Source organism: Leifsonia sp. Y862 (assembly GCF_057669585.1).
This window is the reverse complement of the sequence record NZ_JBYHFR010000001.1, coordinates 975,032-1,032,702: the sequence shown is the minus strand read 5'-3', so window position 1 is coordinate 1,032,702 and position 57,671 is coordinate 975,032. Positions and strand designations below refer to the sequence as shown.

Here is a 57,671-nt window from a genome sequence, read left to right as displayed (position 1 = left end):
ACCTGCGAGTTCACTTTCTCCGCAACAGCCACGACGGCGTCCAGGTTGTCACCGCGTTCAGCAGCAGCACCCGCGATCTTCTCGACCAGGACAGTGCCTGCGACGCCTCTGCGGCCGGCCGTGTACAGCGAATCCTTGACTGCAACGTCGTCGTCGATGATGACCGAACGCACCTCGATGCCTTCAGCGGATGCCAGATCGGCCGCCGTCTCAAAGTTCAGCACATCCCCCGTGTAGTTCTTGACGATGTGCAGGACGCCCGCGCCGCCGTCAACCGCCTGTGTGGCGGCCAGGATGGGGTCGGGAGTCGGTGACGTGAATACCGGACCTGGCACAGCAGCATCCAGCATGCCGAAACCGACGAACCCACCGTGCAGCGGCTCATGCCCGCTGCCGCCTCCGCTGACAATGCCAACCTTGCCGGCGACAGGGGCATCTTTCCTCACGATGAAGATCGGGTCATGCGAGACCCTGACTACGTCACTGTGCGCCGCCTCGATGCCGGCGACCGCTTCGGCCACAACGTTCTTGGGGTCATTGATGAGCTTTTTCACGAGCGTCCCTTCGCCAGCCACCCAGGGCACCGTCATCGTCTTTGATGTCGGCTTCAACCCCACGTGTCGTTGCCCAACTTACGCGCTCCGGCGCCACGCAGTAAGTACCTGCAATACGCGCCCCGAAATTCCTCGCCGTAATTTACATTCCCTGAATTGCCCCACAGGGCTAAGGTTGTGCCAACCGCTCGTCGCCATGGGACACCTCCGGCGTTCCCCTGGCCTCATCTGAAAGGTCAACGTGGACAATTTAGGGGTCGTATTTCTTTCTGAGATCGTGGGCACGGCAATGTTGGTCCTGCTCGGCTGTGGTGTCGTAGCCAACGTCGCGCTGGCCAAGAACAAGGGCTTCAACGGCGGATTCCTAATGGTGAACATCGGCTGGGGCCTCGCGGTCTTCTGCGGTGTCATCGTGGCGTACAACTCAGGCGCCCACCTGAACCCGGCAGTGACATTGGGTTTGGTGGCCTCAGGAGCGACGGAGTTCGGTTTAGGAGTTCCGGTCAACTTCCTTTCCGTCATTGTGTACATCGCGGGTGAGATGATCGGTGCCTTCATCGGCGCCATCGTCGTCTGGCTCGCGTACAAGCAGCACTTTGACGCTGAGCCTGAACCGGCAAACAAGTTGGGCGTGTTCTCCACTGGTCCTGCCATCCGTTCATACGGCTGGAACCTGGCCACCGAGATCATCGGCACGTTCGTCCTGGTATTCGTCGTCATCGGCTTTGGTGGCGGACGACAGGGTGACGGGGGGCTGGCCGCTCTCGGCGCACTTCCGGTTGCACTGCTCGTGATCGTGATCGGTACGTCCCTCGGTGGACCAACCGGTTACGCCATCAACCCTGCTCGCGACCTTGGACCGCGTATCGCGCACTTCGTGCTGCCGATCAAGGGCAAGGGCGGTTCAGACTGGTCATACTCCTGGGTGCCGGTCGTAGGGCCGATCATCGGCGGTGTCCTCGCCGGCTGGGCCTCGCTCGTCCTGCTGCCGATCATCACGTAATTCCTGCACACGGGCCGGTTCACATCGTGAACCGGCCCGCTCAGTATGTGCGACGACACGTTTCAGACGACATTTTCAATGGAGAAAAACAATGAGTGACTACATTCTCGCAATCGATCAGGGCACGACCAGCAGCAGGGCCATCATCTTCGACAAGGCAGGGTCGATCATCTCAACCGGCCAGCTCGAGCACGAACAGATCTTCCCCCAGGCCGGCTGGGTCGAGCACGACCCCAAGGAAATCTGGAACAACATCCGTGAGGTCATTGGCCAAGCGCTGTCCAAGCCCAACCTGACCCGTCACGACATCGCAGCGGTCGGCATCACCAACCAGCGCGAGACCGCTGTTGTCTGGGACAAGACCACGGGAGAGCCCGTGTACAACGCCATCGTCTGGCAGGACACCCGCACGCAGCCCATCGTCGATCGCCTCGCAGCCGACGGCGGCGTTGAACGCTTCAAGCAGAAGGTCGGCCTTCCGCTGGCCACCTATTTCTCCGGCACCAAGATCGTGTGGATCCTGGAAAATGTTGAAGGCGCACGGGCCAAGGCAGAAGCGGGAGACCTGCTCTTCGGCACCACCGACAGCTGGGTGCTGTGGAACCTGACCGGCGGAGTGAACGGCGGCGTGCACGCCACGGACGTCACCAATGCGTCCCGAACCCTGTTCATGGACCTCGAGACCCTGCAGTGGGACGACGACATTCTCGCAGCGTTCAATGTGCCGAAGTCGATGCTTCCAGAGATCAAGTCCTCGTCGGAGGTGTACGGCATCGTCGAGGAGCACAGCCTGCTTCGGGAGGTGCCGATTGCCGGCATCCTGGGCGACCAGCAGGCAGCAACGTTCGGCCAGGCAGCGTTCGACAAGGGCGAGGCCAAGAACACATATGGCACGGGTAACTTCCTGATCTTCAACACCGGCGAAGAGATCGTGCACTCCAAGAACGGCCTGCTCACGACGCTCGGATACAAGCTCGGCGACGCCGCTCCGCACTACGCGCTCGAGGGAGCGATCGCCGTGACGGGCGCCCTCGTGCAGTGGTTGCGCGACAACCTCGGCATCATCAACTCGGCCTCCGACATCGAAGCGCTGGCCGCTTCGGTCGACGACAACGGTGGCGCGTACTTCGTCCCTGCATTCTCTGGCCTCTTCGCCCCGTACTGGCGCTCGGATGCCCGCGGCGCACTGGTGGGCCTCACCCGCTTCGTGAACAAGGGCCACATTGCCCGTGCAGTTCTCGAAGCGACGGCGTACCAGACCAGGGAAGTCATTGACGCCGTCAATGCAGACTCTGGTGTGCCATTGACCGAGATCAAGGTTGACGGTGGCATGATCGCCAACAACCTGCTGATGCAGTTCCAGGCCGATATTCTCGGTGTGCCCGTCGTTCGCCCCGTCGTTGCCGAAACCACGGCACTCGGCGCGGCATACGCTGCCGGGCTGGCCGTGGGCTTCTGGAGCGGGCTCGACGAGCTCAGGGCCAACTGGCAAGAAGACAGCCGTTGGACCCCGTCACTCCCCCAGGCTGAGAGCGACAGGTTGCTTCGCAACTGGAAGAAGGCCGTCACGAAGACCTTCGGCTGGGTCGACGAAGACGTCGTCTAAACCCGTCACGCTACCCAGGCATCACGCCTTGGTGGCATCAACCCACTGAGCCAACTTGGCCGTGGCCGCACCGGAGTCGATCGTCTCCGCGGCCACGGCCATCTTGCGTGCAAACCTGTCGATAATGGCCACCTGCGCCTGGGCGGGGTCCTGGGCCAGGTCATATGCCACCAAACCGGCCGCAGCATTCAGCAAGACGATGTCGCGCACCGGACCCTCTTCGCCAGCGAGCATCGCTCGGACAACAGCTGCATTGTGGGTGGCATCTCCCCCGACCAGATCGCTCATCCGTGCACGCTTGATGCCCAGATCCCTCGGTTCGATATCGTGCTCTGTCACAAGCCCACGGGAGACTTCCCATACGTGGCTGTGGCCGGTGGTCGTCAGCTCGTCGAGCCCATCGTCGCCACGGAACACCAGCGCTGTCGCTCCGCGAGTCTGAAAGACCCCGACGAACAGCGGGACACGGTCGAGACTGGCCACTCCAACGGCGGATGCCTCCGGCCGTGCTGGATTGCAGAGCGGGCCGAGGTAGTTGAACACAGTCGGCACCCCGAGATCTGCGCGCACACCGGCCGCGTGACGGAATCCGGGATGGAAAGCTGCGGCGTAGGCGAACGTGATTCCAGCCTGGTCGAGGATTGCCGCTACGCGCTCCGCCGACAAGGTCAAGTCAATGCCGAGGGCAGCCAGGACGTCGGATGACCCCGACGCGGAACTCGCCGCCCGGTTGCCGTGCTTGATCACAGGGACGCCCGCTGCCGCGCACACGATCGACGACATTGTCGACACGTTCACGGTGCCGAATCGGTCACCGCCGGTGCCGACGATATCGAGCGCCATGGAATTGACCTCAAGGGGAACAGCGTGCTCAAGAATGGCATCCCGGAAACCGACGATCTCATTGACGGTCTCCCCCTTGGCCTTCAGTGCAATAAGGAATGCCGCCAGCTGTGATGGCTTGGCGGCCCCAATCATCACCTGATCCATACACCACGCAGCGTCAGCGACGCTGAGATCCTCACCATCAAGGAGGGCATTCAGGATTTTGGGCCAAGTCTGCATTTCGAACATGATTCCGATCTTAAGTCAGAATGACCCAATCCCCCGACTTTACGGGCCGATCACGGGCTTTATTAGGCTGCCCTAACCGGCACTAATCCGGTGCGAGCATGCCAGATTGAGAAAAACCTGTGCGAATATCGGCCATAATGGAGGGGTGACGAGCACTTCAATTACTCCTATGGCAACTGCGCCCGTAGTGAACAGGCCCAACAGCGTGGCGGTGGGCACCATTGTCTGGCTAGGCAGTGAGGTTATGTTCTTCGCGGGTCTTTTCGCGATCTACTTCACTCTCCGGTCAACCTCCCCCGAATTGTGGGTCTCCCAGACAGAGAAACTCACGTTCCCCTTCGCATTGGGGAATACGTTGATCCTGGTGTTCTCCTCGGTGACATGCCAGTTCGGTGTGTTTGCCGCAGAGCGGATGCAGCCGCGTGCAACCGGTTGGAAACTGAGCCAGTGGGGCATGACCGAGTGGTTCTTCCTCACCTATGCGCTGGGGGCAATCTTCGTCTCCGGTCAGATCTTTGAGTACGCGACCCTCGTGTCAGAGGGCCTGTCGCTGTCAGCGAACGCATACGGATCAGCCTTCTACCTCACCACCGGGTTCCACGGTATTCACGTGATCGGCGGCTTGATCGCTTTCCTTCTAGTCATTGGCCGCGCATTCGCCGTCAAGAACTTCGGCCACAAAGAGGCAACCAGCGCCATCGTCGTGTCGTACTACTGGCACTTCGTCGATGTCGTTTGGATCGGGCTCTTCCTGGTCATTTACGTTCTCAAATAGAAATCAGGAGCGGACACCTCAGCATGCCCGAGAACACAACACCCAAGGTCCGTAAGGGCCGCAAGGCCGGTCGACGCAGCCCGTTGGCCAGCGTCGCACTCATTGCGATCGGCCTCCTCTTCACTGGTGGCGCGTACGTCGCTTTGAGCAGCAGCACAGCCTCTGCCGAAGCCGACGCGACGTCGCAGCAGACGATCGAGGAAGGCCAGAAGCTCTTCGCAGCCAACTGTGCGACATGCCACGGTATGAGTGCAGAAGGAACCGCGGAAGGCCCGACTCTTATTGGTGTCGGCGCCGCATCGGTCGACTTCCAGGTTGGCACCGGCCGTATGCCCCTCGAAATGCAGGGGCCGCAGGCATTGCAGAAGCCGGTGCAGTTCACCGAGGACCAGATCGCTGCCTTGTCGGCATACGTTGCCTCACTGGCACCTGGCCCTGGAATTCCTAGCGCCGATCTGCTCGACGCCGAGGGTGACGCGACCAACGGTGGAGAACTCTTCCGTATCAACTGCGCAATGTGCCACAACGTGGCCGGTGCAGGTGGAGCCCTTACCCAGGGTAAGTTCGCACCGCCGCTCACGGGAGTTCCCGCCAAGTACATCTACGAAGCCATGGTCACAGGACCGCAGAACATGCCGGTCTTCAACGACATGAACATCTCGCCAGAGAGCAAGCGCGACATCATCACGTACCTCAAGTACATCGAGAACAACCCGTCACCGGGTGGATTCGCACTTGGCTCGCTCGGACCGGTATCAGAGGGCCTGTTCCTCTGGATCTTCGGACTGGGCAGCATCGTGGCGTTGACCGTGTGGATCACGGCTAAGTCGAACTGACCGGCATCCGGTCACGAACAATAATTGAATCGACATTTGGTATGAAGGAGAACAATGGCCAAGGACGATAACGGCGGGAAGGATCTGACAGCTGCCGATTCGTCAGACGTTGTACACGTGGAGGAATCTGCGGGTATAGCTGTTGTCGCGCGGGATGGCCTGACCAATCCTGGTTTGCCCCCGCACCGTCCCCGCATCACTGACCTCAGCCCTAAGGCAGAGCGTCACGCAGAGCGAACGGTGTACACGCTCTTCTACCTGTCCATCGTGGGTAGCGTTTTCGCGATCGCCGCGTACATGGTCTTCCCGATCGTTCCTGAAGATCCGAGTTCAGTTCGCCTGAACACGCTCTTCATCGGTCTCGGACTGGCCCTGGCGCTGCTGGCTATCGGTATTGGCGCTGTGCACTGGGGCAAGGCCCTGATGGCAGACCACGAAGGTGTCGACCAGCGTCACCCCGTACGCGGTTCAGATGAGACGCGTGCCCGTGCTGTCGAGATCTTCGCCGAAGCAGGCGAGGAATCGGGACTTGGTCGCCGTACCCTCATCCGCAACAGCCTCATCGGCGCGCTCATTGCATTCCCGTTGCCGGCTGTCGTGCTCTTCCGTGGCCTCGGCCCGCAGGACGAAAACCCTGTCGAGCTGCTCAGCCACACCATGTGGAAGAAGGGCACTCGCCTCGCGATTGACCCGACCGGCCTTCCGATCAAGGCATCGGATGTCACGCTCGGTTCTGCTTTCCAGGTCATTCCAGAAGGTTTGAACGATCTCGAACACGGCAGGCTCGAAGCGAAGGCAAAAGCAGCAGTGCTGCTCGTACGCCTGAAGCCGGAAGACCTGCACGAGCTCCCTGAGCGCAAGGACTGGTCGTACAACGGCATCGTTGCTTACTCCAAGATCTGCACGCACGTTGGGTGCCCTGTGGCTCTGTACGAGCAGCAGACGCACAATCTGCTCTGCCCGTGCCACCAGTCGCAGTTCGACGTCACGAACCACTGTGAGGTCATCTTCGGACCGGCCGCGCGGCCACTGCCCCAACTACCTATCGCTGTTGACGCTGAGGGCTACCTCATCGCTCAGAGCGACTTCACCGAACCCGTCGGGCCGAGCTTCTGGGAGCGCCATTGAGTACGACAACCACCGAGATTGCACCGGCAGATACTCGCAAGTCCGGCGGCTTCACGGCTACCGCAGCGAACTATATTGACGAGCGCACGAGCATCTCAACCGCGGTCAAGGAGCTAGGTCGCAAGATCTTCCCTGACCACTGGTCGTTCCTCCTGGGTGAAGTAGCGCTGTACAGCTTCGTCATCATCCTGCTGTCCGGTTCATTCCTGACCTTCTTCTTCCAGGCATCCATGGCACCGGTCATCTACGACGGCTCGTACGTTCCCCTCAAGGGCGTCGAGATGTCTGTCGCCATGTCGTCGTCGCTCGATATCTCGTTCGACCTTCGCGGCGGTCTCCTCATGCGTCAGGTGCACCACTGGGCGGCTCTGCTGTTCGTGGCGTCCATCGGACTGCACATGCTGCGCATCTTCTTCACGGGTGCATTCCGCAAGCCGCGCGAGCTCAACTGGGTGATCGGCTTCGTCCTGTTCATCCTCGCGATGGCTGAGGGCTTCACCGGATACTCGCTCCCCGATGACCTGCTGTCCGGTAACGGCCTCCGAATCATCGACGGAATGGTCAAGGGCATCCCGCTGGTCGGCACCTGGATCTCGTTCCTCCTCTTCGGTGGAGAGTTCCCCGGCGAAGACATCGTCGGCCGCCTGTATTCGCTGCACATCCTGTTGCTGCCGGCGATCATCGTTGCGTTCATCGCCCTTCACCTCCTGTTCGTGGTTGTTCACAAGCACACGCAGTTCCCCGGTGCCGGCAAGACAAACCAAAACGTCGTCGGATTCCCGGTTCTCCCGGTCTACGCCGCCAAGGCTGGTGGATTCTTCTTCGTCGTGTTCGGTGTCGTGATGCTGATCGCATCGCTGTTCACCATCAACCCGATCTGGAACTATGGCCCGTACGACCCGTCACCGGTGTCTGCAGGTACCCAGCCAGACTGGTATATCGGTTTCGCCGATGGCGCTCTCCGATTGATTCCGCCGCACCTCGAGTTCGTGTGGCTCGCCCGCACCTGGTCGTTCAACATCCTGATTCCACTGATCGTGATCGGTATCTTCATCGTTACGGTGATGATCTACCCGTTCATCGAAGCCTGGATCACCGGCGACAAGCGTGAGCACCACCTGCTCGACCGTCCGCGCAACGCCCCGACCCGCACCGCCATCGGCGCTGCAGGCGTGACGTTCTACGCAGGCCTCTGGGCAGCTGCATCGTCCGACATCATCGCGACTCACTTCCACCTCACAATGGAAGGCGTGATCCATGCGCTGCAGGCGATTACCATCCTCGGACCGTTCGTTGCATACTTCATCGCCAAGCGCATGTGCCTGGCGCTGCAGAAGAAGGATCGTGAGATCGTTCTGCACGGCTTCGAATCCGGACGCATCGTTCGCCTCCCCGGTGGCGAGTTCATCGAGGTGCACCAGCCCGTCGATGAATACGAGCGCTGGAAGCTGGTCGACTACAAGGAATACGAGCCCCTGATGATCCGCCCCAACTCCAAGGGCAAGATCACCGGCGGTCAGCGTTTGCGCGCAGCATTGTCCCGCTGGTTCTTCGAAGACCGGATCGCTCCGGTCACCTCGAAGGAAATCGAACAGTCGCACGGAGACCACCACTAAGTCCGCACCGCGGACCTGATACACACAGATCGGGCATCGATGTCCCTCCACACATTGTCGGAGTGGCTTCGGTGCCCGATTTGTTTAACCCCGCTCGCGTCGCGTGAGCCGCTGGCGCTGTCCTGCACGAATGGCCACGCGTTCGACGTGAACAAGCGTGGCTTCGTCACGCTCCTGCGCTCCCATGGGCTGATCGGCGACAGCGCAGCCATGCTCGACGCACGGGACAGCTTTCTGGGCGCCGGCTGGTACCAGCCGCTTCGCGATGCCGTCAGCGAGCTGGCCGCCGCACAGGATCCCGCCACCGTCCTCGACATTGGCTGCGGCACCGGCTACTACCTGGGTGGCGTACTCGATCGGGCGCCCGCAGCACGCGCACTCGCCCTCGACCTCTCCCCCGCCGCTGTCGCTCGCACCGTGCGTTCGCGGGAGAACATCGACGGTCTGGTAGCCGACGTGTGGTCACCGCTGCCGATCCGCGATCACGCAGCCGATGTCATCCTTAATGTCTTCGCTCCGCGGAATGCAGCCGAATTCGCTCGCATACTGCGGCAGGACGGCTTGCTCATCGTCGCAATCCCCCAGGAGACGCACCTCCAGGAACTTCGCGATGCCGGCCTCGCCCTTGGCGTGCAGGAAGACAAGGCGAACCAGCTCATCGATGGCATGGCCGGCTACTTCACTCTTGACTCCCGAGTGGCCCTGTCCCAGACCCTCAGCCTGACCGATGCGGAGATCTCGGCACTCGTCGGCATGGGCCCATCCGCTCACCACCACTCAGGTGCGGTCGACGGCAGCGACGCAGATGCCGATCGTCGACAGGACGTGACTTCGGCATTCGAAGTACTGAGCTTCAGGCGTACAGGGAACGCACTCTAGAGCGCACTGATCCGCCTTCTGGTGCGCAGCATGATCGCCAGCAGGATCGGCAGTGCGATCAGCAACCCTGCTAGCCCGAAGTCCGTGACCGCAGTCACGACGGCGACGACCGCGAGAACCGCGACGAGCACAGCGTCTGACAGCCAGGCAGTGATGACGATGCTGGAGAGATCGCCAAGAGGACTGGGCACCGGAGCCATGACCTCAAGTGGAAGCGGCCCTTTGGCCGCGTCGCACAGGCGCACCGCGACGAGCACACTCGCGCAGGCAACAGCCGCGGCAAGACCGACCGCCGGCGCGCCGACAGCCACGGCCACGAGGGCACCGAGAGCGGCGCAGAGTGCGCCGGCCAGCACCGGAAGGGTCGTGTGCAGTGCGAACAGCGCGGTCGGCGACACGCCATACAACGTCGGAGCTGTTGCTGATTCCACACTGTGCCGGAAGCCATCCGACCACACCCCCAGTGCGAGAAACCCCACGACTGCCGCTGCCGCCGCCGGAATCCAGGCCACATCTGTGGATCCGGCCAGGGAGAATGCAACGAGGAAACCGCAACTCGCAGCGCCAAGGCACGCTGTCACAAAGCGGGCAGGCGTGCGCATCGCCCCGAACAGATCGCGCCGCAGAAAGACGAGGATGAGGGGTCCTGAACCGATTGCGGGCAGCCCCCTGCCCATGCGCGGGACCGGTCTGAACTCCCCCGCGGCCAGGCTGAGTTCCCCCGTGAATGCGAAGGTACCCGCTCTGTCCCAGCGCTGGGCCTGCCTGAGCAGCTGAGGTCCGCCCAGGCCGTCGAGCAGAACCGGCGCAACACAAGCCGTCGCGACGGCGCCCGCAACCAGTGCCAGCAACGCCGGCCACACGACATCCGTCTGGGCGGGGAAGACGGCTGCGAGCCAGGTCCATGGGAACACCGCCTGAATCGCCGGCAGCTGAGACGAGAGTGCTGTGGCCCCGACTAGTGCGAGAGCAAGGACAGCGCGGGACGTGTCAGCAAGTCGCTGCCCAACGAGCCAGAATCCACCGCATATGACTCCGGCGGACACGGCGCCGAGTGCGAAGGCGCCAGCGCTGGAGGGGGTCGCGGCGCCCGACGACGCCAGCACGAGCCCCGTCAGCAGCGAACCGGCAGCAGCCCCAAGCGAGAGAAGGAAGACTGACCTCATGGCGGGGTGCTGCAAGGTACGACTACGCGGCAGGTCGTTGCCCGCGAGAGCCATGCTCAGGAACGGGGTGAGGTGGACCGGCCCGCGGATACCACCGAGCACAACGAAGGCCGCGAGGAGAACACCCATCCCACTGGCTGCTCTCGCTGCACCCGACGCGACGAGGATGGTGAGGATCTGCGGCTGGGCCAGCCAGAGCAGAAGGGTGCGCAGGAGAGGAAGGCCGAGAACCGCGCACAGCATGACGGCAGCGTATGCCGCGTATGCACGATCGGGTGTGGACGCAGCTCCCCTGCGCGAGCTCAGCACTGAACGAACGTCGCGGAGTGTTTGTCGAGAGCTCACGCCGCGGCGCCAGCCAGCGCGATGGATCTCCCTGCCACGGCGTCTGTCAGCAACGGACTGTGCGTGGCGAAGACGATGGTGCGCCCGGTTGCCTGTTCTTCGACCAGCACTGCGATAACGGCCTGCAGCCGTTCAGGGTCGAGGCGCTGTTCAGGCTCGTCAAGCAGCAGCACGTCATAGGGGCGCACGGTCGCCAGGGCGAGAGCGAACAGCTGTGATTGGCCGGATGAGAGCTCGTGCGGGAATCTCTGGCGGAGTGGTTCAAGCTGCCACCGACGGAGATGCTGCTGCCCTCGTTGACCCGCCTCGTGTCGAGGGAGGCCCCAGGACGCAGCCACGAGCGTGAGGTGCTCCTCGAGCGTGAGGTCACGCGCGACCGGCGGCCTGCCTATGGCGGCGCTCACCGCGCGCCTGAATAGTGGAGACCGCTCGTTGGTCGAATTCCCCCCAATGCGCGCTGTTCCGAATGTCGGTCGCAGCTGACCAGCCAGAACCCGCAGCAGGGTCGTCTTCCCTGTGCCGTTCGCACCCGTCACGGCGAGGGACTCCCCCGCGCTCAAAGAAAAAGACGTGTGCCCCAGGAGTTCCGTTCCATCCATGGCCACGGACAGCTGCTCGACCTCGACAAGAATCCCCACCGCTCCAGTATCTACTGTCGATGCTCATCCTGCTCAGGATCCTCAGCCCGGTCCTTCCGGGAACGCAGTGCCTCCCATTGCGCCAGGCGCTCACCGATGCGTTGTTCGTACCCGTTGCTGCTGGGTTCATAGAACCGGTGCCGCTCCATGCCGTCTGGGAAGTAGTTCGCGCCGGAGAACCCGTCGGTCGTGTCGGGATCGTATTGATAGTCCTTGCCGTAGCCGAGGTTCTTCATCAGCTTGGTGGGGGCATTCAGGATGTGTAGCGGCGGGGGAAGCGAACCGGTCTCTTTCGCCGCACGGACGGCACGGTTGAAGCCTCGATAGACAGCGATGGATTTCGGAGCGGTCGCGAGATACACCACGGCCTGCGCGATCGCCAGCTCCCCCTCTGGGGACCCGAGCCGGTCGAACACGTCCCACGCAGTCACAGCTTGGTGGGTGGCTTCAGGGTCAGCGATGCCGATATCCTCGTTCGCGAACCGGACGAGGCGCCGTGCGATGTAGAGCGGGTCCTCGCCGCCGTCCAGCATGCGGGCGAGCCAGTACAGCGCGGCGTCGGGGTCGGAGCCGCGCATGGCTTTGTGGAGGGCGGAGATCAGGTTGTAGTGCGATTCCTGCGTCTTGTCATACAGGGGCGCCCGTTTTTGGACGACCGCGGCAAGCCCGGCAGCATCGAGTTGTGTGCCGGTATCGGGGAGGGTGAGGAGTTGCTCGGTCATGTTCAGCAGGTAACGGCCGTCACCGTCGGCCATCGCGAGCAGCGCCTGCCGTGCTCCCGCGTCGACCGGCAGGCTGTGGCCGATGAGGTGTTCGGCCCGAGCGATGAGAGTATCCAAGGCGTGCTCGTCGAGGCGTTTCAGCACGAACACCTGGCAGCGCGACAGGAGCGCACCGTTGAGTTCGAAGCTGGGGTTCTCCGTGGTTGCGCCAACCAGGGTGATCGTGCCGTCTTCGACATAGGGCAGGAAGCTGTCTTGCTGGGCGCGGTTGAAGCGGTGGATCTCATCAACGAACAGCAAGGTGCCCTGCCCAATCTCGCGGCGCTTTGCCGCCACAGAGAACACGCGGCGCAGGTCCGCGACACCGGAGAAGGTGGCGGAGAGCGGTTCGAAGACGAGATTGGTGCGCTCGGCGAGCAGCCGGGCGATCGTGGTCTTCCCCGATCCGGGGGGCCCCCACAAGATGATTGACACCAGCCGATGCGCTGCGACCATGCGCCCGAGCGGGCCGTCCGAGCTAAGCAGGTGGTCCTGTCCGACCACATCCTCGAGCGTGGTCGGACGGAGTCTGTCGGCGAGGGGCCGGGAGGCATCATCGACCTCGAACAGTGACGGTGGCTCAGCTGCCATGCGACGACACCTGCTTCCTTCTCATTCGTGTCCCGGCTACGTATGGTCTTCAGTGGTGGGGCATGTGGGCTACAACGAGCTCGTAGGAGTTCGTGACCAGATCCTCCACCAGGTCATCCGTGATGCTGTCCCCTGCACCGATGGAGATCCAGTGCCGCTTGTCCAGGTACCGGCCAGGGGTGATCGTCTCGAATGACCGCACCAACGCTTTACCATGGTCCGGTTCGGCCTTAACGGTGATGATTTGCTCTGCCGGGTCCTCAGTGACAATCAGGAACACCTTCCCGCCCACCTTGTACACATCCAGCGCTGGCGTGAAAGGGTGCCCATGCGTCACGTCGGGAAGTGCGGACGCGACCTCCCGGGCAACGTTCTGCAGTTGCGTACCGGTGATCGTCATTACTCGTGCCGCCCGAAGGTGTTCGCATCCACTGGCTGCTTGGCCTTCGGGAGGTTCTCGACGACGAGGAGGTAGGACTCTGTGACCAGTTCGTCAACCAAGCCAGAGTCGATCGTGCCACCAGGAGACAGAGTGATCCAGTGCTGCTTGTTCATGTGATACCCCGGAGTGATGTCCTCGTGCGCGGTTCGCAGCGCCTGGCCATCGGAGGGGGAAGCTTTGAGGATCACGATCTTCTCCCCCGTGATCTCGGTGAGCAGCATAAACACCTTCCCGCGGACCTTGTACACCTCCCACTCCTCACCGAACGGATGCTCCAACCCTGCGCCAGGTAACTCCTCCGTACGGGCTGCAGCCCGCGCCTGCAGAGCGTCGCCATCCATGAATGGGTCTCCCTCACAATAGGCAGCCTGTGTACGGTCTCCACCCTACCTACCCTGCGAGTTCGAAGCCGACACCCTCAACGCGCTATGCCGGACGATACTGAAACCATGACCGAAACAATGCACGCGATCGTGCTGACAGCACCCGGCGGGATCGACCAGCTCGTCGTCACCGAGGTCCCCAAACCTGAGGTGAGACCAGGGTGGGTGCGCATCCGGGTGAAAGCGTTCGGGGTGAACGAGTCCGAAGTAACCAGCCGCAAGGGTGAATCCGACCCGGACTTCACCTTCCCCCGCATCCTGGGGATCGAAGGCGTCGGCATCATCGACGCCGTTCCCGAAGGCAGCGCGCTGAAGTCAGGCCAACAGGTCGCGACGATGATGGGCGGCATGGGCCGCTCCTTCGACGGTAGCTACGCCGAATACACCCTCGTACCCGAATCCCAGATCATCCCCTTCACGTCCGACCTGCCCTGGGAAACCCTCGGCGCCCTCCCGGAGATGTATCAAACCGCCTACGGATCCCTCACCACCGGCCTGAACCTCCAGCCCGGCCAGACCCTCCTCATCCGCGGTGGGACGTCAACGGTTGGACTGTCGGCGGCGACCCTCGCCCACCACCTCGGAGCGACCGTCATCTCCACGACCCGCAACCCCGACCGCATCAAACTGCTTGCCAGCAACGGCGTCACTCACGCGATCGTCGACACCGGGACCATCGTCGACACCGTCCGCGGCCTCGCGCCGGACGGTGTCGACGCCGCACTCGAACTCGTTGGCACCGTCACCCTCGGCGACACCATACGGACAGTCCGCCGAGGCGGAACCGCGTGTTTCACCGGGGCCCTCGGCGGACAATGGACCATTCAGGACTTCTCTCCGTTCGGGTTCATCCCCTCAGGGGTACGTCTGACCACCTACGGCGGAGGCGCCTCCGACCTGCCAGCCAAGGAATTCGCCAAACAACTTGCTGCGATCAAGGACGGACAACTCACTGTCCCCGTCGGGGGTGTCTACCACGGCCTCGACCAAGCCGGGAAAGCCCAGGCCGACCTCGAAGCCGGCGGCACCCCAGGAAAACACGTCGTCGTACTCGACTAACCTCACCGCTTCAGTGTGGACTTAACGCATACAGCGCCCTCCCGGAGGAGAGCGCTGTATGTGACGTGCGTGGATGAGTGCTTAGCGGGCGAAGAGACCGCGGTAGTACTCGTATACCCAGCCGACGAGGCTGATTACGCCGATGCCGACTGCGATGAAGCAGATCCAGAAGCCAACGGCGAGGCCCAGGAAGAGCAACGCAGCGCTGGCGGCGAGCATGATCGGCCACCAGCTCCACGGGCTGTAGAAGCCAAGCTCAGGGTCGCCGTCGTCGATGTTGGCATCGAGACGGTCCTCTGGAAGCTCCCCACCCTGTGCCGTGTGTACACGGCCCAGGTAGAAGGCGATGAAGCTTGCGAGGATCGTCGAGAGTCCGAGGGCGAACGTTCCGGCCCACTCAATGTGGCCGAACAGTGGGTCCAGGAGGCTCCACACGACGTAGACAACTGTCGAGAGACCGAAGAACGCGGCCAGGATCCACAGGAGGTTGACGTTTACTTTCATTTTTACTTGACCTTCTCGGAAGCCGCGTCGTACGTAGGAGCGTCGGGTGCGTCCTTCGCCGGGCCGATGCCAACGGGGATTTCGACCTCGGGGTGATTGAGGTCAAACGCGGGCCGTTCTGAACGAATGCGCGGGATGGACGTGAAGTTGTGGCGCGGCGGCGGGCAGGAGGTCGCCCACTCGAGTGATCCGCCGTAACCCCACGGGTCGTTGACGGTGACCTTCGGAGCCTTGCGAGCCGTGATGTACACGTTCAGCAGGAACGGGATCATCGAGACCGCGAGGATCATCGAGCCGACAGTCGACAGCTGGTTCATCCAGGTGAATCCGTCATCGGGCGAGTACGTGGCGTATCGACGCGGCATGCCGACGACTCCGAGCCAGTGCTGCACGAGGAACGTGGTGTGGAAGCCGATGAAGAGAAGCCAGAAGTGCCACTTGCCGAGGCGCTCGTTGAGCATCTTGCCCGTCCACTTCGGCCACCAGAAGTAGAAGCCACTGAACATGGCGAATACAACAGTTCCGAAGACGACGTAGTGGAAGTGCGCAACAACGAAGTACGTGTCAGACACGTGGAAGTCGAGCGGCGGTGAAGCCAGGATGACACCGGTCAGACCACCGAACGTGAAGGTGATGAGGAAGCCGATGGCCCAGAGCATGGGTGTTTCGAAGGTCAGCGACCCTCGCCACATCGTGCCGATCCAGTTGAAGATCTTCACACCCGTTGGCACTGCGATGAGCATTGTCATCAGGGAGAAGAACGGCAAGAGCACGGAACCCGTCACGTACATGTGGTGAGCCCACACGGTCACCGACAGTGCGGCGATGGCGATGGTTGCGTAGATGAGTGTCTTGTAACCGAAGATCGGCTTGCGACTGAATACCGGGAACACTTCAGAGACGATGCCGAAGAACGGCAGGGCGATGATGTAAACCTCTGGGTGACCGAAGAACCAGAACAAGTGCTGCCATAGGATGGCGCCACCGTTTGCCGGGTCGTAGATGTGCATGTCGAAGATGCGGTCGCCAGCGGCAGCCAGGAGGGCAGCAGCCAGAACCGGGAACGCCATCAGGATCAGCAGCGAGGTGACAAGCGCGTTCCACGTGAAGATCGGCATGCGGAACATCGTCATACCAGGGGCACGCATCGTGATGATGGTCGTGATGAAGTTCACACCACCGAGGATGGTACCGAAGCCCGACAGGCCTAGCCCCACCATCCACAAGTTCCCGCCAACGCCGGGTGAGAACGTCGTGCTGGCAAGCGGTTGATAGGCGAACCACCCGAAGGATGCTGCACCCTGCGGGGTGAGGAATCCGGCGACGGCGATCAAGCTACCGAAGAAGAACAACCAGAAGGAGAAAGCGTTCAGACGCGGGAAGGCAACGTCTGGTGCACCGATCTGGAGCGGCATCAGGGCATTCGCGAATCCGAAGAACAGCGGGGTTGCGAACATGAGCAGCATGATTGTGCCGTGCATGGTGAAGAGCTGGTTGTACTGCTCTTTCGTCGCGACGACCTGAAGGCCCGGTTCGAAGAGCTGGGCGCGGATGACCAGGGCCATCACGCCACCGATGCAGAAGTAGATGAAGGACGTGATCAGGTACATGTACCCGATGACCTTGTGGTCGGTGGATGTGATCCACCGAACCAGGATGTTGCCCTTTTTCTCAGCACCTGGGCTGATGACGGGGGGCGCGGTGCGCACCGACGCCGGCGTTGTAAGTGTCGTGCTCATGGGTTAGTTACCCTCCTCCTGCGCCACCGGAGCGCTGGTGCCCGGAAGATTTTGGTTGCGGTCGTACTCGGTACCGAGCTGACCCTCGTTGCCCGCTGCGCGGAGCCCGTCGGTGTATGCCAGATAATCAGCCTCTGACACGACCTTCACCTTGAACAGCATGAGGGAGTGGTATTCGCCACACAGCTCGGCGCACTTTCCGTCGTAGGTGCCGATTCGTTCCGGGATAACAGACATGTAGTTGACCTTGCCGGGAATCATGTCCTTCTTGTAGAGGAAGTCGATGACCCAGAAGGAGTGAATGACGTCGCGGGACTGAAGAGCGATCTCGATCTTCTTGCCGACGGGCAGAACCAGCGTGGGGAGCTCGGATTCGATGATCGAACCAGGAGCGGCGTCAGGGTCGTCCTGGGCCTGGATACCGGCCGAGTAGACATCTTCATTGACGTAGTTGAAGTCCCACGCCCACTGCTTGCCCAAAACCTGGATCTTGACTTCTGGCTGATCGAAGCGAGCCTCGATGGCCTGCTGGTCCCTGGCCGTGAAGGCGAAGAATCCGAGCACGAGGATGAGCGGCACGATCGTGTAGAAGATCTCGATCGGCATGTTGTATCGCAGCTGTACCGGCAGGCCGGTCTGGCCCTTGCGGCGTCGGTAGACGACGACGGCCCACAGTGTGAGGCCCCAGGTGATGACACCCACAATGAGGAGCACGATCCAGGAGGTGGTCCACAAGCCGGAGACGCGCTCTGTGTGGTTTGTAACCGCAGGCTGCCCCTCCTCGAATCCGGGGAGGAACCCGTTGAGCTGGGCTTGTGTACACCCCGCGAGAGCAATGGTTAACGACGCTGCGATTGGAATTGCAGCCCATCGAAGACGGCGGTAATTGCGCACCGGTGACCTTTCGGGAGACTCGTGGTCACTTCTCAGGAAGTGAATTGATCGTTTCCCAGCCTACTCCGAGAGCGGCCGTCACATGTGCACTCCCGGTGCCGCGTCACCGTAAAAATCAAGGAATTGCTGGATTTTTTTGCCGAAAATAGGGCTGGGAGACCATCGATTCGATGATCTCCCAGCCCTGAAACAGCTTTATCGACTAGTGGAAGGAATCTCCACAGGCACAGCTTCCGCCGGCATTCGGGTTGTCAATCGTGAAACCCTGCTTTTCGATGGTGTCTTCGAAGTCAATCGACGCGCCGTCAAGGTAAGGAACGCTCATCTTGTCGACGATCACCTCAACGCCATCGAAGTCGACAACAGCGTCGCCGTCGAGCGTTCGCTCGTCGAAGTACAGCTGGTAAATCAAGCCAGAGCATCCGCCGGGCTGGACGGCAACACGCAAGCGCAGGTCTTCGCGGCCTTCCTGCGCAAGCAGGCTGCGCACCTTGGCTGCGGCCGCATCGCTGATGCCGACACGGTGAGCGGCGGTCTCTGCAGGTGCAGTGCTTTCGGTGATGGTGTCAGTCATGGTGCTCCTTGAGACGTTGTACAGCGCGAAATCTATTGAGGATTCTATAGCGGCCAACCGGGAACGAGCAGTGAACATTCCCAGTTGGCCATGCCGGGTGACCTAACCGGCTGAGCGTTCATTGAGCCTGGCCAGCAACAGCGCTTCGCTCAGCACGGCGCGCTTGAACACGCCGAGGTGCAGCGATTCGTTGGGGCTGTGCGCCCGTGAATCAGGATCTTCTACGCCGGTGACCAGGATCTGGGCCTCTGGAAAGACGCGTGCAAGGTCTGCGATGAACGGAATGGATCCGCCGACGCCGATATCGACAGGTTCGACGCCCCAGGCATCCCGCATCGCCGTGCGCGTCTCTGCCACGGCCCAGCCGCTGGTGTCAACGAGGAAGGCCTCCCCTGTGTCGACGTCATCGATCTCGAGGTGGGCGCCGAAGGGGGCGTTGGCACGGAGGTGCGCCTCGAGTGCCGCGTATGCCTCAGCTGCCGGCTGCCCAGGGGCGATCCTGGCGCTGAGTCGCACGCTGATGGAGGGTGAGAGCGTATTGGAGGCGTTTGCGACGCTGGGCGCGTCGATACCGGTCACGGTGATCGCCGGCTGTGCCCAGATGCGGCTGAGAATCGATCCGTTGCCGATCGGCGACACCCCATCCAACAGGCCGGTTTCGAGTCTGAGCTGTTCGGCCGAGTACTCGGGAGTGTCCTGCGGGTGACTGGTGAGACCGGCGACGGCCACCGATCCGTCATCCGCATACAGGGTCGCGAGCAGCTTGATCGTCGCGAGCATGGCATCCGGTACCGCTCCCCCGAACATTCCGGAGTGCGATGCGTGAGACAGCGTGCGGACAGTCAGGCGGAACGTCACATTGCCGCGCAGGCCGATGGTGAGCGCGGGAGTGTCGATATCCCAGTTGTTGGAGTCAGCAACCACGATCGCGTCTGCGCGCAGGGCATCTTCGTTCTGTTCGAGGAATGTGGCGAACGAGCGGCTGCCGAACTCCTCCTCACCCTCGATGAAGAGGGCAAGGCCGAGGTCGAAGTCGGGTCCGACAGCCTCGACGAGCGCGCGGATGGAGGCGATGTGCGCCATCACGCCGGCCTTGTCGTCAGCGGCGCCACGGCCGTAGAGGCGGTCGCCGCGCACGGTGGGCTCGAACGGGTTGGATTCCCATTCCTCATCTCGCCCAGGAGGCTGCACATCGTGGTGGGCGTAGAGCAGGATCGTCGGCTTTCCGTTTCTGGCGGCCCGCGTCGCGAGCACTGCCGGCTGGCCCAGCTCATCCGTCCCAGGGATACCGGCCTGCTTGACCTCAACGCTGTCGAAAACACCGAGGTCACGCGCGAGTGCCGCGACGGCATCCGCGCTTGCGGCGACATGGCTGGGATCGAACGCGGCCCACGCCACCGACGGAATACGCACAAGTGCGCTCAAATCGGCGATGGTACTGGGCAGTCCCTGCTCGACTGCGAGGCGAACGTCGGCCTCAACTTTCGCGTTTGCTGGAGATGTGTGTTGGCTATCCGTCATGCAGGTAATCTTAAGGCAACTAAATTCAAGGACATGATGTGGCAAAGCAACCTCTGACCCCCGACGCGGAACCATCGATCGAAACCGCTGAGGAGACCGCAGCGCGGCTCGCAGCGACAACGACCGGCAAGGGCGCCCCGACCCCCACTCGCAAGCAGCAGGAGGCCGCGCGGAAGCGTCCCCTGGTGCCAGACGATCGCAAGCTGGCTGCGAAGCAGGCGCGCGTGCAGTCTGCCGACGCCCGCGAGCGTGCGCGCCTCGGCATGGCAGCCGGCGACGACAAGTACCTCCCGCAGCGTGAGCGCGGCCCGCAGAAGCGGTTCGTGCGCGACTACGTCGACGCGCGCTTCAACGTCGGCGAGTTCATGATCCCGGTGATGTTCCTCGTGATCATCCTCACCTTCTTCCCCAACCCCGCTGTGCAGACATACGGGATCCTGGCGCTCTGGGCTTTCTTCCTGATTGCCGTTGTCGACTGCGTGATCCTCGGCTTCACGTTGAAGCGCAAGGTCGCGGCCAAGTTCGGCGCCGACAAGGCTGAGCGTGTGCGCTGGTATGCGGCGATGCGCGCCCTGCAGCTGCGCGTCATGCGGCTTCCGAAGCCCCAGGTCAAGCGCGGGCAGTACCCCAGCTAGACCTGAACAGACGACGAAAGGCCCCGGCATTGCCGGGGCCTTTCGCGTTTCAGCGGATGGCGCTCAGATCAGGCCAGGTGGAATGCGCCCGCCCTGACCAGGGGAATTCTGGTTTCGTCTTCGGTCAGTGAACCGTGCTGGCCGACCATCTTCCTGGCTGACTGGTTCGGCTCGCGGGAGTCGTAGTACGCGACCAGCTTTCGCGCCGCGACGATGACATCTCCGATTCGGGGCGCGACCTCTGCATCGACCTCGCCGAAGTAGCCGGCTGCGATCGCCTCGTCGCGCGTCATGACCCAGGCACGTTCACCTTCGAGAGCGCGCCAGGCCTCAGCCAGCGAGTCCGCGGTGACGTCTGTGTTCGCGTCGAGGTACAGGTGGAGGCACCGTGGGTCTCCCCCGATGTGCCTGACGCCCTCCACGAGCTCTGGCACGGTGTCGAACAGGATGTGGCGCTCTGCCGGCACGTCAATGATTCCGTGGTCAGCCGTGACGATCAGTCCTTCGTCGGCGCGGAGCGTCGCCGCGAACCGTGCAAGCTCTGAATCCAGCACTTCAAGCTCTGTCAACCACTTGGCCGATTCCCAGCCATTCGCGTGGGCGGCGATGTCGAGTTCAGCCACATACAGGTAGACCAGCGCACGCGGTTCCTCATCAAGGATGCGCTTCGCGGCCGCGAAGCGATCCGCTATCCGCTCAGCTGACACGTACGTCGCGCCACGCAATACCGCCTGGGTGAAGCCCGACGCGTCGTAGCGTGCTGGGCCGACGGTGAAACTGGGGATACCAACATCCGCTGCCTGCTCGAATACGGTGCGCACGCGCTGCCAGGTCGCCGGATCCATGTCGGCGTCCCAGCCGGTCAGCTGGTTCACGACTCGGTCATGGGCCTCGTCGCGCACGCGGTAGCCGACCAGGCCGTGCTGGCCTGGCGCAACACCTGTTGTCAACGTGGCGATGCCGGCCGCCGTTGTCGCGGGGAACACCCCATCGATCACGCTGCGCTTGCCCAGCCTGCTGGCCAGGAACCTGGCATGGCCCGCACGGCTCTTGATGGCGCTGGCGCCGAGACCGTCGACCAAGACGACCACGGCTTTGGCCGCTGGCGGGAGGCCAAGCACGTTCGGTGTGCCCTGGAGGGCGTGCAGGCAACTTGGGAGAACATCGGCAAGGCGAATCGTGCTGAATTGGCGGGCCGGTAGCATAAGGGACATCGGGGTAAGTCTTTCACAGTCCCTCACACCCGCCATGAACCACTCGTGCCCAGACGCACGTCCTAAGCAGAATTCACGAATGAGCCGCTCAGACAGCACAGCAGACGCATCCTTTACCGAGCGCATCGAAGATGTCGACGTATCGACAGAGATGCAGGGGTCGTTCCTGGAGTACGCGTACTCCGTGATCTACTCGCGCGCGCTTCCCGACGCCAGGGATGGGCTCAAGCCGGTACAGCGACGCATTCTCTACCAGATGAGCGAGATGGGCCTCCGCCCCGATCGCGGGCACGTCAAGTCAGCTCGCGTTGTCGGCGAGGTGATGGGAAAGCTGCACCCGCACGGCGATACAGCCATCTACGACGCCATGGTGCGCATGGCCCAGGCGTTCACGCTGCGCGTGCCCCTCATCGACGGACACGGCAACTTCGGCTCACTCGACGATGGCCCCGCTGCCCCTCGCTACACAGAGGCGCGCCTGGCGGCATCCGCGCTGTCGATGACGGAAAACCTCGACGAGGACGTCGTCGACTTCGTACCCAACTACGACAACCAGCTGACCCAGCCCGACGTGCTGCCCGCCGCGTATCCGAACCTGCTCGTCAACGGGGCGAGCGGTATCGCCGTTGGCATGGCCACCAACATGGCACCCCACAACCTCATCGAGGTCGTCGGCGCTGCCAGGCACCTGCTCGCCCACCCGGACGCCACCCTCGATGAGCTGATGGAGTACGTGCCTGGCCCCGACCTGCCCACGGGCGGCACCATCGTTGGCCTCGCCGGCATCAAGGACGCATACGCGACAGGGCGCGGCAGCTTCAAGACCAGGGCCCGCGTGTCCGTCGAGGCGATCACGGCCAGGAAGACCGGCCTCGTCGTCACGGAGCTGCCATACCTTGTCGGGCCTGAGAAGGTCATCGAGAAGATCAAGGACGGCGTCAACTCCAAGAAGCTCTCCGGCATCTCGGACGTGACAGATCTCACGGACCGCACCAAGGGCCTGCGCCTGGTCATCGGCATCAAGACCGGCTTCAGCCCTGAAGCTGTGCTCGAGCAGCTGTACCGGGTGACCCCACTCGAGGACTCGTTCAACATCAACGCCGTGGCGCTCGTCAACGGCGGCCCCCAGACGCTCGGCCTCCGCGAGCTGCTGCTCGTTTACGTGAACCACCGCATCGAGGTTGTCACGAGACGAAGCGCGTATCGTCTTGCCCGCCGCAAGGAACGACTCCACCTCGTCGAGGGGCTCCTCGTTGCCATCCTTGACATCGATGAGGTCATCCAGGTGATCAGGGCCAGCGATGACAGCGAGCAGGCACGCACGCGACTGATCGACGTCTTCGAGCTGAGCCAGATCCAGGCCGAATACATTCTCGAACTCAGGTTGCGACGACTCACGAAGTTCTCGCGCATCGAGCTGGAAGCCGAGCGTGACAAATTGCTCGCGGAAATTGCAGCGCTTGAACTGCTGCTCGCGAGCAAGCAGGCCATTCGCACCCTCGTCTCCGACGAACTCGCCGAGGTCGCTGAGCGCTTCGGCACTCCGCGCCGCACGGTTCTCACCGAGGCCAGGCCCAGCATCGCCGGCGCGGCTGCGAAGCGCCAGGCGGCGATCCTCGAGGTGCAGGACAACGCCACACGCGTCTACCTCAGCGCCACAGGACGCATTGCCAGGGTCGATGTGCAGGACGCGGACACAGATGCCGCTGAGTCGCGTGCTGTGCCCGTACAGCGCCGCAGCAAGCACGACGCCATCCGCTCTGTGCTCGACACCACCAGCCGGACCGAAATCGGCGCAGTGACCAACCTCGGTCGCCTCATCCGCTTCTCGCCCGTCGACCTGCCTGTCATGCCGACATCGTCGATCCAGCTGGCGGCGGGCGTGCGCGTCAACGACTACCTGGCACTGGCCAACCGCAGCGAGAAGGTGCTCGCCCTGGTATCCCTCGACGCCGACACGTCGATTGCACTCGGCACGAAGCAGGGAGTCGTGAAGCGGGTCACGGCGAAGGACTGGGCCAACAAGCCTGACTTTGAGATCATCGCGCTGAAGCCCAAGGACGAAGTCATCGGCGCCGTGCAGGGCGATGACGACGACGAGCTGGTCTTCGTGGCCTCCGATTCACAGCTGCTGCGGTTCCCCGCGAACTCGGTGCGTCCACAGGGCCGAACTGCGGGAGGCATGGCCGGCATCAAACTGGCCACCGACTCCACCGTGATCTTCTTCGGGGCGGTCTCCCCGGAGGCAGCAGAGACGGCAGTGGTCGCCACGATCGCCGTCGGCAGCCAAACGTTAACGGGCACAGATCCCGGCAGCGCCAAGGTGTCTGACTTCTCCGAGTACCCGGTCAAGGGACGCGCAACCGGTGGCGTGCGCTCACAGCGCTTCCTGAAGGGCGAGGACGCACTTGCCATTGCCTGGGTCGGCCCAGCGCCCGCACGTGCTGTCGGTCCTGATGGCACGCCACGTGCTCTGCCGGAATCCGGTTCACGGCGGGATGCGTCTGGCACACTTCTCGACACTGTCGTCGGAGCCATCGGCGCCAGCATCAGCTGACCTGCACGATGAATCGCACGAAGGGGCGGTGCCTGCGCACCGCCCCCTTCTGCGTACCAACACCGCTGCTGCTACACGCTGCTGCTACACGCTGCAGCTACACATCGATGCGATCACGGCTGAGCTTGTCAGAGCTGTCGATGATGAACTCCTTGCGCGGGGCGACATCGTTGCCCATGAGCAGTTCGAAGATCTTCCCCGCCTGCTCTGCGTCGGCCACCTGCACGCGGCGCAGCGTGCGGTGGGCACGGTCCATCGTGGTCGTTGCGAGCTGGTCGGCATCCATCTCGCCGAGTCCCTTGTACCGCTGGATGGGGTCCTGGTACTTCTTCCCGGTGCGCTTAAGACCGGCCAGAACGCCCTGCAGCTCGGCCTCTGAGTACGTGTAGATGGTCTCGTTCGGCTTGGTGCCCGGGTTCATGACGACCACCCGGTGCAGCGGCGGCACGGCGGCGAACACGCGGCCGCCCTCGATCATCGGACGCATGTAGCGGAAGAACAGGGTGAGGAGCAGCGTGCGGATGTGGGCGCCGTCGACGTCGGCGTCACTCATGATGATCACCTTGCCGTATCGGGCGGCGGACAGGTCGAAGCTGCGGCCTGACCCAGCTCCGATCACCTGGATGATCGACGCGCACTCCGCGTTGGAGAGCATGTCGGACACTGAGGCCTTCTGCACGTTCAGGATCTTGCCGCGAATCGGCAACAGTGCCTGGTGCTCGCTGTCCCTGGCGAGTTTCGCGGTGCCGAGCGCCGAGTCACCCTCGACGATGAACAGTTCACTCGTGAGAACATCGTTGCTGCGGCAGTCGACGAGCTTGGCCGGGAGCGACGAGCTCTCCAGCGCATTCTTCCGACGCTGGGTCTCCTTGTGAGCCCTGGCCGAGATGCGCGACTTCATCTCAGCGACGACCTTGTCGAGAACAAGAGCGGTCTGGGCCTTGTCGTCACGCTTCGAGGATGCGAATCGCTCTGCGAGGCTCTTGGCCACAACGGATGCCACAATCGCGCGCACCGCAGGCGTGCCGAGGATCTCCTTGGTCTGGCCCTCGAACTGCGGCTCGGGCAGGCGCACCGTGAGCACAACCGTGAGCCCGGCGAGGATGTCATCCTTCTCGAGCTTGTCGTTGCCGACCTTGAGTCGCCGCGCGTTCTGCTCAACCTGCGACCGCATGAACTTCAGCAGGCCGGCTTCGAATCCGGCCTGGTGTGTGCCGCCCTTTGGAGTGGCAATGATGTTGACGAAGCTGCGGATCACGGTGTCGTAGCCGGTCCCCCAGCGGAGCGCGATGTCGACCGCACAGTCACGCTGCAGTTCGGTGGGAACCATGGCGCCCTTGTCGGTCAGTACCGGCACTGTCTCGGTGAATGTGCCGTTGCCGGTGAGCCGCCAGGTGTCGGTGATGGGGGCATCCGTCGCCAGGTGCTCCACGAACTCTGAGATACCACCCTCGAACGAGAATGACTCTTCGATGTGCTCAGCAGAACGCTGGTCGCTGACTTCGAGGGTCAGGCCTGGCACGAGGAACGCAGTCTGCCGTGCCCTGCCCAGCAATTCGTCAGTCTGGAACGTCGCACCCTTGGTGAAGATCTGGCGGTCTGCCCAGTAGCGGATGCGGGTTCCGGTGACACCCTTTTTGACCTTGCCGATCACGCGCAGTTCGCTCTTCTTCTCGAAGGGCGTGAACGGTGCGTCAGGGCTCTTCTCGTCACCCTCGTCAGCGAAGATTCCGGGCTCGCCGCGGTGGAACGACATCGCCCAGGTCTTGCCGTCGCGGTCGACCTCGACGTCGAGCCGTTCGGAGAGTGCATTGACGACGGATGCGCCAACACCGTGGAGCCCGCCGGATGCGGCGTATGACCCACCGCCGAACTTGCCGCCGGCGTGCAGCTTGGTAAAGACGACTTCGACGCCTGACAGGCCGGTCTTCGGCTCAATGTCGACGGGGATGCCGCGCGCTGCGTCCCTGACCTCAACGCTCTGGTCGGGGTGCAGGATCACGCCAATGAAGTTGCCATGCCCGCCGAGCGCCTCGTCGACTGAGTTGTCGATGATCTCCCACAGGCAGTGCATGAGTCCCCGAGAGTCGGTCGAACCGATATACATGCCGGGGCGTTTCCGCACAGCCTCCAATCCTTCAAGGACGGAAAGGTGGCGGGCGGAATAGTCAGAACTCACAACTGTTAAGACTAGTGACCGAAGGCGACAGTCGCCTGACCGACACCCGACGCCCACCGCTACGCGGTGAGCGAAATACTTCGCAAGTGGCCTTCAAAGTCGCCTCAGGCGTGTTTACATTGAGTATCAGGTTTTATTGGTCCCAGTCTGGAGGAGGAGCACATGTCCCAGATCGCCACCGAAAACGGTGCCGTCGAGGAACTCGACGCCCCCCACCAGCTCACCGCAGCCGACCGCTGCGACGCGTGTGGAGCTCAGGCGTACATCCGTGTTGTCGTGAACAACAGTGAACTGCTGTTCTGCGCCCACCACGGTCGCAAGCACCAGGAGAAGCTGGCCGCCGTTGCGCAGAGCTGGCATGACGAGTCGAGTCGGTTGTTCGAAGACCAGCGTTCGTAACAGAACGTACGACGCATCAAGGTGCGAAGAGCCCCCAGACCACAGTCTGGGGGCTCTTCTCGTTTGTGCTGCCGGTGTTACTCGGCGTCGAGACCGAGTCTGGACGCAATCTGATTGCGGGCAGCCAGCGCGATCTCGTCTGCGTGGTCACTCTGTGCAGACGGGGCGTAGTCCGCGCCGTGCCTGGCCAGCGCGATCCGGAGCAAGTGGTCGGCCAACCCGGGGTTGCGAGCGAGCACAGGGCCGTGCAGGTGGGTACAGAACAGGTCACCCATCACGAGGCCCTCTTGCCCAGCTCCGTTGCCGTTTCCGGTACCGCTGATCACTCGGCCGAGCGGTGATGCTTCGGCGCCGACATAAGCGCGTGCGTGATTCTCAAAGCCGCTCAGGCGGCCGTACTTGGTCTTGACCACGATGTCGTCGGTGATCCTCGCCGGCGCGGGGACCGCTCGTCCGGCAACCAGGCCGAGGCCATCGATGACCGTGCCATCCAGCTGGATGCCACCGCTGAGGAGTTCCCACCCCGTGCCGATGGCAAGGATCGGAACGTGGGCGGCGCACCACTCACGCATATGGCCGACAAACGGCCTGAGGAGATCGCGAACGCGTTCCAGGTCAGAGTCAGTGCCAGAACCGATAACGACGAGGTCAACCGATGCCGGCAGATCGGCCAGAGAGGCGACCGGCACGATCGTGACAGTGTGGCCTGCCCATTCTGCGCGCCTGGCCAGGACTCTGGCGTTCTCTGCGTCTCCGTTGGTGTTGAGCAGCTCTGGAAGGATCGAGACGATGGTGAGTTCGGTCATAGTACTTCTACCTCAACGGCCGGGTCGGGATCATTGCTGGCGAGGCCGAGGTGCGCCCGCGTGCGGCGCATGGAATCAGCAGAGAAGACGATTGTCTTCAGCCCATGACCGGGGTCCGGAAGAGCGATGAAGTCATCGAGTGCGCGTCCGAGATCGGTTTCAATCCGATCGATTTCGACATTGTCGTATGCGAGCTGCAGCGCAATGTCATGGGCCTTCGACCCTGATACGAGCAGCACACGGCCGAGGTTGGAGGTGTCCACCGGCCAGAAATAGGACGGGTCGCGCACATCGGAGCCGACAGCGACCAGGATCTGCTCAGTCCCGGGTTCGAGGCTGTCGACGTTCAGTTGGAAGCTTGCCGGGTTCTGCACGAGAACGAACTCGACCTGCTTGCCGCGCACCGTGACGATCTCGCCACGGCCGAACACAGGGGGAATCGTTGAAACGGCAGCGACGGCGCGCTCAGGAATGAACCGCTCCCCGAGAATTGCGCGGGCAGTGGCCAGCGCAGTCGCGGCATCCACGGCATAGTGCGTTCCGCGGGCTGGCAAGCCGACGGTGTAGCCCTGTCCGGATGACATGGCAATCTGGGCCTCACGGCCAGACACCTGCGTGACGATTGTTCCCTCGCCTGCAGCCAACCGTTCGTCTGCGGTCTGCGTGTAGCCGAGCCCGCGGGGATTCTGCGCCAGAACAGTGGCGCTGACGCCATACCGCTCAACGTGAACGCCATCGCCGAGGGATTCAGCCAACGAGACGAGGTACTGGTCGTCGGCGTTGATCACGACTGATTCGGTCGCACGCGCCGCGATGGTGCGCAGCATGGCTGAGACCATCTCTGAGTCGTGGAACCTGTCGATCTGGTCGACCATCACATTCGTGAGGGCCACGACGCGCGGGGTGAGGCCACCGGCGATGAGAGCGCCGTGCCCCTCATCCATTTCAAGCACAGCGATTTCGCCGTCGATACGACCGGACAGGCTGACCTGCTCGAGCAGCGCAGACGTGAGGCCCTGGCTAATGTTCGCCGTCGACGGATTGGTGAAAACGGACAGCTGGTGAGCGCGCAGGATCGCGACCAGCATTTTGGTGGTGGTCGACTTTCCGCTCGATCCCGTTACGATGACCAGGCCAAGCGGAAAGCTGTTGAGCGTGGTCGTCAGGAAGCCAGGGGCAATCTTATTGACGACAAGGCCGGGGACGGCAGAGCCGCCCCCTGGCTTGCGCCATCTCGCGAGAATCCGAACGACCCTGCCAATGAGGATCGCCGGCGCATACCGCACTCAGTGACCTTTACTCGAGGTAGTCGCGCAGCGACTGTGAGCGCGACGGGTGACGCAGCTTGGCCATCGTCTTGGACTCGATCTGGCGGATCCGCTCACGCGTGACGCCAAAGGTATCGCCGATCTGGTCCAGTGTCTTCGGCATACCGTCTCCGAGGCCGAAGCGCATCCGGATGACGCCGGCTTCGCGCTCAGACAAAGAATCGAGCAGGCTTTCCAGCTGCTTCTGCAGCATGGTGAAGCCCACTGCATCTGCAGGAACGACTGCCTCGGTGTCTTCGATCAGGTCGCCGAACTCGCTGTCGCCGTCTTCACCAAGCGGGGTGTGCAGCGAAATGGGCTCGCGACCATACTTCTGGACCTCGACGACCTTCTCAGGCGTCATGTCGAGCTCGCGGCTCAGCTCTTCTGGCGTCGGTTCGCGACCGAGGTCCTGCAACATCTGGCGCTGCACACGGGCGAGCTTGTTGATGACCTCAACCATGTGAACAGGGATACGGATGGTGCGGGCCTGGTCGGCCATGGCGCGGGTGATGGCCTGGCGGATCCACCAGGTGGCGTAGGTGGAGAACTTGAAGCCCTTGGTGTAGTCGAACTTCTCAACTGCACGAATGAGGCCCAGGTTTCCCTCCTGGATCAGGTCGAGGAACTGCATGCCGCGGCCGGTGTATCGCTTGGCCAGTGAAACAACAAGGCGGAGGTTCGCTCCGAGCAGGTGGCTCTTGGCGCGAGCGCCATCCTTGGCCACCCACTGCAGTTCACGACCGTTGGCCGTACGCTTCTCTGCGTCCGTCATGTGGGCGAGCTTGTCCTCAGCGAACAGGCCAGCCTCGATGCGCATGGCAAGCTCGACCTCTTCGGCCGCGTTCAGAAGCGCGACCTTTCCGATCTGCTTCAGGTAGTCCTTGACCGGGTCAGCGGTCGCGCCGGTGATTGCGCTGGAGTAAACGGGCACTTCGTCGTCGTCGTCAACAAGTGACAGCACGAGAGCGCCGGCGGGAAGCGGCTCAGCAGGAGCGGTGCGCTTGACGCCCTCTTCGTCTGACTCGTCGTCGTCAGCCTTGTCGACATCGATGACAACGGCACCTTCATCGCCGTGGTCAACCTCATCGTCAGGTCCGTTTCCGGACTTCGCAGCCTTCGTGGCAGCGCGCTTGCGCGGCGCGGCCTTCTCAGCTGCTGGGTCAGCTGCAGCTGCAGCAGCCTTCTTCGCGGCATTTGCGGCCCGCGTGGCAGCAGCCTTAGCGGCCTTTGCCGCCTTGGCCTCGCTCGCGGTGGTCTCTTCGGTCACCTCGGTCTTTACTGGGGTTGCCATTCGAACACCTCTCATGCGTCAAGTTTTGCGCGTACAGCGCCCCGCTTTTTTCGCAGTGTGAAACCGTTGCTACGAGAAATTGGGCAGTACTAAGACCCATGTCAAGTCCTGGGGCATCGCGCGGATGACATCTGCACCAACATTTCGATTGGTACTCCCAGAACCCGAACGGGTCCTATTGACAATTATTGCATGGTTTGGATATACGTCGAGCCATAGGCCAAAAGAGTCTGCCTGCGTTCTACGGGTGCGTCCCGTCGCCCTTCCGCGTGCGTCGCTTCCATGCTTGAGATAGTGCAACCCACAGCGGGGCTACTTCTATTCCCTCATCCGCTGACATCTGTGCCCTCGTGCGCCGCCTCGCGCGCAGCAGGAAGACAACCCCGGTTCCAATGACGAGGTACTGCACCGCAAAAGCGACCCGGAACGAGTCCGCCGAATACAGGTCGCTCGCCTCTCCCCCGCTCACCCGCCAGCCGTCCTGTACGTCAAGCAGCAGACCGATGAGGAACATCATCACGAAGCTGGCGGAGAACCCACCGACATTCACGACTCCGTTCGCAGACCCGAGGCTCCGCTGCGGGTTGAATGAGCGGGCGAAATCGAAGCCGATCAACGAGCCTGGGCCGCCGGTGCCAATGACAATCAGGAGCAGCACGATGAGCCACACGGGCTGCGGTCCTGGCCACAACAGCACGATTGTCCACATGATGCCTATCGCCGTGACTATTCCGAGCACGATGGAGCTGCGCCGAAGCGGGAAACGGCCAGTCAGGATGCCGAGAATGGGACCTATGACGAGTCCAGCGCCCACGAGGATGGTGAGCAGGCTGGCCGCCAGGCTGGGCGAATAGCCGAGGCCGTAGACCATGAACGGGAACCCCCACAGCAGGCTGAAGACCGTGCTCGACGATTGCGTCACGAAGTGCGACCAGAACCCAAGTTGCGTGCCGGGTCGCGCGAGACTGTGACGCAACTGCACCAGCGCCGCCCGCCAGGTGGCCGGCGCGCCCATCTCGACGGCGTCAGCCGGCCGGTCTCTGATGAAGATCACGATCACGATCAGTGCGATGACTGCGACAGATCCGGCCGAGATGAACGCAGACGTCCATCCCCACATGTGCAGGACCCAGGCGAGGGGCACAGCCGAGAGCACCTGCCCAAGCTGGCCGAAATTGCCCATCCACTGCGACACCTGCGGGACAACGCGCGGCGTGAACCACGAGGAGACGAGACGGATCACCGAAATGAAGATCGTTGCGTCTCCGGCGCCGACCAGGATACGGCCGACGACGGCAACCGTGATGGTTGGGGAGAATGCCAGCGTGAACTGGCCGACGATCATCAGCGCGGTGCCCGCGAGCATCAGCACCCGAGGACCGTAGCGATCGATCAGGATGCCGACAGGAATCTGAGTCGACGCATACACGATCAGCTGCACGACGGCGAGGCTGGACAGCACGGCCGCTGAACCGCCAAAACGTTCAGCCGCGTCAACGCCGGCAACACCGAGCGACGTCCGCTGCAGGATCGCGCTGACATAGGCGAACGATCCAACGACGAAAATCAACCAGGACCGACGAGAATTCACTCCCCTACGTTACCCCTGGGTCAGCGCTGCCCGGGGACCTAGCCGCCTAAGCCGTCATCCCTGGTGCGGCGGATGCTGAGGAACTTCTCCAACTCCGCGGCGATTTCGTCAGCACTTGGCAGCTCACCGTCTTCGTCCGTGAGCGGCGAACGAAGCGTGCTGCCTTCCATATAGGAGTCGTAACGCTGTTCCAGCGTTCCGACGAGCTTGGAGAGCTCCCCGTTCTCGTTCACCTGGTCGTCAATGCGGGCGACGAACTCACGATTCTGCTCCCGCAGCCGGTCGGTCGGGAAGATGAGACCGGTGGCCGCGCTCGTACTCTCCAGCGCAGAGAGCGCAGCAGACGGGTATTCAGTGTCAGCCAGGTAGTGCGGAATCAGCAGCACAAACCCGACAGCGGATGCCCCTGACTGCTGCAGTCGGTATTCGACGAGATGCAGGGCATTGGCCGGTACCTGGGTGTGCGGACGCCACACCGACATGGTCTCGATGAGATCTGACCGGCTGCCACTCACCGTCACACCGATCGGTCGCGTGTGCGGCACGGGCATCGGGATGGCATGAACCCAGGTAGTGGACGCGACCTTGAAGTACTCAATGAGCTCCAGAACGGCTGCGGTGAACTGTTCCCAGCGGAAGTCCGGCTCGAAGCCGGCGAGCAACAGGAATTGCTGACCGATCTCATCCGTCGTCAGGTACAGCTGGAGTGTGGCCGGCTGGTAATCGGTCAGGTGGTCCTGGTTGAAGTAAATGATGGGACGACGGGCGCGGTAGTCCAACAACGCATCCGCGTCGAACGTGGCGACCACAGTGTGTTCCAGCGTTCCGACGATGTACTCCGTGAATTGCGAAACGGCACCGCCGGCATCCGCAAATCCAGTGAGGCCTGCGACCAGATTCAGGCCCTCAGGGACCACGGCCGCATCAGCCGTCAGTTCGTATAGTTCACCCGGATCGCGCATGCATTAACTCTAAGCTGCCCCGTTCGCGCGGCTCACGGATTCGCCAGCATGCCTTGATGCCGAGAGCGAACAGCGCACGCCCCTACCATTGAGGTATGACAGTTCCGCAGCTTTCCGTGTCCAACCAGCCCGCACTCGAGTCCACGTCCGATGTCGTCGTCATTGGCGCCATCGCCTCTCCAGGGGGCGCAACGCTGTTCGCGGATGCAGCGTATGGGCGCATCGCAGACGAACTCACCGCGCTGGGCGTGACCGGCGCTGCCGACCAGGTGACACGCATTCCCGCCAGTGTCGGCGCCAGCCGTAGCATCGCCATCGTCGGGCTGGGCAGCGACGCGTCAGAACTCGCACTGCGAAACGCCGCAGGCACGGCAGTCCGCCAGCTCGTCGGCATCGATTCACTCTCATTTGCGCTGCCACTTGGCACTGCAGCAGATCTTTCGGCCGTGCTCGAGGGCGCGGCACTCGGCGGTTACAGCTTCACCGCGTACCGCTCAAACCCGGCAGCACTGAAGCTCCCGGCCGGGGCCATCACCGTCCACACGGATGTCGATGCTCCCGACGCGCTTGAGCGTGCACGCGTCGTGGCCGACGCGACAGCCCTGGTCAAGGACCTCGTCAACACGCCGCCAGCCGACCTTTATCCCGCGTCCTTCGCGGATCTCGCTGCACAGGCGGCCGAAGGCCTCCCCGTCACGCTGACCGTCTGGGACGAGAACCAGCTGGAAGCCGACGGCTTCGGTGGAATCCTCGGCGTCGGCAAGGGTTCGTCCCGCCCGCCGCGACTGGTCAAGGTGGAATACTCCCCCGCAGGAGCGACACGCCACATTGCCATCGTTGGCAAGGGAATCACCTTCGACACCGGCGGACTCTCCCTGAAGCCCGCCGCATCAATGGTCGGCATGAAATACGACATGGCAGGCGCTGCGACCGCCCTGGCCGCCACATTGGCTGCCGTCCGCCTGCAGCTCCCGCTGCGCGTCACCGCTTGGTTGTGCATGGCAGAGAACATGCCGTCTGGAACGGCCACTCGCCCAGAAGACGTACTCCGCATCAGGGGTGGCAAGACAGTCGAGGTTCTCAACACCGACGCTGAGGGCCGCCTGGTGCTCGCCGACGGACTCGTTGCTGCCAGCGAAGAGCACCCCGACGCCATCATCGACGTCGCTACGCTGACCGGTGCGGCCACCGTCGCACTCGGCACGCGGTACTTCGCCGCGATGGGCGACGACGAACTGGTGGCACGCGTCCTGTCTGCCAGCGCAGCGGCTGGCGAATCGGCATGGCCGATGCCGCTCCCGGCAGAGCTCCGGCCCGTCCTCAAGTCGGACGTGGCCGACATCGCCAATGCCAAGATCGGCAACAAGGCCGCAGGGATGCTGCTGGCCGGCGTGTTCCTGCAGGAGTTCATCGGAACGACTGACGACGGAGAAGGTTCACCGACAATCCCCTGGGCGCACCTCGACATCGCCGGATCAGCCCAGAACGAGGGCCGCGGCTGGGGATTCACCGCGGCAGGCCCGACTGCCGTATCCCTTCGCACCCTCATCAAACTGGCCGAGGACTTTTGCCGCCCGTAGTAAGGTCATATGGGCAAGAGATGCTTGCCGATTAACGCCTGCCCGAGACCAAATCGTGGTGTCGGGCAGTACGTGGCGGAGTTCGTAACGCGCGAAGGAGTCTGGGTGTCCGAGCAGAATTTTGACATTGTCGTTCTCGGTGGAGGAAGCGGTGGATACGCAGCAGCATTGCGCGCAGTCCAGCTTGGCTTCACTGTTGGTCTGATCGAGAAGGGCAAATTGGGCGGAACGTGCCTGCACCGCGGCTGCATTCCCACCAAAGCACTTCTCCACTCGGCCGAGGTCGCTGATGTCACCCGCGAGTCAGAGAAGTACGGCGTGGCCGCGACTTTCCAGGGCATCGACATCCAGGCTGTCACCGCGTACCGCGAAGGAATCGTCGCGAGCAAGTTCAAGGGACTCCAGGGCCTGATCAAGGCACGTGGCATCACGGTGATCGAGGGCGAAGGCCGTCTTATCTCCCCCACGACCGTTCAGGTCGGCACCGACACCATCGTGGGCAAGAACGTCATCCTGGCCACCGGTTCGTACTCCCGTTCACTGCCTGGCCTTGAGCTCGGTGGCCGCGTGATCACGAGCGAGCAGGCTCTCGAACTGAACTTCGTGCCCAAGAAGGTCGCCGTCCTCGGTGGCGGCGTCATTGGCGTCGAGTTCGCCAGCGTGTGGAAGTCATTCGGCGCCGACGTCACCATCATCGAGGCACTCCCCCACCTCGTTCCGAACGAGGAAGAGTCGATCTCCAAGCAGCTCGAGCGCGCGTTCCGCAAGCGTGGCATCGAGTACTCACTCGGCGTGCGCTTCCAGAGCGTTGTCCAGAACGAGAGCGGCGTCGTCGTCACCCTCGAAGACGGCAAGACGATCGAAGCTGAACTTCTCCTGGTTGCCGTCGGTCGCGGACCGGCGACGGCAGGTCTCGGCTTCGAAGAGGTCGGCGTCACCGTCGACCGCGGATTCGTCATCACCGACGAGCGCCTCGCCACGAACATCCCCGGCGTCTACGCCGTTGGCGACATCGTGCCTGGCCTCCAGCTCGCGCACCGCGGTTTCCAGCAGGGCATCTTCGTTGCAGAGGAAATCGCCGGCCTCAACCCGATCGTCGTTGAAGACGTGAACATTCCCAAGGTCACCTACTGCGACCCAGAGGTTGCGTCCGTCGGATACACCGAGGCCAAGGCAGGCGAGAAGTTCGGCGCCGACCAGGTTTCCAGCTACGAATACAGCCTCGGCGGCAACGGCAAGAGTGCGATCATCGGCACGACAGGTTCGATCAAGGTCGTCCGCGTCAACGACGGCCCCATCGTCGGTGTGCACATGATCGGCGCACGCGTCGGCGAACTCATCGGTGAAGGCCAGCTCGTCGTGAACTGGGACGCATACCCCGAAGACATCGCACCGTTCATCCACGCCCACCCGACGCAGAACGAAGCGCTCGGTGAAGCCTTCCTCGCACTGGCTGGCAAGCCACTGCACGCGATGTAGCCCCGGCCGCTACTCACACTCTCAGTAAGCTACGAATACAAATGGTTTTGAATATGGTTTTGAAGGAGACAAGCGCATGAGCGAATCCGTCAGCCTCCCGGCACTCGGTGAGAGTGTCACAGAGGGAACGGTTACCCGCTGGCTCAAGAACGTGGGAGACCGCGTCGAGGTCGACGAGCCCCTACTCGAAGTATCGACCGACAAGGTCGACACGGAGATTCCGTCGCCAGTAGCCGGTGTTATCGAGGAAATCCTCGTCCAGGAAGACGAGACGGTCGAGGTGGGTACGGTTCTTGTCAAGATTGGCGACGGATCGACACCCGCAGCCGCACCGGCAGCTCCCGCTGAGCCCGTAGCAGCGGCGGCAGAGCCGGCTCCTGCAGCTCCTGTTGCCGCAGAGCCTGTCGCACCGGCAGCTCCGGTTGCCGCAGAGCCTGCCGCACCGGCAGCTCCTGTTGCCGCGCCGGTCGCTGCTGCTCCCGCTCCGGTTGCTGCACCGGTTGCTGCTCCTGCCGCTCCGGTCGCTGCTCCTGCTGCTCCGGTTGCCGCTCCGGCTGCTCCGGTTGCCGCGGCCGCACCAGTTGCTGAAGCTGCACCCGCTCGCGGTTCGCACGCTGGGACCTCCGGATACGTCACGCCTATCGTCCGCAAGCTTGCGAACGAGGCCGGCGTTGACCTGTCGACGATCACCGGCACCGGTGTTGGTGGACGCATCCGCAAGGAAGACGTCGTCTCGGCGAAGCCTGCGACCGGCGCTGCTGCGGCACCCGCCGTCACCGTCTCGCCGTTGCGTGGAACGACTGTGCCGATGACGCGCCTCCGCAAGGTTGTCGCGGAGCGTGCCGTCATCTCCATGCAGACGTCAGCACAGCTGACCACTGTCGTCGAGGTTGACGTGACCCGCGTAGCGATGCTGCGCGACAAGGTGAAGGCCGACTTCGTAGCGAAGACCGGCAACAAGCTCTCCTTCCTGCCGTTCTTCGCGGTGGCCGCTGCCGAGGCGCTCCAGGCGTACCCGATCATCAACGCCACCATCGACGCAGACAGCAACATCGTTTACCCGCCGCACGAAAACATCAGCATTGCTGTCGAGACCGACCGTGGCCTGCTCACGCCGGTCGTGCGCAACGCTGCTGAGCTCGACATCGCCGGCTTTGCCGCACAGATCGCAGATCTGGCAGAGCGCACGCGCGACAACAAGCTGAAGCCAGACGAGCTGTCAGGCGGAACGTTCACGCTGACCAACACCGGGTCACGTGGCGCCCTCTTCGACACCCCCGTGGTGTTCCTGCCGCAGAGCGCGATCCTCGGCACCGGCATCGTGTACAAGAAGCCGGTCGTTGTCACCAACGACGGACTCGACTCGATCGCCATCCGTTCGAGCGTGTACCTCGCGCTGTCGTACGACCACCGCATCATCGACGGAGCGGACGCCGCCGGCTTCCTCACCACGATGAAGCGTCGCCTCGAAGCTGGCGCGTTCGAGGGCAACCTCGGCCTCTAGCCCAGACAGCGGTTCGTTAGTCGAACAGCTCACGTAGTCGCCAACCGGCCTCGCCCCTGATTACCAGGAGCGAGGCCGGTTTCCGTTCTGGAGCGCCAGTGGGTGGAGAAAGCGCGATGATCGCGGCATTTCCCGTTCGCTCCATCAGAGTCATGGCACTGTCTGCGAGCAGCGCTGCCTCGTCGGAGCTGCCGCCCTGCTGCCCATGACGAATGCCATAGCTGTCTGACTCCCAGAGCGCAGAGCCGGCTTGGTCCACGCCGGCCAGGCACTCCAGCGACGCTTCCTGAATGCAGTGCGCGCGACGACGCACGAGAGCCGCAGCGGCCGCGGCCGGCTCATCGGCCAGGATCGCGTCTGTATCGGTATCGGTATCGGTATCGGTATCGGTATCGGTATCGACATTCGCACGCGGATCGGCATTTGAATGGGCATCTATTGGCACGCCCAGTGTCGTGGCCGGCGTCGGCACCACTGCGCGCGGCTCCCCTGCCGTCTTACTCTCGGTCGGTAGAAGCGTGAGCAGCAGGATCGTGGCGGCCACCGACAGCGCGCCGGCCACAATGAGCGGACGGCGCCGTGCACGTAACCCAGCTCGCACCCGTTCACGCAGCCGCGCTGCCCATCCCGGCATCGCGAAGGCGAGCCAGCCACGCCGGCTGCCGTCACCATCACCATCACTGCCACCCACCTCCGGGAGCAGGTCAGCGAACACCCCGCCGAGCCCGCCCCACCGCTCGCGTCGCGCGCCTGCGCGCACGCTGGTGGCCGGATCGTCCCGCACCTGCGGCGTCGAGGCGTGCACCAGGCCGAGCGGCGCTCCCTGCGACCACGCAAACAGGCGCTGCTCAAGTTCATCGAGACACGGACGAAACGGAATCGCCGTAGTCGCCATCTCGAACCAGGCGGCAATCGGCTCAGAACGGCGATGAAGTTCCACGTCGTTGTCCAGATGTGTGAATACCGCACGCATCACGTTCGTCAGCCTGGTGTAGTCGTCCCTCTGCAGATCGAACCTGTGCGCACGGTCGCGCTCAGGTTCTGGCTGCCCTCGTGTGGGCGGAAGGTCTGCCAGGGAGCCGAGGCCCATCAGGACGGGGCGACCGGCAGCGGTCAACGCCATGGTGCCAAGGCTCAGAGTCGTGTGCACCAGGCCTGACTCGTGCAGCGCGGCCAGCGCAGCGACGAGTGGCGCGATGAGGGTGACGGCCTCGCCTGCCGAGATGTTCCGGCAGTCGAGCAGCATGGCACCGACCGATTCGCTCGACACGCGCTCCTCGACGAGCACCACACGGCCGTCCGGCAGCGTCGCCACGTCGAACAGAGCTGGCACGTGACCGGCGGGAGCGCCCGAATGCGCCCCAATCTCGCGTGAGATGGAGAGGGCGTCTGCGTGGGCATCGAACACCTTGATGGCCACGCACCCTGCGTCTGAGCTCACAGCGCTCCCCAGGTACACCGTTGACCGTGAGCCGACGCCCAGCCGTCGCAGGATGCGATAGCCGGCGATCATCGCTGCGGTAGAGGTGGCTGGGTAGACGGTGCTCATACAGGGAGCGTGGCTCACAGCATCCGTTCACCCCGGAAAAACGATGAAGTGTGGAATCTGCTCCCCCAGAATGCGGGGAGGAGGAGTCGCCGTGACGGGCCAGACTGTCACTAAGTAATCCGGCGACTCGATAGTCTTAGAGACATGGCTCGCAGCAAGGATAAAACTCCCCGCACCCCGAAAGAACCCGGCCGCCTGAAGCAAATGTGGCAGGTGTTCCAGATGACGAGGCGATACGACTCGAAAATCGTCTTGTACCTGGTGCTCGGGTTCTTGGTTCCCGTCGTCATCGGCGTGGCTCTCGCACTCATCTTCTCGCCTGGCAACTGGCTGACCATGACGCTGTGGATCATCGCCGGCGTGCTCGGCGGCATCCTCACGATGCTGATCCTGCTCGGCCGTCGTGCAGAGAAGGCCGCATACTCACAGATCGAGGGGCAGCCAGGTGCCGTCGGCGCCGTTCTGCGCAGCTCACTCAAGCGTGGCTGGGTCGGCAGCGAAATGCCCGTAGCCGTCAACGGCAAGACCCAGGATGCCGTTTACCGCGCCGTCGGTCGCGGCGGCGTCGTGCTGATCAGTGAAGGCCCCAAGAGCCGCACGACCCGCATGGTCGAGGACGAGCGTCGCAAGATCAGCAAGGTGCTCGGCAATGTGAACGTCACCGTCATCTCCGTTGGACCCGATGCAGACGCCGTGCCGCTGCACAAGCTCCCGAGCCGACTGACCAAGATCAAGAAGTCTGTGACCAAGGCGGAGGTACTCGCGATGAACAACCGCCTCAACTCGATGCGCACCTCCATGCCGATCCCCAAGGGTGTCGACCCGATGAAGGCTCGACCGCAGCGCGGAAAATAGCCGCGCCAGGCGCGAACAGTTTTACCTCACTTTTGATCCGTGCCGCTTAGGCACGGATCAAAACTGTTCCAGCCACCTTGTCGTGAAAACCACGCTGGTCTGAATCCCATACGAGTGCCGGGATGACAATAGCCAGCAGCAGGGTTCGGACGATCGGACGCCACAGTCCTACACGCTCCCCGTTCAGCGCTATCAGTCGCATGCCGAGGAGGCGGTGACCGACTCCGCCTCCCATGATCGGAATGAGCACGATCTGCATGACGACGAAGATCAGGGTCGTCGCGAATCCGCTGTAGTTCGCGAAGTTAGCCCCGAAGACTCCGTAGCCCACGGCGATGGCGATGGCCCAGTCAATGGCCAGTGCGCCAATTCGGCGCCCAGCCCGAGCAACGGACGTGGGGCCGGTCTCCGGCAGACCCAGTCGTTCCCCCGGCCATTTGCTGGGCGCGAGTTGACCGAATGACGTGGGGTTGGAATCTGGTTGAGGCACCCATCAAGTGTACCGATCAGGCTCCGCGTAACATGCTCGAAACATTTGCGACACTGTCGAGAAACGACGAGCTACTACGGTCGTAGGAGGTCGTAGTGCGCGACCGTTTTGGATCCACGCCGTTTGGAGTTAACCCGCATGTTCCGCGATTCGTCAGAAGTGCTTAAGTTCATCAAGGACACCGACGTCAAGTTCCTTGACATCCGTTTTACCGACCTGCCAGGTGTGCAGCAGCACTTCAACATTCCTGCTTCCACCGTCGATGAGGAGTTCTTCACCGTCGGCCAGCTCTTCGATGGTTCTTCGATTCGCGGCTTCGCGAACATCCACGAATCCGACATGCAGCTCATTCCTGACGTCACCACCGCGTACATCGATGCTTTCCGCACCGAGCGCACGCTCATCATGCTGTTCGACATCTACAACCCGCGCAACGGCGAGATCTACGCCAAGGACCCGCGTCAGGTTGCCAAGAAGGCTGAGAAGTACCTCGCCTCCACCGGCATCGCCGACACCGCGTTCTTCGCCCCCGAAGCCGAGTTCTACATCTTTGATGACGTTCGCTACGAAGTGAACCAGCACTCCAGCTTCTACTCCGTTGACTCCAGCGAAGGCGCCTGGAACTCAGCACGCAAGGAAGAAGGCGGAAACCTCGCCAACAAGACCGCGTACAAGGGTGGATACTTCCCCGTCAGCCCTGTGGACCAGCACGCAGACCTGCGCGACGACATCTGCCTCAAGCTCATTGATGCAGGCCTCATTCTCGAGCGCAGCCACCACGAGGTCGGCACCGGCGGCCAGGGCGAGATCAACTACCGCTTCGACACCATGGTCGCTGCAGCGGATGACATCCTCAAGTTCAAGTACATCGTCAAGAACACCGCTCACGAGTGGGGCAAGACGGCCACGTTCATGCCGAAGCCGCTGTTCGGCGACAACGGTTCAGGCATGCACACCCACCAGTCCCTCTGGGCAGACGGCGTACCGCTGTTCTACGATGAGGCCGGCTACGGCGGACTGTCCGACCTGGCTCGCTGGTACATCGGTGGCCTGCTGAAGCACGCTCCGGCTGTGCTCGCGTTCACCAACCCCAGCGTGAACTCGTTCCACCGCCTGGTTCCGGGCTTCGAAGCTCCGGTCAACCTGGTCTACTCGGCCGGCAACCGCTCAGCCTGCATCCGCATCCCGATCACGGGCACCAACCCGAAGGCGAAGCGCATCGAGTTCCGCGTTCCTGACGCCTCTGGCAACCCGTACCTCGCATTCGCGGCACAGCTGATGGCTGGCCTCGACGGCATCAAGAACCGCATCGAGCCGCACGAGCCCGTCGACAAGGACCTGTACGAGCTGCCGCCAGAAGAGGCGAAGAACATCCCGCAGCTTCCGGCATCCCTTGAAGAGGCACTCTCCGCTCTCGAGGCAGACCACGACTTCCTGCTCGCAGGCAACGTGTTCACCCCTGAGCTAATCGAGACGTGGATCGACTACAAGCGCGAGAAGGAAATCAAGCCCCTCGCCCAGCGTCCGCACCCGTTCGAGTTCGAGCTGTACTACGGCGTCTAAGCCATAGCCTGAACACAATCGTGGCCGTCCCTCTTCGTGAGGGGCGGCCACGATTGCGTTACCGGCGCGCCCCGCACATGCGGGATAGGATGCGAATTGTTCCCGACGGGAGGAGAGCACCGTGTCAGAGGACTATCCATATGCGCCGAGCGGTTCGATCGTTGTTGGACATGACGGCTCAGAGCATTCAGCTCGCGCGCTTCAGCAGGCCATCACACTCGCGAAGGCCTTCGCCGCCCCGCTCGTCATCGTCCGGTGCTGGCAGTTGGAGAAGCACACTCCCGAGTACACCCAAATTCTCTCTGGCCCCGGTTCTTTCCCAGAGCTGACGGCCGCCGTCCGCTCCACGCTGGAGAAGGAATGCTCGCCGACACTGAGTGAGCATCCGTCCGTGACAGTCAGCTATGAGGCCGAGTTGGGCGCACCAGCTGAAGCCCTGACGGCTATCTCCGCCGAGGCGCTGGCGCTCGTCCTCGGGTCGCGAGGCCTCGGCGGCGTTGCCGGCCTGCTGCTGGGCTCCGTCGCCGATCGATGCGTGCACCAGGCGGTGTGCCCAGTGCTGATCGTTCGCCCACCTGCCGTGGCTGCGTCGGACAGTGAGGCTGCGCCGGGTGGCGGGGACCGGTCAGATAGCGCTGTGTTGCTCGACATAGCGCCAGGATCAGTCGTTGTCGCCCACGATGGCTCTATGAACAGCGATCATGCCCTCGAGGCTGGGCTCACGTTTGCACAGGCACTTGGCCTCCCCCTCGCCGCGGTTCGAACCTGGAGCATCGACCATGTGCCGCACGGACTGCTGTGGAGGGATGGCTACGTGGCGAGCTTCGAGGAAGTCTCTGTGGGGGTGCGGGAACAGCTGATCAGAGACGTTGCCCCCGTTTCGCAGCGGTATGGCACTGTTCCCGTCAGCTATTTCGGCGTGCTGGGCGATCCGGGTGAATCTTTGGTCAACGCGTCGAAGCTGGCAGGGTTCCTTGTTGTCGGTAGCCGCGGCCGTGGCGGTTTCACGAGCCTGCTGCTCGGATCCGTCAGCGCGTACTGCGCGCACCGCGCAGAGTGCCCCACACTCATCGTTCCGCGGGCCAGACACTAGGGGCGGATAAGCAAACACTGGCCGCACCCCGGATAGGGATGCGGCCAGTGTTCATGTCACGCCGTCGAGGTTCTTCTCGGCGACCGCGCTCAGGGGGCGAACGTGTTCATCAGGCGAACGCGTATGCACCCTGGTCGGCAGGTGCGGACGCGTTTACGCTGCGCACGGGAGCCCGGCCGATCGTGCGAACGTTCCAGCCGGCGGCAGCCCAGGCTTCACCGTCGAGGCAGTTGCGGCCATCGACGATGTTCTGGGACTTGACGAGCTGTCCGAATTCGCGCGGATCGGCCTGGATGAATTCCGGCCACTCGGTGAGGACGAGTACCACGTCGGCATCCTGGATTGCTGCCGTGGCAGAGTCGGCGTAACCGAGCGCCGGAAAAATGCGGGACGCGCTGGTGGTGGCCTGTGGGTCGAAGACGGTCACCTGGGCACCCTTCAGCTGGAGTGCCGCTGCAACATTCAATGCGGGCGAGTCGCGGACATCGTCGGTGTCCGGCTTGAAGGCCGCGCCAAGCACGCCGATGCGGCGGTTGAGAACGGATCCTCCGCAGGCTGCCAACGCGTGGTCGATGACCAGCTGACGCTGTCGCATGTTGATCTCGTCGACCTGCTGCAGCAGGTCGGAGGCCGAGTGCGCACCCAGCTCGCTTGAGCGGTGCATCAGCGCCCGGATATCCTTCGGCAGGCAACCGCCGCCGAAGCCGAGGCCGGCGTTCAGGAACTGGCGGCCGATGCGGACGTCGTGACCCAGGGCATCCGCGAGCAATGTGACATCCGCGCCGACAGCGGCGCAGACCTCAGAGATCGCATTGATGAAGGAGATCTTGGTGGCGAGGAAGGCGTTCGCGCTCACCTTCACCAGCTCTGCGGTCGGCAGGTCCATGACCAGCACCGGCGTGCCGTTTGCGATCGGCTCGGCGTACACGGTGCGGAGCAGTGCCTCAGACGCTTCAGTCGTGCCCCCCAGAACGAGGCGGTCAGGCGCGAGCGTGTCCTGCACAGCCTTGCCCTCACGCAGGAACTCGGGGTTCCAGACCAGCTCGGCCTGCACGCCGGCAGGAAGGTTCTCCCGCACAATGCCACGGAGGCGTGCTGCGGTGCCGACGGGAACCGTTGACTTGCCAACGATCAGGCCGTCGTGGGTGAGGTGCTTGGTGACCTGCCTGGTCGCGTCCTCGACGTAGCTGAGGTTCGCGGCGAAGCTCGTGGCCTGCTGGGGCGTGCCGACGCAGACGAAGTGCACATCGGCGAAGTCCGTTGCGGCTGCGATGTCGGTGGTGAACCGCAGGCGTCCAGTACCGACATGCTTGCGGAGCAGCTCGGGGAGGCCAGGCTCGTAGAAGGGCACGATTCCCTGGCTGAGGGCGTCGACCTTGTTCGGATCGGTGTCGACTCCGACGACCTCGAATCCCATTTCGGCCATGGCAGCAGCATGCGTTGCGCCCAAATAGCCGGTGCCGATAACACTGATCCGTGGTGCTCGTTGCTCTACGTTGTCGTTCGTCATTGGTTTCTCCTTAGTCCTGAAAAAGGGGTGAAGTGTGGGGTTGCCGTTCGGACGCGTTCGGTCAGCTTGCGGGCAACAGGGTGAATCGACCCAGTGGATCCGTCAGACCAGTGATGAACGCAGAGAGGCTGTCGCCCCGTGAGTTGATGCGCCAGTCGTTCGTGGAACGCTCGCCCTCGACGTAGGTGGTGATGGCCAGGTTGAACCACGCGAAACCGATGATGTCGTCGTTCTTCGGCTCAGCCAGCGCGGAGAAGAAGCTCTTGACCCACGGCTCCTTGTGCCCACCGGTCTCAGAGGCGCCGACTTCCGCCAGCAGAATCGGCTTCTTCGTCAGTGCTCGGAGCTGGTCAAGGCTCTGATCGAACGTGCTCTGGAACGTGAACTCCTGCTTCGCCACGTATGGCGGACGCAGGTACCCGGAGAGACCAACCATGTCGACGTACTCATCACCGGGGTACAGCGATGCCAGGAATTCCGGCGTCTTGTTCGCGGCAGGCAGCTTGGTGATGACGTTCGGGGCCCATACCCAGAAGACGAGCTCATTGGCTCCCTCTGCCTCGAAGATGTCGTGCACGTGCTGCCAGACCTTGACGTAGTCACCGGGGCGGTTGCCATTGATGGACTCGCCCTTGCCGTTTGTCTCGTTCCAGGGATACCAGATGCCGTTCATCTCGTGATTGAACCGGATGCCGAGCGGGAGGCCCGTCGCGACGATGTCGCGGGCGTACTGGTGGATGTACTCGTCAAATGCGCCGGGAACGCCTGCTGCAGGGTCGCCGAGGATCACGGGCAACGAGTACGCCGGCTCTTCAATCACGTCGTTGCCGGCCTTGATCGGCCGGGACTCCCACGTCATGAGCGGGACCTTCCCGCGTTCCCATGCTCGCGTCACTGCGTTGGCCCTGAACGTTTCGTCCCAGCCGCTGAAGTAGCCGACCATATCGGGCTGCACTCCGATGGCACTGCTTGTCGCGTCCAGCGTCGACCAGTTGAACGGCGCCTGTTCCGTGTACATGCCGAAGTAGCGCGCGGTGGGGTTCACGATGTCCTGCAGGGCAGGGGCCGTGATGGTCGTCTCTGGAACTCCAGGCTTGGCCGGCGTGGTTTTGACGACGACCTTCGGCTTGGCAGCTGCGGCCTTCGCGTCTGCTGCACGGCGCTCGGCGGCCACAACCTGCTGCTGAACCTGGGCCAGCTTCTTGGCTGTCGCAGCCTGCTGCGCCAGCAGCGTCTTCTTCTGCGCAGTCAGCTCACTCGACGTCTTCGCGAGCTTTGCTTCAATGGACGCAAGCTTCATCTTCAGCTTGGTGTTCTCAGCCGCGAGCGGGTTCAGTGTCGTCTGAGCACCAGAGACGGCCGCCTCAACGCTTTGGCGAATCGGGCTGCTCGGAGACGACCACACGATCATCGAGAGGATGGCGAGCGTTGCGGCCATGGCGACGAGCGCAATCACCGAGCGACGGGTGTTCTTCTTTCCCGTTGACCACCAGGTTTTGTTAGACAATGAGGAATCCTTCCAGGGCGAAGATGGCGATTCCGATCAGGTAAGGAATCGCAGCTTTCGGGTTCAGGCGGCGTCTGGCCGGCTTCTGTCGGCGCGACGTGACCGTCACCGGCTCTACGGCGGGGTACTCTCGCACCGCTGTGGCCGTGAGGGCAGAGCCGGCCTGGTGCGCACCCTGGGTAGCGGATGACTCAGACCAGGTCGCGGGGAAGCCGAGCGACTCGAGGGTGCCGAATTCTGCCTCATCGCGGAGGCTGCCAACGGAGTCGACTCCGGTGCCCTCGCTGGTCTGGGTGTCGCCACCGGCATAGGCGCCAACGCGGGTACCCCATCCGCTGGCGTGAGCCATCCGGAAGAATCCGATGAGACGAATCGGCATCAGGAAGAATGTCGAGACGATGATGAAAACCGGGAGACGGAAGAAGTCGCTGGGCTTTTCTGACAGGTGGCGCATCTGGCGGATGGCCATGCTGATCACGGACGACAGGAGCATCAGGATTGCGACGGTCACGATACCGGTGCCCATGCCGTACTCGTTGAGGAAGCCTTCGTAGAAGTTGTATCCCTGGCCCGTGAATGAGCGGTAGACCCAGCCGAGCATCACGCCGGCGAGAAGGAAGGGCAACAGGATGTCCATGAGGAAGAAGAACGCGAGAAGCGGTGCGTGGCCGAGCATCCATGGCAACATCCGGAGAGTGTTGTACTGGCTGCCGCGAGCCCAACGCAGCTGCTGCTTCCAGAGCTTCTTCACCTGCAGGGGCGCATCCGTGTACACGAGGCTCGTGTGCTGGTACACGGTGCGGTAGCCCTCTTTGAGGGTGAGGTTGGTCAACGTGCGGTCGTCGGACACTTCGAGGAACACGCCCATGAACTTCTCTGTCATGAACTTGTCCATCACGCGAATCAAGATGGAGCGACGGAAGGCGATCGTGCGGCCGGGGAGGCAACCGATCTGACCCAACACGCTCTGCGCGGGCATCGAGTACAGCGCACGGGAGTTCTCGAGCCAGTCGGCCCAGCGCGTGATCCAGCTGCGCGTGGGCTCCAGGATTCGCTGACGGGTCGTAACGCCGCCGACTTTGTCGTCAGCGAAAGGCTTGACGAGTTCGGCGAGGGCATTCGGCATCCAGACCGTGTCGGAGTCGACGAGCACCGTGATGTCTCCGGTGGAAAGCTCCGTGCCGATCTTGACGGCATTTCGCTTTCCGGGGATCGGGGTGTGGACCCAGCGCACGAGCGGGGCGAATTCGTCACACACGCTGACGAGGCCGGGGTTCTCAGGGCCGTTGATGACAACGATGATCTCGCCAGGACCCTGCTCCACCATGCGCCCGAGCACATCGCGGAAGAGGTCAAGCGGCTCGTCGAGCACCGGAACCACGACACTGGTCGTGCCGTTGTACTCGCCCGTGAACGGGCGGTAACGCGCGGACAGGAATACTTTGATTGCCCAGAGGATCCAGACCAGGGCGGAGTACACGGAGAACATGTATAGCTCTGCGTGACCCTCCGTCATGTGTCGGATTTGCAGGATGAAAATGAACAAGGCTGTACCCCGGCGATCGTAGTTGTGGTGAGATCCGCGCCGCTGGGGATCATCGATGATTCGAACAAAAAGCGATTGTGGTCTGAGTATGGTGGGTGGAAGTCATCGTGCGCAAACGTGCCGTCTACCCCCGGACGTGGTACGCGATGTCCCCCCTTTGACCGACATGTGTCCCCCCTTGTGTGGACATAGACATGGCTATTTTCCCGGCCGAATCTGAGGTGGTTTTCACTGCCTGAGTGCGGGTTCGACGAGAGCTGGCGCGACGAATCTGCGTGCGTAATTGCTGATCAGGGCGATTTGCATCCATGGGACAGCGAGCGAGATGCTGGGCGCGTTGCAATGGTTGGGCGCGGCGAAACACTGCCGACTGAGCGCCGCTCAGCTTCCTCAGAACGGCAAAACGGAGGTCGAATTCCGGTAAAAAATTCTTACGGAAGTTTACGGCGCTGTAACAAATGGGGGCGGCGACGGGCGCCATCGAAGACGTGCCCACTCCACGCGGGCACCCCAAAACTGTGGGTTAGCCCGTGAGCGGACGCGTGCCCTCGACGGGGCCGTAGAAGAGTCGCTCGAAAACGGCCCGCGCACGGCGCGTGACGCCCAGGTAATCCTCTTCCAGCTGGTTCGCAGAGCCAGGGGGATAGCGCATGATGCGCGCAATTCCCTCAAGCTGCTGCCGGTCAGCCGGCAGCACATCGGACGTCTTGTTGGTCCAGAGCGTGATCGCAGACCGAGCACGTGAGGCGAAGATCCAAGCGGCGCGCAGCGTCTCAGCGTCGTCTTCGCTGACGAGGTTGGCCTCGCTCGCCACGGTCAGCGCGATCATCGTCGACGTCGTCTGCAACTCCGGAAGCGCTGCAGCGTGCTGCAGCTGAAGCAACTGTACAAACCATTCGACATCGCTCAGTGAGCCGCGGCCGAGTTTGAGATGGCGCTGAGGGTCGGCCCCCTGCGGCAGCCGTTCACTCTCAACCCTGGCCTTGATGCGTTTCACCTCGCGTACATCCTGCTCAGCGATGGTGTTCGGGTAGCGCACGGAGTCTGCCACGGTGGTGAAGTCGGCGAGGAGCGCGGTATCCCCTGCCACGCCGGATGCGCGGAGCAGCGCCTGTGCTTCCCACGTCAGCGACCAGCGCCGGTAGTACGCGGCATACGAGTCGAGGGAGCGCACGACAGTGCCGTTCTTTCCTTCTGGACGCAACCCGATGTCGAGGTCGAGCGGCAGGGCATTGTCTTCGGTGAGCCGCGTGAGTTCACGCACGATAAACGTGGCGCGCGCGTGGGCGGCTTCATGGTCGATGGTCACCGGACGGAACACGTACATCACGTCAGCATCGGAACCGAACCCGAGTTCCGCTCCACCGAACCGGCCCATGCCGATCACCGCAAACTCAATGCCGTCATCCTCATCAGGGCGGGGTACGAGAGAGGTGCCACGCACGGAGGCGACGACGGCCTGGATATACGTGGCCGTGATGTCAGTGAGGCCGAGAGCGAGCTCTGCCACCGTGATCTCGCCCAGGATGGCGGAGAAAGCAAGCCGCAACACCTCACGACGCCTGGCGGTGCGCAGGATTCCTGCCACGGCGTCCGGGCTCTCGTGGCGTGCGATGACGGCGCTCGCCTCATCCTGCAAGACGGCAAGTGTGCGGGGCCGAAGATCGGCCTCGTCTTCCAGCCACGCGACCGCCTCCGGAATCTTCTCGAGCAGTTCTCCGACGAAGCGGGAACTCGACAACACGCGGGTCAAGCGCTCAGCGGCCCCTGACGAATCCCTGAGCATCCGCAAGAACCAGTAGGTCGAGCCGAGGCTGTCGCTCAGCCGCCGGAATGCGAGCAGTCCGTAGTCGGGATCAGCTCCCTCTGAGATCCACTGGAGGATGACGGGAAGCAGATGCCGCTGGATCGTGGCGCGACGCGAGACTCCCCCGGTCAATGCCGCGATGTGGCCGAGCGCGCCCCTGGTGTTGCGGAAACCGATCGCGGCGAGGCGGGCCTCCGCCTGCTCGCTGGTGAGGTTGAGTCCGTCAGCGGGGAGCGACGCGACGGCCGACAGCAACGGGCGGTAGAAGAGGCGCTCGTGCAGCCCCCGCACCCTCTGCTTGGTCTCTGCCCAGCGTTCGACGAGAGCAGCGGCGCTCGTCGCCAGGCCCGTCGCTCTCGCCAGTGTTCTGAGCGCCTGCTCGTCGCGCGGGACGAGGTGCGTGCGACGGAGCTTCTCCAGCTGGATGCGGTGCTCCATCAGGCGGAGCACCCGGTAATCCTGGGCGAACTCTGCTGCTTCGACCCTGCCGATGTAGCCATTGTCTGCGAGAGCAGTCAGGGCCGGCAGCGTGCCGGCCTGGCGCACCCCCTCGTCGGCTTGTCCGTGAACGAGCTGCAGCAACTGCACAGTGAACTCGATGTCGCGCAGGCCGCCGGGGCCCAGCTTCAGCTGGTACTCGGCCTCGGCCTCTGGAATGTTGTCCCTGACGCGCTCCCGCATCCGCTGCACCGATTCAACGAAATTCTCGCGACTGGCGCTGCTCCAGACGCCGGGTGCAACTGCCGTCACGTATCGCAGGCCCAGCTCCAGATCGCCGGCGAGTGGCCTCGCCTTGAGCAGCGCCTGGAACTCCCAGCTCTTCGCCCACCGGTCGTAGTAGGCGAGATGTGACTCCAGGGTGCGCACCAGGGCGCCGTCCTTGCCCTCTGGCCGGAGGTTGGGGTCGACTTCCCACAGCTCTGGTTCGACGGCTGGCTGGTTGAGCCCGCGCATCGTGAGCATGGCCAGCCGGGTGGCGATGTCGACGGCGCGCTGGTTGTCGAGCCCCGCGCTCTCGTCGCCTTCCGCGACGAAGATCACATCGACATCGCTCACATAGTTGAGTTCTCGAGCGCCGGCCTTGCCCATGCCGATCACGGCGAGCCTGGTTGCCCGCACCTCGTTTGTCGGGAAGGTGCCATGCCCTGGCACGTCGCTCGCCACCATGCTGCGCGCGACGGCCAGCGCAGCATCGAGGGCAGCGGATGCCAGATCGGCCAGGCAGTGCGCTACGGCGTCCACGCCACGAACCTGGTCTGCCTGGCCAAGGTCGAAGGCTGCAACCTCTGCCAGCCGTCGGCGATAGCGCACGCGCAGGGCCACCCAGGCTTCGTCGTCGACCAGTTGCGCAAATCCGGCTGTTGCCCCGACAGCGTCGAGGAAGTCGGCGTCGAGGTCCGCGGCGCCCGGCAGCTCGTCCCGCCCCTCAGCGAGGACATCGAGTTCCTCTGGGTGACGCAGGAAGAACTCAGCCAGGCCACTGGATGCGCCGATCACGCGCAGGAGTCGCTCAGCGGATTCTGGGTGGTCGAGCAACGCCGTCGTCTCGGCCGGCGCTCGGCGAATCAGTTCGAGCAGCGCACCGAGTGCGGCATCAGGACTGGCTGTGCGCCCCAGCAGCGGGAGCAGCTCCGTGGCAGGCGGGGCTCCCAGCCGCTCGGCATCCACCAGGCGCTCGCGAACAACTCCGAGTTCGACAAAACCAACGCGGGCGAGTTCTGTGAGGGTGAGTTGTCCGCGCGCCATGATGGTGAAGCGGTATCGCTTAGAGCATCTCGAGGTTCTTGCGAAGCTCGAATGGCGTTACCTGCGAACGGTATTCCTTCCACTCCTGCCGCTTGTTGAGCAGCACGAAGTTGAAGACCTGCTCCCCCAGCGTCTCGGCAACGAGCTCTGAGCGCTCCATCAATTCGATGGCGTGATCGAGGCTGGCAGGCAGCGGGCTGTAGCCCAGTGCGCGACGCTCTGTGTCGCTCAGGCTCCAGACGTTGTCCTCTGCCTCTGGCGGAAGCTCGTAGCCTTCTTCGATTCCCTTGAGACCAGCGGCCAACATGAGGGAGTACGCCAGGTACGGGTTTGCCGCAGAGTCGATCGCGCGGTATTCGATGCGCGAGCTCTGGCCCTTGTTGGGCTTATAGAGAGGAACTCGAATGAGCGCGGACCGGTTGTTGTGGCCCCAGCAGACGAAGCTCGGCGCTTCGTCGCCACCCCAGAGGCGCTTGTATGAGTTCACGAACTGGTTGGTCACCGCCGTGATCTCAGGAGCGTGCTTGAGCAGGCCTGCAATGAACTGGCGACCCGTCTTTGAGAGCTGGTACTGGGCACCGGCCTCATAGAAGGCATTGGTGTCACCCTCGAACAGCGAGACATGTGTGTGCATGCCGGAACCAGGGTGATCTGACATCGGCTTGGGCATGAACGTTGCGTACACGCCCTGCTCGATGGCGACTTCCTTGATCACGGTGCGGAACGTCATGATGTTGTCTGCCGTTGTGAGGGCATCCGCATACCGGAGGTCGATCTCGTTCTGACCTGGGCCGGCCTCGTGGTGGCTGAATTCCACCGAGATGCCCAAATCTTCGAGCATCCGCACAGAGCGGCGACGGAAGTCGTGGGCCGTGCCACCTGGCACGTTGTCGAAGTAGCCGGCCGAGTCAACGGGCACGGGACCCTCTGGGCCGTACTTTGACGACTTGAGCAGGTAGAACTCGATCTCGGGGTGCGTGTAGAACGTGAACCCGCGCTCGGCCGCCTTCTCCAGCGTGCGCTTCAGCACGTTGCGGGGGTCTGCGACGGCAGGCTGGCCGTCCGGCGTCGTGATGTCACAGAACATCCGCGCTGTCGGGTCGATTTCACCGCGCCACGGGAGGATCTGGAAAGTCGTGGGATCCGGGTGCGCCAGCACATCCGCTTCGAACGAACGGGTGAGTCCCTCGATGGCAGAACCATCGAATCCGAGGCCTTCAGCGAAGGCACCCTCGACCTCTGCCGGGGCGATCGCCACCGATTTCAGAGTGCCGACGACGTCGGTGAACCATAGGCGAACGAACTTGATCCCTCGCTCCTCGATGGTACGAAGAACGAAGTCACGCTGCTTATCCATTCAGGCCCTCTCTTTTCCATCTCTAGGGTAGTGGCTAGAGGCGCTATCAGGGCAGAGGGACCCACCAGCGGCGCGCCCAAATCATGCTGGCTACACTGGAGCCATGCCTGACCTGAACAGCTCTTCCGTCACCGCTGCCGCCGACGAACAGAAGCCATACGGCGCTGCTCCCGCTGGACAGAAGCGCGTGCGCACCCGTCACTTCCAGAACGCCAAGCAGCAGGGCATCCCGATCACGGGCCTGACCAGCTACGACATGCTCACGGCGCAGATCTTCGACCAGGCCGGAATCGACTTCCTGCTCGTTGGCGATTCAGCCGGCAACAACGTCTTCGGCTACGAAACGACACTGCCGGTTACCGTTGACGAGCTGATTCCGCTCACGCGTGCCGTATCTGATGCCGTCACGCGGGCACTCGTCGTCGCAGACATGCCGTTCGGCTCGTACGAGGGCGGCCCAGAAGAGGCGCTGCACACTGCCGTGCGGTTCATGAAGGAATCACGCGCGCACGCCGTGAAGCTCGAGGGTGGCAAGCGCAGTCGCAAGCAGATCAAGCGCATCGTCTCTGCCGGCATTCCAGTCATGGCGCACATCGGCTTCACCCCGCAGAGTGAGCACGGGCTCGGCGGGCACATCATCCAGGGCAGGGGCGCCGCAGCCGAACGCCTGCTGGAAGACGCGCTTGCAGTACAGAAGGCCGGCGCGTTTGCCGTGGTGCTCGAAATGGTGCCGTCATCCGTTGCAGCGATGATCACTGAGCGGCTCGACATCCCCACAATCGGCGTGGGCGCAGGGCCAGACGTCGACGGCCAGCTTCTCGTCTGGACCGACTTCGCCGGCATGACAGAGGGCAGGGTGCCGCGCTTCGTCCGCCAGTACGCGAACGTGCGCTCAGTCTTGACGGATGCCGTGACCCAGTTCAGGGCCGATGTCGAGTCGGGGGCGTACCCGGCGCCAGAACACGGCTACGAATAGGACAGCTCACGGCTACGAATAGCCACGGCAGCGCGTGGGTCTAGCGGTTGTCTTCCGCGTCTTCTTCAGCCCACTTGGCGCTGTTCTCGCGCAGCTTGTCGAGGGCATGCTCCGCTTCAGACTTCGTCTGGAATGGACCGACACGGTCGTTTGAGGGCGATTGGAAGCCCTGCTCGACGGCGCCGGTGCGCATGTTGTACCAAAACAGGTGTTCGCGATCTTCGGCCATAAGCTTGATCTTATGCCTCATGATTCTGCCGGTCACCTGATTCCGGGGAGAGTATCTCCCCCTCGCGCTGTTCCGTCGCATATTGCGCGACCCGAGTACGTCGGCAAGAAGGCACCGGCTCCCTACTCCGGCAACAACATCTACGCTCCGGCGCAGATCGAACTGATCAGGGAATCCGGTCGCATCGCTGCGCAGGCGGTTGAGGCCGTTGCGGCAGCCATCGTCCCCGGCGTGACAACGGACGAACTCGACGCGATCGGACACGAGTTCCTGATCAGCCACGACGCGTACCCGTCGACACTCGGCTACCGCGGCTACGCGAAGTCATTGTGCAGCTCTGTCAACGAAGTCATCTGCCACGGCATCCCCGACGACACCGTGCTGCGCGATGGCGACATCATCAATATCGACATCACCGCGTACAAGAACGGGATGCACGGCGACCTCAACGCGACGTTCATCGTTGGCAATGCCAGCGACGAGGCGACGCTTCTCGTCGAGCGCACCAGGGAAGCACTCGCGCGCGGCATCAAAGCCGTAGCCCCCGGCCGACAGGTGAATGTGATCGGCCGCACCATCGAGTCGTACGCCAAGCGTTTCGGCTACGGCGTCGTGCGTGACTTCACCGGGCACGGGGTCGGCGAAGCGTTCCACTCCGGCCTGATCATCCCGCACTACGACTCAGCCCCCGACTACAACACGGTCATGGAAGTCGGCATGGTCTTCACGATCGAACCGATGCTGACGCTCGGGACGCACGAGTGGGACATCTGGGCGGATGACTGGACGGTCACCACGAAGGACAAGAGCCTGACGGCCCAGTTCGAGCACACCCTGGTCGTCACCGAACGCGGCGCAGACATCCTGACTCTGCCGTAATTCGCCGGCGTCGGCACGCACGTCGACCGGCGAACGGGTCCAGCAGCGGGTAAGTTGGCAGGATGAATGCAACGGGCACGGCTGCCACGACGGCCATCGGGATTGACATCGGCGGCACCGGCATCAAGGGGGCCATTGTCGACCTCTCCACAGGTGAACTGCTCTCTGACCGAGTCAAGTTGGCAACGCCCAAGGGCGGAAAGCCGAAGGACATCGTCGAGACAACCCGGCAGTTGCTCAGCACGCTCTCCCCCGACGACGCACAGCTGCCCATTGGCGTGTGCTTTCCAGCTGTGGTGAAGAACGGTCGCACCATGTCGGCAGCGAACGTCTCGAAGGACTGGATCGGCCTTGCCGCAGAGGAGCTCTTTGAGCAGACGCTTGGCCAGCGCATTCACTTCGTCAACGACGCGGATGCCGCGGGCTACGCCGAATCAGAGTTCGGCGCGGCCAAGGACGTTCCCGGCGTTGTCCTGTTGACCACGCTCGGCACCGGTATCGGATCCGCACTCCTGAACGACGGCGTGCTTGTACCGAACACCGAGCTCGGCCACATCGAAATCGACGGCAAGGACTACGAGACCAAGGCTGCGTATTCCGCCAAGGAACGCGACGACTTGAGTTGGGAAGCCTGGGCCAAGCGGCTGCAGAAGTACTACTCAACGCTCGAGAGGTTGTTCTCCCCCGACCTCTTCATCGTCGGCGGTGGAGTCTCGAAGCACCACGAGGAATTCCTGCCGCTGCTCAGCCTGCAGACGCCGATCGTGCCGGCTGTGCACCGCAACAATGCCGGCATCCTCGGCTCGGCCGCGCTTGCGGTCAAGTTTCCCGGCTGATGACCACGAGCACCGCACCCGTTCTCACTCAGGCACATCGACGTGATGTCGACCGCTCGTTCATTGAGCATCACGCCAGGGGCGCTGCCCCGAGCGTTGTCTGGGGCGTCTTCGACGAGACTCGTCTCGCCCACTCCGACGCGCGCGGCCGGCTCAGCGACGGTTCCGTCCCAGGACCCGATACGGCCTATCGCATCGCATCGTGCACCAAGAGCTTCACAGCCGCGGCAATCCTTGCGCTCCGCGATGAGGGACTGGTGCACCTCGACGACCCCATCACGAGATTCGTCCCCGCCTTTGATGCAGTGGCGCTTCCCAGCGCTGACTCCCCCGTTCCCACGATCAGGATGCTGCTGACCATGTCGGCTGGTTTGCCCACCGACGACCCATGGGCCGACCGGCAGGAATCGATGACGGCCGTTGACCTTGACAGCCTGCTCGCTCGCGGCCTCAGCTTCGAGTCGGTGCCTGGAACGCGATTCGCGTACTCCAACCTCGGCTACGCTCTGCTCGGCCGGGTCATCGAACAGGCAAGCGGCACCGACTATCGGGCTTTCATCACGCAAAGATTCCTCCTTCCGCTGGGGCTTGGCGCCACGGGGTTCGACACGTCGGTGCCGGCCAGACAGGGCATTGCCGTCGGCGCCCGCTGGCTCGACAACACCTGGGACTATCTGCCGTTCTCGCAGCCTGGGGCTTTCTCCCCGATCGGCGGCTTGTTCAGCACGCTGCGCGACCTCAGCTCGTGGGCGCGCTGGCTGGTCAGCGCCTTCGACGACGCGCCCGGCGCCCAGCACACGGATGCCGTGTTGTCGCGCTCCTCCCGCCGTGAGATGCAGCAGGTCCAGCGATTCACCGCAGGCCTGCCCTCGCACCCAGGTGGCTACGGCTACGGGTTGTTCGTACAGCACTACGCAGACGACGAGACAGTGGTGTCCCATTCCGGCGGATACCCGGGCTTCTCGGCCCATATGCGCTGGTCGACGCGTTCCAGGCGCGGCATTGTCGCCTACGAGAACGGAACGTATTCCCGCGTCTCCGTTCCCACAACAGAGGCGTTCGATCGCGTCATCGCCGGCCAGGACACTACGGTCGGCCCGCCTACCGCCTTGCCTGTCTCCCTCTGGCCGGCAACCCGCGCCGCGCAGGCTGCCATCACCGCGCTCGCACACGACTGGAACCCGGATGCCGTAGCGGCGCTCTGTGCAGACAACGTCCCGCTCGACGAGCCACTCGATCATCGCCACGCCACGCTCGCTGCGGCGATTACGGCAATCGGCGGGCTCGTGCAGCACGACGGTGACGTAGACGGTGACGTAGATGGTGACGTAGGCGAGCACAAAGCCGTTGAGGAAAGCTCCGTCTCACCGGCTCATCTGGCCTGGTATCTGCCCGGTGCAGCAGGCCGCCTGCGGATCGAGATCCAGCTGACGCCAGAGAATCCCCCGCGCGTGCAGACGCTGAAGTTCTCACCGGACCGCGTCGGTCGGTAGGCGCCGACCAGAGCAGATTCTCCTCCCGTCTGCCACACACCCGAGTAGTCTGAAGCCACTCGGGCAATGGCGATCGGAGGCATGGTGGACCGTTCATCACGCCGCGTCGTCGAGAAGGCCCATGTGCAGTCGATGGCCGGGATATCACTGGCCGATCCGTTCGCACCGTCGGGGGTCCGCAGGCTGGTGTTGGAGTCCTGGCAGCGGTCGCTCCACCTGTCGCTCGACCCAGACAAGCCATTGGCCGCCCTCAGTCTCGACGATGACGAGCTGCGGGACTATCGCCGCGAGCATCCGCTTGCCCTCGTGTTGCCCACGATTCACAACCTGCTCATTCGGCACACCTTTGATTCAGGGTTGATCGTCGCCATCGGCGACCAGTCGGGGCGCCTGCTGTGGATTGACGGCGATCGCAGCCTTCGACACAAGGCGGAGTCGATGCTCTTCGTCGAGGGCGCCGACTGGTCAGAGAACGCGGTCGGCACCAGCGCGCCAGGCACCGCCCTGGCCCTCGATCGCAGCATGCAGATCGACGGAGCAGAGCATTTCAACCGGATCGTGCACCCGTGGAGCTGTTCGGCCGTCCCCGTGCATGATCCGTCGAGTGGCGCGATTCTCGGCGTGATCGACATCACAGGCG

49 protein-coding genes (2 of these 49 running past the window's edge) are annotated in these 57,671 nt (G+C 63.1%); 22 read left to right on the top strand and 27 right to left on the bottom strand.

Translation table 11 applies throughout. From position 1 onward, the window contains the following. Positions 1-554 carry the 5' portion of a dihydroxyacetone kinase subunit DhaK gene (gene dhaK / locus AC25Z0_RS04785; RefSeq protein ID WP_488119519.1) on the bottom strand. 448 nt of this gene lie to the left of the window's left edge, so only the first 554 of its 1,002 coding nucleotides appear in the window; it begins with the start codon at positions 552-554; its stop codon lies beyond the left edge, outside the window. 289 nt (positions 555-843) lie between these two features. Between dhaK and AC25Z0_RS04780 the strand changes: the two genes are divergently transcribed. Both AC25Z0_RS04780 and glpK read left to right on the top strand, forming a co-directional pair. Beyond that, positions 844-1,557: an MIP/aquaporin family protein gene (locus AC25Z0_RS04780; RefSeq protein WP_488119061.1), complete on the top strand. Its 714-nt coding sequence runs from the start codon at positions 844-846 to the stop codon at positions 1,555-1,557. 91 nt (positions 1,558-1,648) lie between these two features. Continuing rightward, complete coding sequence (glpK, locus tag AC25Z0_RS04775; protein ID WP_488119060.1) at positions 1,649-3,163, top strand: glycerol kinase GlpK; 1,515 nt, start codon at positions 1,649-1,651, stop codon at positions 3,161-3,163. 21 nt (positions 3,164-3,184) lie between these two features. Here the strand turns inward: glpK and trpD are convergent, their stop codons facing one another. Next, a complete protein-coding gene (gene trpD, locus AC25Z0_RS04770) occupies positions 3,185-4,237 on the bottom strand; it encodes an anthranilate phosphoribosyltransferase (RefSeq protein ID WP_488119059.1) in 1,053 nt (350 codons plus the stop codon). 169 nt (positions 4,238-4,406) lie between these two features. On the opposite strand from trpD, the gene ctaE reads away from it, so the two are divergent. From ctaE to AC25Z0_RS04745, 5 genes are read left to right on the top strand one after another with little or no spacing between them, the layout of a single operon-like run. Continuing rightward, entirely contained in the window at positions 4,407-5,012 is a 606-nt protein-coding gene (gene ctaE, locus AC25Z0_RS04765) for an aa3-type cytochrome oxidase subunit III (RefSeq protein ID WP_488119058.1), read from the top strand. Positions 5,013-5,035: 23 nt separating this feature from the next. Beyond that, positions 5,036-5,848 carry a cytochrome bc1 complex diheme cytochrome c subunit gene (gene qcrC / locus AC25Z0_RS04760; protein WP_488119057.1) on the top strand — a complete coding sequence of 271 codons (813 nt, stop codon included), beginning with the start codon at positions 5,036-5,038 and terminating at the stop codon, positions 5,846-5,848. Positions 5,849-5,902: 54 nt separating this feature from the next. Continuing rightward, on the top strand, positions 5,903-6,976 hold the full coding sequence (qcrA, locus tag AC25Z0_RS04755; protein WP_488119056.1) for a cytochrome bc1 complex Rieske iron-sulfur subunit: 1,074 nt from the start codon (positions 5,903-5,905) through the stop codon (positions 6,974-6,976). Then, positions 6,973-8,592 (top strand): cytochrome bc1 complex cytochrome b subunit, encoded by a 1,620-nt coding sequence (gene qcrB / locus AC25Z0_RS04750; RefSeq protein ID WP_488119055.1) that lies wholly within the window; start codon positions 6,973-6,975, stop codon positions 8,590-8,592. The genes qcrA and qcrB overlap by 4 nt, the downstream gene beginning before the upstream one ends. A gap of 39 nt (positions 8,593-8,631) precedes the next feature. Next, a complete protein-coding gene (locus tag AC25Z0_RS04745; RefSeq protein WP_488119054.1) occupies positions 8,632-9,471 on the top strand; it encodes a methyltransferase domain-containing protein in 840 nt (279 codons plus the stop codon). On the opposite strand, the gene AC25Z0_RS04740 is transcribed toward AC25Z0_RS04745, so the two are convergent. From AC25Z0_RS04740 to AC25Z0_RS04720, 5 genes are read right to left on the bottom strand one after another with little or no spacing between them, the layout of a single operon-like run. Next, positions 9,468-10,982: a hypothetical protein gene (locus AC25Z0_RS04740; protein WP_488119053.1), complete on the bottom strand. Its 1,515-nt coding sequence runs from the start codon at positions 10,980-10,982 to the stop codon at positions 9,468-9,470. The two genes, AC25Z0_RS04745 and AC25Z0_RS04740, sit on opposite strands and share 4 nt — an antisense overlap. Beyond that, on the bottom strand, positions 10,979-11,620 hold the full coding sequence (locus AC25Z0_RS04735) for an ABC transporter ATP-binding protein (RefSeq protein ID WP_488132484.1): 642 nt from the start codon (positions 11,618-11,620) through the stop codon (positions 10,979-10,981). Before AC25Z0_RS04735 ends, AC25Z0_RS04740 begins: the two co-directional genes overlap by 4 nt. 11 nt (positions 11,621-11,631) lie before the next feature. Then, the gene (locus tag AC25Z0_RS04730) at positions 11,632-12,972 is read right to left on the bottom strand and encodes a replication-associated recombination protein A (RefSeq protein ID WP_488132483.1); all 1,341 of its coding nucleotides are present in this window, start codon (positions 12,970-12,972) and stop codon (positions 11,632-11,634) included. Positions 12,973-13,021: 49 nt separating this feature from the next. Next, entirely contained in the window at positions 13,022-13,372 is a 351-nt protein-coding gene (locus AC25Z0_RS04725) for an MmcQ/YjbR family DNA-binding protein (RefSeq protein WP_488119050.1), read from the bottom strand. Continuing rightward, positions 13,372-13,755 (bottom strand): MmcQ/YjbR family DNA-binding protein, encoded by a 384-nt coding sequence (locus tag AC25Z0_RS04720; protein WP_488132482.1) that lies wholly within the window; start codon positions 13,753-13,755, stop codon positions 13,372-13,374. Before AC25Z0_RS04720 ends, AC25Z0_RS04725 begins: the two co-directional genes overlap by 1 nt. 108 nt (positions 13,756-13,863) lie before the next feature. On the opposite strand from AC25Z0_RS04720, the gene AC25Z0_RS04715 reads away from it, so the two are divergent. Next, positions 13,864-14,856: a zinc-binding dehydrogenase gene (locus AC25Z0_RS04715; protein WP_488119048.1), complete on the top strand. Its 993-nt coding sequence runs from the start codon at positions 13,864-13,866 to the stop codon at positions 14,854-14,856. An 81-nt stretch (positions 14,857-14,937) separates the two neighbouring features. On the opposite strand, the gene AC25Z0_RS04710 is transcribed toward AC25Z0_RS04715, so the two are convergent. The 5 genes from AC25Z0_RS04710 to AC25Z0_RS04690 form a co-directional block, all read right to left on the bottom strand. Beyond that, complete coding sequence (locus AC25Z0_RS04710; protein ID WP_488119047.1) at positions 14,938-15,360, bottom strand: cytochrome c oxidase subunit 4; 423 nt, start codon at positions 15,358-15,360, stop codon at positions 14,938-14,940. Positions 15,361-15,362: 2 nt separating this feature from the next. Next, on the bottom strand, positions 15,363-17,099 hold the full coding sequence (gene ctaD, locus AC25Z0_RS04705; RefSeq protein WP_488119046.1) for an aa3-type cytochrome oxidase subunit I: 1,737 nt from the start codon (positions 17,097-17,099) through the stop codon (positions 15,363-15,365). A gap of 3 nt (positions 17,100-17,102) precedes the next feature. Continuing rightward, the gene (gene ctaC, locus AC25Z0_RS04700; protein WP_488119045.1) at positions 17,103-17,993 is read right to left on the bottom strand and encodes an aa3-type cytochrome oxidase subunit II; all 891 of its coding nucleotides are present in this window, start codon (positions 17,991-17,993) and stop codon (positions 17,103-17,105) included. Between the two features lie 202 nt (positions 17,994-18,195). Continuing rightward, complete coding sequence (gene erpA, locus AC25Z0_RS04695; RefSeq protein WP_488119044.1) at positions 18,196-18,567, bottom strand: iron-sulfur cluster insertion protein ErpA; 372 nt, start codon at positions 18,565-18,567, stop codon at positions 18,196-18,198. Positions 18,568-18,669: 102 nt separating this feature from the next. After that, complete coding sequence (locus tag AC25Z0_RS04690) at positions 18,670-20,088, bottom strand: M20/M25/M40 family metallo-hydrolase (protein WP_488119043.1); 1,419 nt, start codon at positions 20,086-20,088, stop codon at positions 18,670-18,672. Positions 20,089-20,126: 38 nt separating this feature from the next. Between AC25Z0_RS04690 and AC25Z0_RS04685 the strand changes: the two genes are divergently transcribed. Continuing rightward, on the top strand, positions 20,127-20,723 hold the full coding sequence (locus AC25Z0_RS04685; protein WP_488119042.1) for a DUF3043 domain-containing protein: 597 nt from the start codon (positions 20,127-20,129) through the stop codon (positions 20,721-20,723). Positions 20,724-20,791: 68 nt separating this feature from the next. Here AC25Z0_RS04685 and AC25Z0_RS04680 read toward each other — a convergent pair whose 3' ends face one another. Continuing rightward, positions 20,792-21,937: an alkaline phosphatase family protein gene (locus tag AC25Z0_RS04680; RefSeq protein WP_488119041.1), complete on the bottom strand. Its 1,146-nt coding sequence runs from the start codon at positions 21,935-21,937 to the stop codon at positions 20,792-20,794. Between the two features lie 79 nt (positions 21,938-22,016). On the opposite strand from AC25Z0_RS04680, the gene AC25Z0_RS04675 reads away from it, so the two are divergent. Next, positions 22,017-24,494, top strand: coding sequence for a DNA gyrase/topoisomerase IV subunit A (locus AC25Z0_RS04675; protein WP_488132481.1), 2,478 nt, complete (start codon positions 22,017-22,019; stop codon positions 24,492-24,494). A 97-nt stretch (positions 24,495-24,591) separates the two neighbouring features. Here AC25Z0_RS04675 and AC25Z0_RS04670 read toward each other — a convergent pair whose 3' ends face one another. Beyond that, the gene (locus tag AC25Z0_RS04670) at positions 24,592-26,673 is read right to left on the bottom strand and encodes a DNA gyrase/topoisomerase IV subunit B (protein ID WP_488132480.1); all 2,082 of its coding nucleotides are present in this window, start codon (positions 26,671-26,673) and stop codon (positions 24,592-24,594) included. Positions 26,674-26,835: 162 nt separating this feature from the next. Here AC25Z0_RS04670 and AC25Z0_RS04665 point away from each other — a divergent pair, with 162 nt between their 5' ends. Then, the gene (locus AC25Z0_RS04665) at positions 26,836-27,072 is read left to right on the top strand and encodes a DUF7455 domain-containing protein (protein WP_488119038.1); all 237 of its coding nucleotides are present in this window, start codon (positions 26,836-26,838) and stop codon (positions 27,070-27,072) included. A gap of 77 nt (positions 27,073-27,149) precedes the next feature. Here the strand turns inward: AC25Z0_RS04665 and AC25Z0_RS04660 are convergent, their stop codons facing one another. From AC25Z0_RS04660 to AC25Z0_RS04640, 5 genes are all read right to left on the bottom strand, one after another. Continuing rightward, complete coding sequence (locus AC25Z0_RS04660) at positions 27,150-27,878, bottom strand: type 1 glutamine amidotransferase (RefSeq protein ID WP_488132479.1); 729 nt, start codon at positions 27,876-27,878, stop codon at positions 27,150-27,152. Then, positions 27,875-29,164 (bottom strand): MurT ligase domain-containing protein, encoded by a 1,290-nt coding sequence (locus AC25Z0_RS04655; protein WP_488132478.1) that lies wholly within the window; start codon positions 29,162-29,164, stop codon positions 27,875-27,877. The genes AC25Z0_RS04660 and AC25Z0_RS04655 overlap by 4 nt, the downstream gene beginning before the upstream one ends. A 10-nt stretch (positions 29,165-29,174) precedes the next feature. Beyond that, positions 29,175-30,479, bottom strand: coding sequence for an RNA polymerase sigma factor (locus tag AC25Z0_RS04650; RefSeq protein ID WP_488119035.1), 1,305 nt, complete (start codon positions 30,477-30,479; stop codon positions 29,175-29,177). 241 nt (positions 30,480-30,720) lie between these two features. Then, complete coding sequence (locus tag AC25Z0_RS04645; RefSeq protein WP_488132477.1) at positions 30,721-32,070, bottom strand: MFS transporter; 1,350 nt, start codon at positions 32,068-32,070, stop codon at positions 30,721-30,723. Between the two features lie 38 nt (positions 32,071-32,108). After that, entirely contained in the window at positions 32,109-33,032 is a 924-nt protein-coding gene (locus AC25Z0_RS04640) for a proteasome assembly chaperone family protein (RefSeq protein WP_488132476.1), read from the bottom strand. Positions 33,033-33,127: 95 nt separating this feature from the next. On the opposite strand from AC25Z0_RS04640, the gene AC25Z0_RS04635 reads away from it, so the two are divergent. From AC25Z0_RS04635 to AC25Z0_RS04625, 3 genes are all read left to right on the top strand, one after another. Then, on the top strand, positions 33,128-34,612 hold the full coding sequence (locus tag AC25Z0_RS04635; protein WP_488132475.1) for a leucyl aminopeptidase: 1,485 nt from the start codon (positions 33,128-33,130) through the stop codon (positions 34,610-34,612). A 105-nt stretch (positions 34,613-34,717) separates the two neighbouring features. Then, positions 34,718-36,091 carry a dihydrolipoyl dehydrogenase gene (gene lpdA, locus AC25Z0_RS04630; RefSeq protein WP_488119031.1) on the top strand — a complete coding sequence of 458 codons (1,374 nt, stop codon included), beginning with the start codon at positions 34,718-34,720 and terminating at the stop codon, positions 36,089-36,091. Between the two features lie 76 nt (positions 36,092-36,167). Beyond that, the gene (locus AC25Z0_RS04625; RefSeq protein ID WP_488132474.1) at positions 36,168-37,595 is read left to right on the top strand and encodes a 2-oxo acid dehydrogenase subunit E2; all 1,428 of its coding nucleotides are present in this window, start codon (positions 36,168-36,170) and stop codon (positions 37,593-37,595) included. 16 nt (positions 37,596-37,611) lie between these two features. On the opposite strand, the gene AC25Z0_RS04620 is transcribed toward AC25Z0_RS04625, so the two are convergent. Then, positions 37,612-39,144, bottom strand: coding sequence for a serine/threonine-protein kinase (locus tag AC25Z0_RS04620; protein WP_488133140.1), 1,533 nt, complete (start codon positions 39,142-39,144; stop codon positions 37,612-37,614). A gap of 144 nt (positions 39,145-39,288) precedes the next feature. On the opposite strand from AC25Z0_RS04620, the gene AC25Z0_RS04615 reads away from it, so the two are divergent. Further along, a complete protein-coding gene (locus AC25Z0_RS04615; protein ID WP_488119028.1) occupies positions 39,289-39,999 on the top strand; it encodes a DUF4191 domain-containing protein in 711 nt (236 codons plus the stop codon). Positions 40,000-40,045: 46 nt separating this feature from the next. Here AC25Z0_RS04615 and AC25Z0_RS04610 read toward each other — a convergent pair whose 3' ends face one another. Continuing rightward, the gene (locus tag AC25Z0_RS04610; protein WP_488132473.1) at positions 40,046-40,489 is read right to left on the bottom strand and encodes an RDD family protein; all 444 of its coding nucleotides are present in this window, start codon (positions 40,487-40,489) and stop codon (positions 40,046-40,048) included. Positions 40,490-40,627: 138 nt separating this feature from the next. On the opposite strand from AC25Z0_RS04610, the gene glnA reads away from it, so the two are divergent. After that, on the top strand, positions 40,628-42,052 hold the full coding sequence (gene glnA, locus AC25Z0_RS04605; RefSeq protein ID WP_488119026.1) for a type I glutamate--ammonia ligase: 1,425 nt from the start codon (positions 40,628-40,630) through the stop codon (positions 42,050-42,052). Positions 42,053-42,173: 121 nt separating this feature from the next. After that, positions 42,174-43,145 carry a universal stress protein gene (locus AC25Z0_RS04600; RefSeq protein WP_488119025.1) on the top strand — a complete coding sequence of 324 codons (972 nt, stop codon included), beginning with the start codon at positions 42,174-42,176 and terminating at the stop codon, positions 43,143-43,145. 109 nt (positions 43,146-43,254) lie between these two features. Here the strand turns inward: AC25Z0_RS04600 and AC25Z0_RS04595 are convergent, their stop codons facing one another. The 5 genes from AC25Z0_RS04595 to AC25Z0_RS04575 form a co-directional block, all read right to left on the bottom strand. Then, positions 43,255-44,655: a UDP-glucose dehydrogenase family protein gene (locus AC25Z0_RS04595; RefSeq protein ID WP_488132472.1), complete on the bottom strand. Its 1,401-nt coding sequence runs from the start codon at positions 44,653-44,655 to the stop codon at positions 43,255-43,257. 61 nt (positions 44,656-44,716) lie between these two features. Beyond that, entirely contained in the window at positions 44,717-46,162 is a 1,446-nt protein-coding gene (locus AC25Z0_RS04590; RefSeq protein ID WP_488132471.1) for a glycoside hydrolase family 26 protein, read from the bottom strand. After that, positions 46,155-47,708 (bottom strand): glycosyltransferase family 2 protein, encoded by a 1,554-nt coding sequence (locus AC25Z0_RS04585; protein WP_488132470.1) that lies wholly within the window; start codon positions 47,706-47,708, stop codon positions 46,155-46,157. Before AC25Z0_RS04585 ends, AC25Z0_RS04590 begins: the two co-directional genes overlap by 8 nt. 523 nt (positions 47,709-48,231) lie before the next feature. Next, the gene (locus tag AC25Z0_RS04580; RefSeq protein ID WP_488132469.1) at positions 48,232-51,261 is read right to left on the bottom strand and encodes a bifunctional [glutamine synthetase] adenylyltransferase/[glutamine synthetase]-adenylyl-L-tyrosine phosphorylase; all 3,030 of its coding nucleotides are present in this window, start codon (positions 51,259-51,261) and stop codon (positions 48,232-48,234) included. 19 nt (positions 51,262-51,280) lie between these two features. Then, positions 51,281-52,618 carry a glutamine synthetase family protein gene (locus AC25Z0_RS04575; RefSeq protein WP_488119020.1) on the bottom strand — a complete coding sequence of 446 codons (1,338 nt, stop codon included), beginning with the start codon at positions 52,616-52,618 and terminating at the stop codon, positions 51,281-51,283. A 103-nt stretch (positions 52,619-52,721) separates the two neighbouring features. On the opposite strand from AC25Z0_RS04575, the gene panB reads away from it, so the two are divergent. Then, the gene (gene panB / locus AC25Z0_RS04570; protein WP_488119019.1) at positions 52,722-53,594 is read left to right on the top strand and encodes a 3-methyl-2-oxobutanoate hydroxymethyltransferase; all 873 of its coding nucleotides are present in this window, start codon (positions 52,722-52,724) and stop codon (positions 53,592-53,594) included. Positions 53,595-53,634: 40 nt separating this feature from the next. Here the strand turns inward: panB and AC25Z0_RS04565 are convergent, their stop codons facing one another. After that, positions 53,635-53,823 carry an SPOR domain-containing protein gene (locus AC25Z0_RS04565; protein ID WP_488119018.1) on the bottom strand — a complete coding sequence of 63 codons (189 nt, stop codon included), beginning with the start codon at positions 53,821-53,823 and terminating at the stop codon, positions 53,635-53,637. Positions 53,824-53,835: 12 nt separating this feature from the next. Between AC25Z0_RS04565 and map the strand changes: the two genes are divergently transcribed. The 4 genes from map to AC25Z0_RS04545 all read left to right on the top strand — a co-directional run. Continuing rightward, a complete protein-coding gene (map, locus tag AC25Z0_RS04560) occupies positions 53,836-54,702 on the top strand; it encodes a type I methionyl aminopeptidase (protein ID WP_488119017.1) in 867 nt (288 codons plus the stop codon). Positions 54,703-54,764: 62 nt separating this feature from the next. Next, on the top strand, positions 54,765-55,538 hold the full coding sequence (ppgK, locus tag AC25Z0_RS04555; RefSeq protein WP_488119016.1) for a polyphosphate--glucose phosphotransferase: 774 nt from the start codon (positions 54,765-54,767) through the stop codon (positions 55,536-55,538). Next, positions 55,538-57,031: a serine hydrolase domain-containing protein gene (locus tag AC25Z0_RS04550; RefSeq protein ID WP_488119015.1), complete on the top strand. Its 1,494-nt coding sequence runs from the start codon at positions 55,538-55,540 to the stop codon at positions 57,029-57,031. The genes ppgK and AC25Z0_RS04550 overlap by 1 nt, the downstream gene beginning before the upstream one ends. Positions 57,032-57,097: 66 nt before the next feature. Beyond that, positions 57,098-57,671, top strand: the 5' portion of a protein-coding gene (locus tag AC25Z0_RS04545) for a GAF domain-containing protein (RefSeq protein WP_488132468.1). It continues 785 nt past the right edge of the window; 574 of the gene's 1,359 nt are visible here — the first part of the coding sequence; the start codon lies at positions 57,098-57,100; its stop codon lies beyond the right edge, outside the window.

What these genes read in the sequence shown, in the direction of transcription:
- AC25Z0_RS04575 (WP_488119020.1), bottom strand. Translation starts at nt 52,618, where the DNA reads ATGGATAAGCAGCGTGACTTCGTTCTTCGTACCATCGAGGAGCGAGGG.
- qcrC (WP_488119057.1), top strand. Translation starts at nt 5,036, where the DNA reads ATGCCCGAGAACACAACACCCAAGGTCCGTAAGGGCCGCAAGGCCGGT.
- ctaD (WP_488119046.1), bottom strand. Translation starts at nt 17,099, where the DNA reads ATGAGCACGACACTTACAACGCCGGCGTCGGTGCGCACCGCGCCCCCC.
- AC25Z0_RS04690 (WP_488119043.1), bottom strand. Translation starts at nt 20,088, where the DNA reads ATGACGGATAGCCAACACACATCTCCAGCAAACGCGAAAGTTGAGGCC.
- AC25Z0_RS04550 (WP_488119015.1), top strand. Translation starts at nt 55,538, where the DNA reads ATGACCACGAGCACCGCACCCGTTCTCACTCAGGCACATCGACGTGAT.
- map (WP_488119017.1), top strand. Translation starts at nt 53,836, where the DNA reads ATGCCTCATGATTCTGCCGGTCACCTGATTCCGGGGAGAGTATCTCCC.
- erpA (WP_488119044.1), bottom strand. Translation starts at nt 18,567, where the DNA reads ATGACTGACACCATCACCGAAAGCACTGCACCTGCAGAGACCGCCGCT.
- trpD (WP_488119059.1), bottom strand. Translation starts at nt 4,237, where the DNA reads ATGTTCGAAATGCAGACTTGGCCCAAAATCCTGAATGCCCTCCTTGAT.
- AC25Z0_RS04780 (WP_488119061.1), top strand. Translation starts at nt 844, where the DNA reads ATGTTGGTCCTGCTCGGCTGTGGTGTCGTAGCCAACGTCGCGCTGGCC.
- AC25Z0_RS04725 (WP_488119050.1), bottom strand. Translation starts at nt 13,372, where the DNA reads ATGACGATCACCGGTACGCAACTGCAGAACGTTGCCCGGGAGGTCGCG.
- AC25Z0_RS04650 (WP_488119035.1), bottom strand. Translation starts at nt 30,479, where the DNA reads ATGGCAACCCCAGTAAAGACCGAGGTGACCGAAGAGACCACCGCGAGC.
- AC25Z0_RS04730 (WP_488132483.1), bottom strand. Translation starts at nt 12,972, where the DNA reads ATGGCAGCTGAGCCACCGTCACTGTTCGAGGTCGATGATGCCTCCCGG.
- AC25Z0_RS04565 (WP_488119018.1), bottom strand. Translation starts at nt 53,823, where the DNA reads ATGGCCGAAGATCGCGAACACCTGTTTTGGTACAACATGCGCACCGGC.
- panB (WP_488119019.1), top strand. Translation starts at nt 52,722, where the DNA reads ATGCCTGACCTGAACAGCTCTTCCGTCACCGCTGCCGCCGACGAACAG.
- AC25Z0_RS04665 (WP_488119038.1), top strand. Translation starts at nt 26,836, where the DNA reads ATGTCCCAGATCGCCACCGAAAACGGTGCCGTCGAGGAACTCGACGCC.
- ppgK (WP_488119016.1), top strand. Translation starts at nt 54,765, where the DNA reads ATGAATGCAACGGGCACGGCTGCCACGACGGCCATCGGGATTGACATC.
- AC25Z0_RS04720 (WP_488132482.1), bottom strand. Translation starts at nt 13,755, where the DNA reads ATGGATGGCGACGCTCTGCAGGCGCGGGCTGCAGCCCGTACGGAGGAG.
- qcrA (WP_488119056.1), top strand. Translation starts at nt 5,903, where the DNA reads ATGGCCAAGGACGATAACGGCGGGAAGGATCTGACAGCTGCCGATTCG.
- glnA (WP_488119026.1), top strand. Translation starts at nt 40,628, where the DNA reads ATGTTCCGCGATTCGTCAGAAGTGCTTAAGTTCATCAAGGACACCGAC.
- AC25Z0_RS04640 (WP_488132476.1), bottom strand. Translation starts at nt 33,032, where the DNA reads ATGCGCGATCCGGGTGAACTATACGAACTGACGGCTGATGCGGCCGTG.
- AC25Z0_RS04635 (WP_488132475.1), top strand. Translation starts at nt 33,128, where the DNA reads ATGACAGTTCCGCAGCTTTCCGTGTCCAACCAGCCCGCACTCGAGTCC.
- glpK (WP_488119060.1), top strand. Translation starts at nt 1,649, where the DNA reads ATGAGTGACTACATTCTCGCAATCGATCAGGGCACGACCAGCAGCAGG.
- AC25Z0_RS04580 (WP_488132469.1), bottom strand. Translation starts at nt 51,261, where the DNA reads ATGGCGCGCGGACAACTCACCCTCACAGAACTCGCCCGCGTTGGTTTT.
- AC25Z0_RS04710 (WP_488119047.1), bottom strand. Translation starts at nt 15,360, where the DNA reads ATGAAAGTAAACGTCAACCTCCTGTGGATCCTGGCCGCGTTCTTCGGT.
- ctaE (WP_488119058.1), top strand. Translation starts at nt 4,407, where the DNA reads ATGGCAACTGCGCCCGTAGTGAACAGGCCCAACAGCGTGGCGGTGGGC.
- AC25Z0_RS04620 (WP_488133140.1), bottom strand. Translation starts at nt 39,144, where the DNA reads ATGAGCACCGTCTACCCAGCCACCTCTACCGCAGCGATGATCGCCGGC.
- AC25Z0_RS04595 (WP_488132472.1), bottom strand. Translation starts at nt 44,655, where the DNA reads ATGACGAACGACAACGTAGAGCAACGAGCACCACGGATCAGTGTTATC.
- AC25Z0_RS04615 (WP_488119028.1), top strand. Translation starts at nt 39,289, where the DNA reads ATGGCTCGCAGCAAGGATAAAACTCCCCGCACCCCGAAAGAACCCGGC.
- AC25Z0_RS04675 (WP_488132481.1), top strand. Translation starts at nt 22,017, where the DNA reads ATGAGCCGCTCAGACAGCACAGCAGACGCATCCTTTACCGAGCGCATC.
- AC25Z0_RS04715 (WP_488119048.1), top strand. Translation starts at nt 13,864, where the DNA reads ATGACCGAAACAATGCACGCGATCGTGCTGACAGCACCCGGCGGGATC.
- AC25Z0_RS04660 (WP_488132479.1), bottom strand. Translation starts at nt 27,878, where the DNA reads ATGACCGAACTCACCATCGTCTCGATCCTTCCAGAGCTGCTCAACACC.
- AC25Z0_RS04680 (WP_488119041.1), bottom strand. Translation starts at nt 21,937, where the DNA reads ATGTCCCTTATGCTACCGGCCCGCCAATTCAGCACGATTCGCCTTGCC.
- AC25Z0_RS04625 (WP_488132474.1), top strand. Translation starts at nt 36,168, where the DNA reads ATGAGCGAATCCGTCAGCCTCCCGGCACTCGGTGAGAGTGTCACAGAG.
- AC25Z0_RS04745 (WP_488119054.1), top strand. Translation starts at nt 8,632, where the DNA reads ATGTCCCTCCACACATTGTCGGAGTGGCTTCGGTGCCCGATTTGTTTA.